Below are 57,671 nucleotides of genomic sequence, written 5' to 3' on the forward strand. Positions count from 1 at the left end.
TCAATGGATTTTACGCTAATGCAAGGTGCATTAGGCGAAAATCAAATTTTTACCGATAATGAAATTAACTTAGTTATTCATGATGAATTGCATATTTTGTCATTGACCGCGCAAATGTTTGATAACCACATTTTGATTGAAATGTCCCCGTTAAATAGTCACAAACGACTCAGCCAAGAACAATTGCAACAAGCGCAGCAAAGTGCTGCGCAAGAATTAGTGAGAGGCTTAGCCCACGAAATTAAAAATCCATTAGGTGGCTTACGAGGCGCTGCACAACTTTTAGCTCGCCAATTACCGCAAAATGAATTGCAAGATTACACGCAAGTTATCATTGAACAAGCAGATAGATTGCGCAATTTGGTTGATAGATTACTTGGACCTCAGCATTTAATGCAGCAAAAAGTAGAAAATATTCATAAATCGATAGAGCGAATTTATACATTATTATGTTTAGAAAAATCACAAACGGTCAATATTATTCGTGACTATGATCCGAGTCTACCCGATCTGTTACACGATTCCGAGCAATTAGAACAAGTTATGTTGAATATTACGCGCAATGCCTTACAAGCCATTGGCGATCAATATGGCTGTATTACTATTCGAACACGCACTGCTTTTCAAGTCACCTTACAAGGTCAACGCTTTAGACTTTGTGCACGCATTGATATTGAAGATAATGGGCCGGGTATTCCTGTTAATTTACAAGATACGTTATTTTATCCGATGGTCAGCGGTTATGAAGGGGGAACAGGATTAGGATTATCCATCGCTCGAAATATTATTGATAAACATCATGGCAAAATTGAATTTAATAGTTGGCCAGGTCATACAGAATTTTCGATTTATTTGCCAATATGGCAATGAGGTAAAATAAAATGCATATTTGGATTGTTGATGATGATGCATCTATTCGCTGGGTACTTGAAAAAGCATTAACCAATGCCAAGTTCACCTGCGTCAGTTTTTCAAATGGGCAAGATGTCATGTCGGCATTAGAAAGCTATGTTGAAAAACCAGCCGTACTCATCTCGGACATTAAAATGCCCGGTATTGATGGATTTACACTATTAAGCTATATCAAAGAAAAGTTGCCTAATTTACCCGTTATTATCATGACGGCTCACTCTGATTTGGATGCTGCCGTCAATGCTTATCAAAAAGGCGCTTTTGATTATATTCCCAAACCTTTTGATGTTGACGAAATGGTGCAGCTGGTTGAACGCGCTATTTTACATAGTCAAGAAATTAAAGGTAATCAAACAAAATTAAATTCGGCAACAACTGGCATGATTGGCGAAGCACCTGCTATGCAGCAAGTATTTAGAATCATCGGTAAATTATCTAAATCCTCAATGAGCGTTTTAATCAATGGTGAATCAGGTACCGGTAAAGAATTAGTTGCTAATGCCTTACATACGCATAGCCCTCGATCTTCTCATCCTTTTATTGCACTTAATATGGCAGCGATCCCTAAAGATTTAATCGAAGCCGAATTATTTGGACATGAAAAAGGTGCCTTTACCGGCGCTTCGCAAATCCGTCATGGGCGTTTTGAACAAGCCAATGGAGGAACACTGTTTTTAGATGAAATAGGCGATATGCCGCTCGATGTTCAAACACGATTATTACGCGTTTTAGCCGATGGTCAATTTTACCGTATTGGTGGTTATGCACCGGTCAAAGTCGATGTTCGCATCATTGCAGCAACCCACCAAGATCTAGAAGCACGAGTTAAAGATGGTAAATTCCGAGAAGATTTATTTCATCGTTTAAATGTTATTCGTATTTTATTACCGCCATTACGCGAACGCCCTGAAGATATCCCCCAATTAGCAAATTATTTTTTACATACCAGCGCCAAAGAATTAGGTATTGAGGCTAAAATATTTAGCCAAGAAGCGTTAGATATTTTATGCCAAAGTTATTGGTCCGGTAATGTGCGTCAACTCGAAAATACTTGCCGCTGGGTTACAGTAATGTCTTCAAGTAAAGAAATACTTGCACAAGATCTGCCCCCTGAACTTTTACAAGCACATCATTATCCTAATATTAAAAATAGTTCAATTAATCAAAATAAATCTACTTTAGCTGATAAAATCGAAAGTAAAAACAACGATTCTTATGATTGGCAATCTCCTCTTACGCTTTGGACACAACAAGCGTTACGCGACGGTAAAAAAGAAATTTTAACGGATGTTGTGAATCAAGTTGAACGTATTTTATTAGATTGCGCTTTAAATTATACCCAAGGTCATAAGCAAGATGCCGCGAATATCTTAGGTTGGGGGCGTAATACGTTGACAAGAAAATTAAAGGAATTAAAGTAAAAAATAACAATTTACCGAACAAAAGGAGTATTAATCATGCAAGAGCTTTATTTAATGCGCCATAGTCAAACACTATTTAATCAACTGCATCGAATCCAAGGTGCATGTGATTCCCCACTGACAGAACAAGGCATCAATGATGCGATTGAAGTCGGTCAATATTTTAAAGATCAAAATATACATTTTGATCATGCCTATAGTTCAACTCAAGAACGTGCCTCCGATACATTAGAATATATTACCAAACAACCCTATGAACGCATAAAAGGGCTGAAAGAATGGAATTTTGGGGTATTTGAAGGACAAAGTGAGCAATTAAATCCTAAAATTAGTAACGACAGGCATTCCTATGGTGATTTTTTTGTACAATTTGGTGGTGAATCAGACTTAACTGTTCAAGAGAGAATGAACCAAACACTCATAAACCTGATGAATCGACCTAATCATAACCGAGTGTTAGCGGTTAGCCATGGAGGATCTTGTTATATGTTTTTACAAAAATGGTTATCTTATACTGAAATCCAAAAAAAAATATCACACTTTCATAACTGCTGTATTTTGCATTTCAGCTTTAAAGATAACTCTTTTCAGTTTATCGAATTTATTAATGTTAAAGATTTAACGTAATCATATAATTAATTCATCACAAAATAAGTGAGGTAATCGACCATTAATCGTTTATCTCACTGGCACAAGCAAAAGCACTGCTCCATGCCCACTGAAAATTAAAACCACCAAGCCAACCTGAAACATCAACCACTTCACCAATAAAATAAAGGTTAGGTTGTGATTTTACAGCCATGGTTTTCGAGGATAATACTTGTGTACTAATACCACCTAGCGTTACCTCGGCTGTGCGATAACCTTCAGTCCCATTAGGAATAATTTCCCATGCCGTAAGTGATTGATATAGTGACTGCTGATCTTTACTTGTCAATTGCTTAACCGGTTTATCAACCACTAAATTTAATTGGATTAAAACATCAATTAGCCGTTTAGGTAAAATTTGTGCTAAACAATTTTTCACACTCAAATGAGTATTTTGCTGCAATAAGCCTTCAAAATCACCGTTAGGTATCATATTAATCGTAATTGCTTGCCCAGTTTGCCAATAATTTGATATTTGTAAAATTGCAGGGCCCGAAAGCCCCCTATGGGTAAAAAGCATATCACCTTGAAACGTGGTTCTTTCACAACTTACCGCAACAGGTAACGAAATGCCAGCAAGTGTTGATAAAGTAGCAAGTAACGGTTTATGTAATGTGAAAGGAACAAGCCCTGCACGAACAGGCACGACAGGCAAAGCCAATTTTTCAGCTAACTTATAAGCAATGGGGGTCATTCCTAAAGCTGGCATTGACAGCCCACCTGTTGCAATAATTAATTTGTCTGTTTCAAAAATACCGCTAGAAGTCGATAACTTTATTTTTTCATTTGAAAAATCTGCGTCATTAAATTGGGTTTGCATTATAAATTTAACATGACCTTTATGGCATTCTGCCATAAGCATATCGACGATATCTTTTGCTGAATTATCACAAAATAACTGTCCATCACTCTTTTCGTGGTAAGCAATATTATATTGATTAACAAGGTGAATAAAATCCCATTGCGTAAATCGTTTTAACGCTGATTTACAAAAGTGAAGGTTTTCTGATAAATAATTTTTTGCCTCGATATTAAGATTGGTAAAATTACATTTCCCCCCACCAGACATTAAAATTTTACGTCCAGCTTTCTTACCATTATCAATAACTGTTACAAAGTGACCTTTTTGCCCAAGCAGTGCAGCACAAAATAATCCTGCTGCCCCAGCGCCAATAATCGTAATATGTGAAGTCATAATTTTATATGTAAGTTAATCTAATTAAATTATAGCAGTTCTGACTTAGCCTAGTCGATATTTATACATTTTACTTCATCCATCATTTTTATAGCAAAAGCTTAACCATTTATTATGGTTCGAAACAAGACATATAAAAAAACAAAATAATGTCATGTGCTTTTATTTAGCATAGCATTATTAGCTTTACTAATAAGATATATAATAATTATTAAAAGATTGACATATAAGTATAATTTATTTGACCAAACAGTATTTTATCGTTAATTTCTCAACCTAAAGTCAGCAGACTTAATTCGGATAAATTATAATAAAATCAATAAAAACGAGGCAATGATATGTTATATAACCAGCATCATGAAAAAGATAACTGTGGATTTGGATTAATCGCGCATATAGAAGGTAAACCTAGCCATAAAGTTGTGCGCACAGCTATCCAAGGATTAGCCAGAATGCAACATCGTGGTGCAATACTATCAGATGGTAAAACTGGTGATGGCTGTGGATTATTATTGCAAAAACCTGATCGTTTTTTTCAATTAGTTGCTAAAGAAGCAGGATGGCGTTTAGCGGCTAATTACGCCGTTGGCATGCTTTTTTTAAGTCAAGATAAACAAGAAGCGCAAGCGAGCCGCAATATTATTGAAGAAGAACTTGCAAACGAAACCTTATCTATTGTTGGTTGGCGTAATGTGCCTATTGATACCAATGTCTTAGGCGAAATCGCCTTTTCTTCTTTACCGAAAATTGAGCAGGTTTTTATTAATGCCCCTGCTGGCTGGACTAAAATTGACCTTGAAAGACGTTTATATATGGTACGTCGTCGCATTGAAAAGCGTGTTCAAGATAAAAGCTTTTACGTTTGTAGCTTTTCAAATCAAGTGATTGTCTACAAAGGTCTTTGCATGCCCAAAGACTTACCCCGTTTTTATTTAGATTTAGCCGATTTGCGGATGGAAACGGCAATCTGCCTCTTTCATCAGCGTTTTTCTACAAATACCATACCGAGATGGCAATTAGCTCAACCATTTAGACATTTAGCCCATAATGGTGAAATAAATACTATTGAAGGTAATCGCCAATGGGCACGTGCACGCTCTTACAAATTTAAAACACCTTTAATTCCTGATTTACAAGAAGCAGCGCCTTTTGTTAATGAAACAGGTTCGGATTCAAGCTCACTCGATAATATGTTAGAGCTATTTTTAGTGGGTGGGATGGATATTGCGCGTGCAATGCGCTTATTAGTGCCGCCTGCATGGCAAAATAATCCTAATATGAGCGATGATTTACGTGCTTTTTTTGATTTTAATTCCATGCATATGGAGCCTTGGGATGGACCGGCTGGCATCGTATTATCAGACGGTCGTTACGCGGCTTGTAATCTGGATCGTAATGGTCTACGCCCTGCTCGCTATGTGATAACAACCGATAAACTAATAACCTGCGCCTCTGAAGTTGGGATCTGGGATTATAAAGCCGATGAAGTTGTCCATAAAGGACGAGTAGGACCAGGGCAATTATTAGTCATCGATACTGAAAAAGGACATATTTTACAATCATCAGAAACGGATAATGATTTACAAAAACGTCATCCTTACAAAGAATGGCTAAACAAAAATGTAAAACGCCTGATTCCATTTGAAGATTTGAGTGACGAAAATATTGGATCGCGTAATTTTGATAATGAAACATTAGCAATTTATCAAAAACAATTTGGCTACACAAGTGAAGAGCTTGATCAATGTATTCGAGTGATAGGTGATAACGGACAAGAAGCGACCGGATCAATGGGAGATGATACGCCTTTTGCGGTATTATCCGAAAAACCTCGCTTGATTTATGATTATTTCCGACAAAAATTTGCTCAGGTGACCAATCCGCCTATCGATCCCTTACGAGAAGCGCATGTTATGTCACTGTCAACCAGTATTGGGCGTGAAATGAATGTCTTTGCCGAAGCCGAAGGGCAAGCGCATCGTGTTTCATTTAAATCGCCGGTTCTTCTTTATTCTGATTTACAACAATTAACCGCACTAGAATCACGCTATTATAAGTCAGAAACCTTAGACATGACCTACGAAATCGATGGTAGCTTACGTGATGCTTTAGAGCAATTATGTGGTGATGCTGAAAACCTTGTTCGCCAAGGCACAGTATTATTACTCTTGTCCGATAAAAATATTGCCGCCGACAGGCTCCCTATTCCTGCACCTATGGCAGTTGGTGCCGTCCAACAAAGGCTTGTCGAAAAAAATCTGCGTTGTGACGCCAATATTATTGTTGAAACAGCAAGCTGTCGTGATGCACATCAATTTGCTGTGTTAATTAGCATTGGGGCAACCGCGATTTATCCTTATCTTGCCTACGAGAGTCTTGCTCAAATGGTCGATGAACATACGATTAATAAATCTTATCGTGAAGTCATGATAAATTATCGTAATGGCATCAATAAAGGTCTTTATAAAATCATGTCCAAAATGGGCATTTCTACTGTCGCTTCTTATCGATGTTCCAAATTATTTGAAGCTGTTGGGATCCACAAAGAAGTCATGGATTTATGTTTTAAAGGCTTTATTAGTCGAATTAGTGGTGCCAATTTTGATGATTTTGCAAATGATTTATTTGAATTATCTAAACGTGCTTGGTTAAAACGTAAACCACTTGAGCAAGGTGGTCTTTTAAAATATGTTTCAGGCGGTGAATTTCATGCCTATAATCCTGACGTTGTCCAATCATTACAAAAAGCAGTTAATAGCGGTAATTATGACGATTATAAACGCTATGTTGATTTTGTGAATCATCGTCCAGTTACAACCTTACGTGATCTTCTTACTCTAAATCCACCAGCAAATGCGGCAATTCCCTTAGACGAAGTCGAACCCGAAGAGGCATTATTTAAACGATTCGACTCAGCTGCTATGTCAATTGGCGCCTTAAGTCCTGAAGCACATGAATCACTTGCAACCGCTATGAATACGCTTGGCGGATTTTCAAACTCTGGAGAAGGCGGAGAAGATCCTGCGCGTTATAACACCATTAAAGTATCGCGCATAAAACAAGTTGCATCGGGGCGCTTTGGGGTAACTCCGAGTTATTTAATGAGTGCCGATGTTATCCAAATAAAAGTTGCACAAGGTGCAAAACCAGGTGAAGGCGGCCAATTACCAGGCGATAAAGTCACACCTTATATTGCAAAACTTCGTTATTCAGTGCCGGGTGTTACCTTAATTTCACCACCACCGCATCATGATATTTATTCAATCGAAGATTTAGCACAATTGATTTTTGATCTCAAACAAATCAATCCCCGGGCAATGATTTCAGTAAAATTAGTTTCAGAGCCGGGTGTTGGAACAATTGCAACAGGCGTAGCCAAAGCTTATGCCGATTTAATTACGATTGCAGGTTATGATGGTGGCACAGGCGCAAGCCCCCTTACTTCAGTAAAATATGCGGGTTCACCTTGGGAACTTGGATTAGTCGAAACACAACAAGCACTTGTTACAAATGGGCTGCGCCATAAAATTCGATTACAAGTGGATGGGGGATTAAAAACCGGTATCGATATTGTAAAAGCCGCTATTTTAGGTGCGGAAAGTTTTGGTTTTGGCACAGGACCAATGGTCGCACTTGGCTGTAAATATCTTCGAATTTGCCATCTTAACAATTGTGCGACTGGCGTTGCAACGCAAGATGAAAAATTACGATTAAATCATTATCATGGTACGCCAGAGAAAGCCATGAATTATTTTAGGTTTATCGCACAAAATACACGCGAAGTGATGGCAGAACTTGGCGTTAGCCGTATCGTCGATTTAATTGGTCGGACGGATCTATTACTCGAACTTGATGGCATAACAAGTAAACAACAGAAAATTGATCTTGCTGATTTACTCGTCACAGCAACGCCGAAAGATAATTACCTGGTTTATTGTACACAAGATAATAAACCGTTTGATAAAGGTGATTTAAATAACGAAATTCTTACGCAAGCAAAAGATTTTATTGATCGTCGTCAATCAAAAAATTGGGTTTTTGATATTCAAAATACCGATCGATCGGTTGGGGCATCCCTTTCAGGTTATGTTGCAAAAAAATACGGCGAACAAGGTTTGGCAACCGATCCGCTTACGCTTAATTTCCATGGCACAGCAGGGCAAAGCTTTGGTGTATGGAATGCAAACGGCATTAATCTTGCCTTAACAGGTGATACTAACGATTATGTCGGTAAAGGTATGGCCGGTGGGCAAATTGTGATTCGACCACCACTTGGTTCTTCTTTTTTAAGTAATGACGCAACCATTGCTGGTAATACTTGTTTATATGGTGCAACAGGCGGCAAACTCTTTGCCGCAGGTAAAGCCGGTGAACGATTTGCTGTTCGTAATTCAGGTGCGATTAGTGTTGTTGAAGGTATTGGTGATAACGGCTGCGAATATATGACGGGCGGTATAGTTTGTGTACTTGGTAAAACAGGGGTGAATTTTGGTGCCGGTATGACGGGCGGATTTGCTTATCTTCTCGATGAAGATGGCGAATTATCTAAACGCATTAATCCGGAATTAGTCGAAATCATCAATGTTGTTGATCATTCGCTGCATGAAGAACATTTGCGCGGTTTAATTATGGAACATGCACAATTAACTCATTCTTCTTATGCCGACGCTATTTTAGCGAATTGGGACGATTTTGCCGTTAAATTTAAATTGATTAAACCAAAATCTAGCGATATCAAATCATTACTTGGACACCGCAGTCGTAGCTCGGCTGAGTTACGAGTTCAAGCTCAATAAGGAGAATACAAAATGAGCCAGAATGTTTATCAATTTATCGATTTACAACGTGTTGATCCACCGAAAAAATCGCTAACTATTCGTAAAATTGAATTTGTCGAAATCTATGAAAAATTTTCGGCTATACAATCGAAGGCGCAAGCAGGTCGATGTTTAGCTTGTGGTAATCCTTATTGTGAATGGAAATGCCCTGTACATAATTATATTCCCAATTGGTTAAAACTGGTGACCGATGGGAAAATCATAGAAGCTGCCGAACTATCCCATCAAACCAATAGCTTACCTGAAATTTGCGGTCGCGTTTGCCCACAAGATAGGTTATGTGAAGGTTCTTGTACATTAAACGCTGAATTTGGTGCTGTAACGATTGGTAATATTGAACGCTATATTACTGATGAAGCGTTCAAAATGGGATGGCGTCCTAATTTATCCTCGGTCGAAAAAACAGGATTTAATGTTGCTATTATTGGCGCAGGTCCAGCAGGACTTGCCTGCGCGGATGTGCTTGTTCGTAATGGTGTCAATCCCGTTGTCTTTGATCGCCATCCTGAAATTGGTGGCTTACTCACTTTTGGTATTCCTGCTTTTAAGTTAGATAAAGAAGTATTAATCCATCGTCGCCATATTTTTACTGAAATGGGTATTGAATTTCGTTTAAATACTGAGATTGGTAAAGATATTGAATTTAATACAATTCTAGATGAATTTGATGCTGTCTTTATTGGTACAGGCACTTATCAATCGATGCGAGCAGGTTTGATTAACGAAGATGCCAATGGTGTATTTGATGCATTACCTTTTTTAATTGCCAATACACAAAAAATTATGGGGCATACAAAAACCACTGATTACCCTTATATTGATATGAAAAATAAGAAAGTTATCGTATTAGGTGGTGGGGATACAGCGATGGATTGTGTACGTACAGCGATCCGTCAAGGTGCAACAACGATAACTTGCGCCTATCGTCGTGACGAGATAAATATGCCGGGATCAAAACGTGAAGTAAAAAATGCGAAAGAAGAAGGCGCAGAATTTTTATTTAATGTGCAGCCCGTTAGCATTGAAATCAATCCAACCGGGCAGGTCACCGGAATTAAAATGGTAAAAACCGAACTCGGAGCACCCGATAATAAAGGACGACGTTCTCCTATCATTATCGAAAATTCTGAATTTATTGTCGATGCCGATGCTGTTATTATGGCATTTGGTTTTAAACCTCATGCTATGCCGTGGCTTGCTGATAGTGGTGTTGAGTTCGATGCACAAGGGCGCATTATTGCACCTGAAAAGCAAGCATATCAAACATCTAATGCTAAAATATTTGCCGGTGGCGATGCGGTTCGCGGCTCAGATTTAGTTGTTACCGCCATTAGTGAAGGACGCAAAGCGGCTGAAGGAATTTTAAATTATTTAGAGATATAAATAAGATTACTTTTTAAAAGTAAATACAGTTTATATATAACTCAACATTATTAAAATGATTGGTAACAAAAAAGACAAGCAAAGCTTGTCTTTTTTGTATTAAGTAATAATAACGATTATTCTAACTTGTTAAATGAGGCTTTACTACTTAGCTTTATTATTAACATTCACATCCATAGTTGGATATGGGATATTAATATTATTAGCTGTTAATTTATTTTTAATATTTTCTAATAGTTTTGCTTTCACCGTATCATAGTTACCATTCATCACCCAAACTTGCACAGTATAGTTGATTGATGAAGTATCTAACGCATTAAGTAAAACTGTTGTTTTTTTCTTTTCGAGGATATTTTCTGTTTGACTTACACTTTCTTGCAATACTTGATAGACTTTTTGAATATCTGAGTCATAACCCACATTAATCGTCAAATCAATACGACGTTCAGGGATACGCGTAAAGTTAACAATATTTGCTGAAACGACTTGACCATTAGGAATAACGACCATCTCACCCGTTCCCGTAATTAATGTAGTTGAAAAGATTTGAATCGAATCAATCACCCCTTTCTGATTGTTAATAGTAACGGATTCCCCAACTCTAAATGGTCTAAAAATAATTAAGATAACACCTGCAGCAAAATTAGAAAGAGAACCTTGTAAAGCTAAACCTACCGCTAAGCCAGCTGCACCAATAACGGCAACGATTGACGCAGTTTGTACACCAAGTTGACCTAATACAGCGACTAAAGTAATGACAATAATGACAGAACTAGAAAGTGAACTCACAAACTTAACAATTGTTGGATCAACTGAACGATTATTTAAAATGCGACGTAATTGACTACTTGCAAATTTCGCAATGAGTTTACCTAAAATAAAAATACAAATGGCAAAACAAAAATGCATAATATAAGAAATAATGATTTCGTTATAGGTGTCTAAAAAAGACGTTGTCTTGTGAAGAATATCTTCTGATTCCATATGTTTTTCTCCTCAAAAATAAAAATTATTTCTGTCTCAATGTTCTTAAATGCATTGTTAGCAGAAGGTTGTGTTAAAAAATGTCAACTTCAATAAGATGGTTAGATCAACTGTTTCGATATTAACGTCCAACGCGTTTCAAAATTCGTTGTGGGTAAATATTTAAATTCTGAACGTGAATATCGCACCATCATCCCCTCACAAAAAGCCAGTAATTGACTTGCTAAAATACGCTCATCTGTACTGTAAGCACTACCCTCACGTATTTTTCGTTCGCGTATAACTTGTTTAAGCTGGGTTTCTATCCGTTCGAATAATTGGCTAATCCTTTCTTGTAATTGTTCTTGCTCAAACATCAATGCATGCCCTGTCATAATTCGAGTAAGACCGGGATTTTTTTCAGAGAACCCTAATAAAAGCGCTAAAATAAGTTTTATACGCATGGTGGTATTGGGTTCATCTTGCAAAATGACATTAATGCGTGATAATAAAATATCTTCAATATAGACAATTAAACTTTCGAACATTTTTGTTTTACTCGGAAAATGTCGATATAAAGCAGCTTCCGAAACACCTACAGTTGCCGCCAATTTTGCCGTTGTTATGCGCGATGTCCCTTCATTTGATTCAAGCATTGTTGCTAATGCTTGTAAAATATCTTCTTTGCGATTTTTTTGTCTTATAGTCACAATTATTTTTTACCTGAATGTCCAAAACCACCCTCGCCTCTTGAAGACTCATCGAATGTCTCAACAATATTAAATTCCGCTTGAACGACGGGGACAATAATTAACTGAGCAATTCTATCTCCAATCTCAATTGTAAAAGGAGTTTGGCTGCGATTCCAGACAGGCACAAAAAGTTGACCTTGATAATCCGAATCAATAAGACCAACAAGATTACCTAAAACAATACCATTTTTTGAACCCAAACCAGAACGCGGTAAAACGAGAGCAGCCAAATTAGGATCGGCGATATGCATAGCAATACCTGTCGGTGTTAAAATCGTTTCACCAGGTTGAATTTCGATAGTTTTTTCAAACATGGCACGTAAATCAATGCCGGCGGATCCTTCAGTTGCATAAGTAGGTAATGGAAAATCAGCACCTAAACGTTTATCTAATACTTTGATATCAATAGTCTTTTTCATGTTAACTCGCTTGGTATCGGTTTATAACAGCTTGCAATAATTGCTTAGCTAAATTTAACTTATCTGTTTTTGGTAATACTTGTTGCCCATTTTGCCAATAAAGGGTTATGGCATTTTCATCAGCATTAAAACCAATTTGTTTATCAGAAACATCATTTGCGCAGATTATATCAAGATTTTTGTGCAATAATTTATTTAGTGCATAATGCTTAACATTATTCGTTTCTGCAGCAAAACCAACCACAAAAGGTCGATTTTGCTTTAAATTAGCAACAGTTGCAACAATATCCGGGTTTTGTACTAATTTTATGACAAGCTCTTCATGGTTATCACTTTTTTTAATTTTTTGCGTTGCAATCTGTTGTGGACGATAATCTGCAACTGCCGCGCTCGAAATAAAGATATTTGATTGTGGTGCATATTTTAATACAGCATCATACATTTCTTGTGCGCTTTTAACATCAATGCGTTTTACACCTTTAGGCGTTGCAATGTGAACGGGTCCTGCAATTAATGTGACATTTGCGCCCATTTCCTGGGCTGCCTGAGCAAGTGCAAAGCCCATTTTACCGGAACTATAATTACCAATAAATCGCACAGGATCGATATCTTCAATCGTTGGACCTGCAGTAATAGTGAGGGATAAATTCGATAATAATTTAGATGAAGAAAAATAATCCTTTACCTGATCAACAAGATTTATCGGCTCAAGCATACGCCCAAGTCCAATATCTCCACATGCTTGCTCACCACTATCAGGACCAAAAAGCAAAATACCGCGCTTTTGTAAGATCTGTAAATTTTGCTGCGTGGCTTGTGCTTTAAACATTTGTTGATTCATTGCCGGTGCAAGAACAATCGGCGCTGATGTTGCTAAACATAATGTCGATAATAAATCATCCGCTAAACCATGCGCTAGTTTTGCGATAATATTTGCCGTTGCTGGCGCAATTAATACCATATCAGCCCATTTAGCAAGCTCTATATGTCCCATCGAGAGCTCTGCATCTGCATCAAATAAATCGCTTGAAACAGAATGTGTTGAAACGGCTTGTAACGTTAATGGCGTCACAAATTTTTTTGCCGAATCCGTTAATACAACGCGTACATCAGCACCCGCTTTTTTTAATTGACGAATAAGATCTGGACATTTATAAGCAGCAATTCCTCCCGAAATACCTAATAAAATGCGTTTATCAGATAAATTCATGAATTCACATCCTTAAACTTAAAAAATCAAATCGCTATCTTACCACAATTCAATTAGATAATAAGTAGCTCTTTTGCATTGGCAAGAGTCGCTGAGGTTATTTTATCGCCGCCTAATAATCGTGCAAGTTCATCTAAACGCCCTTTTTTATCTAATTTTTGCATGTCCGTTGTTGTTTGGTTATTTACCGTTTGCTTATTCACAAAATAATGCGAATTTGCATAACCTGCAACTTGCGGTAAATGGGTAACTGTAATAACTTGCGATGACTCACCTAACTGCCTTAATAATTGCCCAACTTTTGCCGCAGTTGATCCACTGATTCCAACGTCAATTTCGTCAAAAATTAAAGCGGGGGTATCCATTTTTTGCGCCGTTAAAACCTGAATTGCTAACGCCATACGCGATAATTCACCGCCAGAGGCAACTTTAGCAAGAGGTTGCACCGTTTGCCCAGCATTAGTGCTAACTAAAAATGAGACTTGATCGGCCCCTTGTTCGTTTAATTGTTGTTTATCAAAATGAACATCAATCGTAAATAAACCATTAGGCATAGATAATTCGTGCATGCTTTTGGTGACTTCATTAGCTAATTGTTGACTCGCAATAACGCGCTTATCATGCAATTTTTTGGCTAATTGTAGCGCTTGTTCTTGGTAAGTGATTATATCTTGTTTTAGCTGTTCGCCTTGTTCATCTTGCTGGTCTATTTCAAAAACATCTGCTTGTAATTGTTGATAAAGCTCGGCTAATTTTTCAGGAGCAACATGATGCTTTCGTGATAATGTTATTTGCTTAGCTAAACGTTCTTCAAGATATCTCACTTTTGAAGGGTCGACTTCTAACGATTCACTATAATGACGCAATTCATAGCTTGCTTCTTTGACTTGAATTAAGGCATCTTCTAATAATTGATAGGCGCTCATTAATGTTGGATCTAAATCCAATAATTCTTGCAGGCTATTTCTGGCATTTGATAATAATCGGCTGACTGTATAATCTTCGCCTTCATCGAGAAGTATCACCGCTTGTTGACAAATAGTTGTTAACTGTTCGCTATTGGCAAGTTTTTTATATTCGTCATCAATCTGTTCGTATTCCCCAGCAATTGGCGCAAATTCGGTTAATTCTTTTAATTGATATTGCAAAAGCTGGCGATGCGATTCTCTCTCTTGTTTCGCTATTTGATATTGCTCATATGCTTTTGTTGCCTGTTTGAATTGCTTATAAACACTTTGCATTTGCTCAAGCAAAAGAGGCTCATGCATATAATGATTAAGGAGGGATTGTTGATAATCACTTTTTAATAAACGTTGGTGTTCATGTTGTCCATGGATTTGGATTAGCATTTGCCCTAAATCTTTTAATTGTGAAATAGGCACAGCTCGTCCATTAATAAATGCTTTAGAACGCCCATCTTGATTAATCACGCGACGTAAAATACATTCATTATGATCATCAAGATGATTTTCAGTTAACCAAGTTAAGGCTGCGGGTGTGTCATCAAGAATAAAGCTGGCTGAAATATCAACGCGCTCGGCACCTTGGCGAATTGCCGAGGCATCTGCCCTTGTCCCTAAACATAAGCCTAACGCATCTATTGCGATCGATTTACCGGCACCTGTTTCACCTGTTATGGCAGTTAATCCTTTATTGAAGTCGACCAATAGATTCTCGACAATAGCAAAATTATTAATCGTTAATTGCGTTATCATTGAATGTTTATACTTTAGTTAACCAAAATTTAACATAGTATAACAATTAAAATACTGTAAATAAATACAGCTTCAATAAAATACTTACAATTTGGTTAAAAAATAATTAATCATTCAAGTAACATGAATAATGTATTTTTATTTTCTCTAACTGTCAGTAAATTTGTAATATTATTGTTAATATAGCGTAAATATTACGTGTTTTTATGGCAAAATACCGCGTAAATAATTCTTTTATTTAAAAAAATTGTACTATATAATTTTTACGATTTTTTTAAACTGAGGAAATTCTATTATGTTTGGCAGTAATAAAATTGATCATAAGATCATTATTTGGACTACCTTAATCGGTGGGTTTTTTAGTTCTCTTGTTAAGTGGGGTTCAGAAGTTAATATGCCTCCGCGTGTCGCTGGTGAAATTTCACCTCCTGGTGCACACATTGATGCATGGCTTGGTTGGCTAGGTATCCATTCAGATTCGCTTAATTATTTTTATCAAGGCAATATGGTCACTGGAATGGTTACCCTATATCACTGGTTATTTAGCTTTTTATTTGCCTTTGTTTATGTCGCTATTGCTTACTATTGGAATAAGATCCGTTTATGGTACGGTGCATTCTATGGAATTATCATTACGATTGTCATGCATGGTTTCTTAATCCCATTACTTGGTTTTCGTAACCCTGTTTATGCAAATGGTGCAACAGGTTGGTTGTGGAATCTTAATGGTTATGAACTTTGGAGTGAAATCCTCGGTCATATTTATTGGGGTGTTTCGATTGAAATTTGTATGATCGCTGTTCTTGCGCATTATGCTAGACCAATTCGAGGTAAATGGCACTAATCTGCCTTTCTTATCCTTTTTATCCTTCTATTTTTTATTTCTTAAAATAGAAGGATAATTAAAAAATCGCATCTCTATCATTAATTTCGTTGTTAATATTTTTGCTCTTTTCATCGATGACCTCTTTGCTTTTTATTAGGCGTTTTTATCTTTGGCTTTTTATTTAATATAAAAATCATCGTTATTGGATTAATAATATTTAAAATGTAAACGATTACATTTTAATTGGGATCTTTATCACAAATTAGAAATTACGCTATATGAATTTTGTCAATTTATAATTATTGTATACAAAAAACATTAACAAAGGAGTGACTATGAATTACCGTCTTAATACTGATGATATTGACATACTTTTACGCACTCAGCCTTATGCAGAGTTAAGTTATTTTGGTAAACGATTACAGGATGTATCTACCGAAGCTTTTGCTGCTCTTGACCCTGCCGTGCCTAATTCACGATTAGATGTTCATGTGCCATTTACATTATGCCCTGAAGAAGGTTTGGGTAATTTTAGTACTCCAGGGCTAGAAGGGCATCGCAATGGTAAAGATTGGTCACCGGTTTTTGTGACTAAAGATGTGATAAAAAAGGATAATAATATCACTATTATTAGCGAAGATCCCGTAGCTAAGCTCCGTTTAACCTGTCAATTAATGTTAGATAATAATGGCGTTTTACAATGCCAAAATAATTTAACTAATTTAGGTGATGAACCTTATCAAGTTAATCGTTTATCTATAACCCTCCCTATTCCTGAACGTGCGACTGAATTAATGGCATTTAATGGTCGATGGATTAAAGAATTTCATTCTCATCGGACACATATCGATCACTGCGGTTATTTGCAAGAAAATCGACGCGGTCGTACTTCTCACGAATATTTTCCGGGATTAATTGTCGGGACTGATGGTTTTAAAGAACAAAATGGCGAAGTTTGGGGGATCCATTTAGCATGGAGTGGTAATCATCGTATCCAAGTCGCCGTTAAAAGTAATGGTAAACGGTTTATTCAAGCCGAAGCACTTTATGCCGCTGGCGAAATCTCACTCGCTAAAAATGAAAGCTTATCAACACCTTGGTTATATGCAACTTATAGTGATCAAGGTTTAAATAAAATGAGCCAACATTTCCATCAATTTTTACGTCAACACATTATTCGATTCCCACAAAATAAACCACGACCTGTACACCTAAATACTTGGGAAGGAATCTATTTTGATCATAACCCTGACTATATTATGCAAATGGCAACGGAAGCCGCTAATATAGGCGTTGAACGATTTATTATTGATGATGGTTGGTTTGGGCATCGTGATGATGATTATCAAGGCTTAGGCGATTGGTATCTTGATAAACGTAAATACCCGAATGGATTAGAGCCTGTTATTGAACATGTTAAAAATTTAGGCATGGAATTTGGAATTTGGGTCGAGCCTGAAATGATCAATAAGAACTCCGATCTTTATCGTGCTCATCCTGATTGGCTATTAGAGTTAGACGGTTACAAACAACCGGAAGGTCGTCATCAATATTTATTAAATCTACAAAATCCAGCCGTATTTGATTATTTGTTAGAAAGACTAAGTGATATTCTTGATACCTATGATGTTGATTATATTAAATGGGATATGAATCGCGAAATCGTCCAAGCCGGTCATAATGGTGATCCTGCAATTGTTGGGCAAACCAAAGCGCTTTATCGTTTATTAGATATTTTACAAGAAAAATTCCCACATGTTGAAATTGAATCTTGTTCATCTGGTGGTGGTCGTATTGATTACGAAATTTTAAAACGTACCCAACGTTTTTGGGCTTCAGATTCTAATGATGCATTAGACAGGCAAACTATTCAGCGCGGTATGAGTTACTTTTTCCCACCCGAAGTCATGGGGGCTCATATTGGCGGTAAATTATGTCATACAACAGCGCGTCAATTAGAAATGAATTTACGTGGTTTAACGGCTTTATTTGGTCATATGGGTGTCGAACTCGATCCTGTTAAAGAATCATTGCAAGAAAGACAATTATTTGCGCATTACATCGCGCTACATAAAAAATTACGCCCGTTATTGCACAGTGGTAATACGGTACGTATTGATGTTGATGATCCAAAAGCGATGCAAAGTTATGGTGTCGTTAGCCAAGATCAACAGCAAGCAGCTTTTGTTGTTGCGCAACTTTCATTACCTACCTATGCACTCAGTGGTAATTTGCGTTTAACGGGACTTTCTAAAGATAAATATTATCAAATTGAAGTCTTGGATTTTCCCGATAATATTGATCCTAAAGTCAATACTCATGCCATGAAAGCGTTGCCGAAATGGATGACAACAAATGTAAAACTATCAGGGGATTGGTTAATGAATGTTGGTTTACCTTTACCGGTATTCGACCCTGAAACCGCTATGTTACTCAGTGTACAAGCTGTTTAAGTAACTGTTATTATTTTAATTCAATCTCCGTCAATCATTGACGGAGATACGGTTAATAGAATGATTGGCAAAATCAATTTTTCCTCTTATTATAACTAATTATGTTCAAATTCTGGTTGAAAATTTTTTTATGGCTACAATAAAAGATGTTGCTCGTTTAGCGAATGTGTCTGTTGCGACAGTATCACGAGTTATCAATAATGCACGCAACATTAGTGATACAACGCGCCAAAATGTAAAAACAGCCATGGAATCTCTTAATTATTATCCTGATGCTAACGCACGTGCATTATCTCATCAAAATTCAAATACGATTGGCATTGTCGTTGCTGACGTATCCGATCCTTTTTTCGGTATTATGGTAAGTGCAGTCGAAAAGGTCGCTTATCGAACCGGTAATTTTTTATTAATTGGTAATGGTTATCATAACGAACAACAAGAATATAATGCCATAACGCAGTTAATTGAACATCGTTGTTCATCACTGGTTGTACATGCCAAAAAACTTCCTGATCAAACCTTAATCAAATTAATGCAACAAGTACCTGGAATGGTTTTAATTAATCGTATCATTGCTGGTTTTGAAGAACGTTGTATTGCCTTAGATGATCGCTATGGCTCTTATTTAGCCGTTAAACATTTAATCCAAAATGGTCATCGGCAAATCGGTTATTTATGCTCTAATCATGATATTACTGATGCAGCCGATCGCTTACAAGGTTATAAAGAGGCTTTGTTAGAGCACGAGATTGCTGTCGATGAAAGAAATATCGCCTTTGCCACGCCTAATGAAACAGGAGGTGAGCAATCGATGATGTCGTTACTTGAACGAAATTGTAAATTAACGGCTATCGCTTGTTATAATGACTCGATGGCTACTGGCGCTATGTCTATTTTATACGAAAATGATATAAAAATTCCTTGCGAAATTTCAGTTATTGGTTTTGATGATTTACCGATTGCACGTTATTTACACCCAAAATTAACAACTATTCGTTACCCTCTCCAAACCATGGCTGAACAGGCTGTGGAATTATCGCTTGCTTTAACAAAAGGCAGCAATAAACCAAATAATATTATTCATGTCTTTGTCCCCACTTTGACTAAACGTCATTCGGTGATAAAGCTGAATTAAATTTTGAATCTAGAAAAGTTATTATTTTTAAAACAAAATCTGCTATCTTTAAAAATAATGGTTATCTTATTTTTTGTTTAATCTAATTTATTAACCTGCTTATGAAATACATTGTATGGGCACCGTTAAAAGCGATGTATTCGATTACATTTTTTAATTATTTTTTATTAAAAAATATAATATAAAACTTAATGTATTCGGTTACATAATTGTTAGATTGATCACTGTTTTTATTTATTACCTTATTTATAATCATTTCTCCTAAGTATCACCTTTTATTAATTTGGATTATTCAAAATAGATTAAATTAATAAACCAACTAAATATAAGATTCGCTATTTTATACAATTAACTATGTATTATTTTTAAGAGAAAATTGAAAATAAAGAACGAGGAGAAATCATGAGTTCAACCTTTAATGAAATCATTAACAGACAAGATTGGAATAATTTATCTGTTTTAAGCCTGAATCGTTTAGCAACACATCCTAAATTTCATAGTTGGCGCAATAAAGACCACGCAAAGAACAATATTCTTTCTGATAGTTTATTATCCCTAAATGGTGATTGGTTTTTTAGTTACTTCCAAAAGCCTAGCGATGTACCTGAATCTTGGATAAAGGCACCGTTAAATGAAACAACCTTACCGGTACCTTCAAATTGGCAATTTTATGGTTATGATGCACCAGTTTATACTAACATACGCTATCCATTTCCTTATAATCCACCTTTTGTTCCTGAAGAAAATCCTACCGGTTGCTATTCTCGTTATTTTACCCTTTCCAAATCTTGGTTAGAAAAAGGGGAGACTCGCATTATTTTAGATGGGGTAAGTTCCGCATTTCATCTCTGGTGTAATGGTCAGTGGGTTGGTTATTCACAAGATAGTCGATTAGCGGCAGAATTTGATTTAACACCATTTTTAAAGGTTGGCGAAAATTATTTATCCATTTTAGTGCTTAAATGGTGTGATGGCAGTTATCTTGAAGATCAAGATATGTGGCGTTTAAGTGGTATTTTTCGTTCGGTGACACTTTTAAATAAACCGAAAACGCATTTACGTGATATTCAGATCGATACTGATCTTGATGCCTGTTACCAAAATGCCACGTTAGCATTACAAATTGATGTTAATCATCAAAATAATATTGATCAGTTATCCCTTGAGGTTGAACTTTGGCATCAAAATAAACTCCTTAATAAATATGAACAACAAATCGGAACAGATTTAATCGATGAAAAAGGCGCCTATAATGATCGAGCAATATGTGAGATTGCCGTTACTAAACCGCTACTATGGAGCGCTGAAACGCCTTCCCTTTATCGTGTTGTTGTCACATTATTTCATAAACAAGACGGATTCATTGAGTCAGAAGCTTATAATATAGGTTTTCGAAAGATTGAAATTAAAGACGGACAATTATGTTTAAACGGTAAACCGCTTTTAATTAAAGGGACTAATCGCCATGAATTCTTTCCTGATCAAGGCTATGCGGTTACCGAAGACGCTATGTTGCAAGATATTAAATTAATTAAACAACATAATTTTAATGCGGTCCGTTGTAGTCATTATCCAAATGATCCTCGTTGGTATGAGCTTTGTGATGAATACGGTCTTTATTTAGTTGATGAGGCAAATATTGAATCACATGGCATGTTCCCTATGTCTCGTTTATCAGCAGATCCGCTTTGGTTTGCCGCCTATAGTGAACGCGTTACTCGAATGATAAAACGGGATCGCAATCATTGTTCTATTATTATTTGGTCACTTGGTAACGAGTCTGGTCATGGTTCTAATCACGATGCCCTTTATGCTTGGATAAAAAGTAATGATCCTAGTCGCCCTGTTCAATATGAAGGTGGTGGCGCAAATACTGCTGCTACTGATATTATTTGTCCGATGTATGCACGTGTTGATGAAGATCAACCTCATCCTTATGTACCAAAATGGTCAATTAAGAAATGGGTTTCATTACCTAACGAAAATCGCCCTTTAATCTTATGCGAATATGCTCATGCTATGGGCAATAGCCTAGGTAGTTTTTATAAGTATTGGCAAGCATTTAGGCAATATCCTCGTTTACAAGGTGGTTTTATTTGGGAATGGGCAGATCATGGGATCCGCTGTCATGACGAACAAGGCACAAGTTATTGGGCCTACGGTGGTGATTTTGGTGAAGCCTATCATGATAGACAATTTTGTTTAGATGGACTTGTATTTCCAGATCGCAAAGCTCACCCTAGTTTAATTGAAGCCAAAAAAGTGCAGCAACCTTTTCAATTTACACTAATAAGTCAAAAACCATTAACGATTGAAATCCATAACGAATATCTATTTAAAAACAGTGATAATGAATATTTAAAATGGCAAATATTAAGTAATGGCGAAGAACAATTAAGTGGTGAAATTGAATTAACTATTTCGGCAAATCAATCTATCCAAATCACTTTGTTAGATGCCCTTCCGGCTGATTTAAAATTACATAAATTGCATTTGAATGTCTTTGTTATGCAAAAAGAAGCAACCCCTTGGTCTAACGCAGATCATGTAGTTGCCTGGCAGCAATGGCAATTAACTCATTCATTTATTGCAGATTTGACTCTTAAAAGCGCAAAAAGTGATATTACCTTAATCGAAAATGAACAAGATTTTATTATTAAATATCAAACTTGCTTATCTGATTTAAATCAAAATTGGCATTTTGATAAACAAACAGGCTTTTTAAGTCAGTGGACAAAAGACGGTAAATCATTATTAGCCAGCCCTCTTACCGATCAATTTATCCGTGCACCTATTGATAATGATATTGGTATTAGTAGTGGCTTAAGCGATGAAGAAGACAGCTGTAATAATCCTTTTGCTTGGGTTGAACAATGGAAAGCTGCTGGTTATTTTGATTTAACACATCAATGCCTTAACTTACAAACGTCAATAACGAATGAGTCTATTATTGTTGAGGCAGTACATGGTTATTTTATTAATCAACAATTAGTTATCCAAAGCCATTGGCGACATCAATTCGATAAACTTGGTGAAATGACATTATCCGTTGATGTTTCCCTTGCAAATCATATGCCACCACCTGCTCGAATTGGGTTAACTTTCCAATTACAAAATCTGCCGACAAATGTTAAATGGCTAGGATTAGGACCGCACGAAAACTATCCAGATCGCAAGTCTTCGGCTTTATTCGGTCTTTGGACATTACCATTTGATGAGCTTTATACCCCTTATATTTACCCTTGCGAGAACGGTTTACGTTGTGACGTTGACAAATTGCAATTAAATGATTTAACGGTTATAGGCCAAGCATTTAAATTTAATATCAATCAATTTGGCACTGAGCAATTAACCGAAAAATCACACCGGCATTTATTAACGCCAAGCAATCATGCTTATGTTTCAATCGATGCTTATCATATGGGGATTGGTGGTGATGATTCATGGACGCCTAATGTCCATAAAGAATTTTTGCTAGAAGATAAGTTTTATCATTATCAATTAATATTTAGAGGTTAACTTTAATCAGATCCTCATGACATAATCGGTTACGCTTTATAAGAGAAAAGTGATATTACTTAATTAAATGGGAAAAACGCGTCGCTTAATTATGAATGAGGATCTTAAAAAAGATTCTCTATGTATTCTTAACGGATAATTATGACAAAAATTTATTATTTAAAGCTGGCTTTTGATTTTAAATATGAGCCATCTTTAATATGATCGCACCAGGCTTTATTTTGCAAATACCATTGAACGGTTTTGCGCATACCGGTTGCAAACGTTTCTAATGGTTGCCAACCGAGATCATGGTAAATTTTTGTTGCATCAACCCGGTAACATTTATCATGACCTGCCCTATCAGTGACATAGGTGATCAAATCTTTATAATGGGTTATTTTTTGTGGTTTTTTAGGCATTAGCTCTTCTAACAATTGACAAATATAATTGACCACATCGATATTTTTTTGCGTATTATCGCCGCCGATATTATAACTTTCACCTATCTTCGCTTTAGTCGCAATAAGGTAAAGTGCACGCGCATGATCGTCAACATAAAGCCAATCCCTAATTTGTTGGCCATCGCCATAAACCGGTAACGATTTAGCCTCTAACGCATGTTGGATGATTAACGGAATAAGTTTTTCAGGAAATTGATACGGCCCATAATTATTTGATGAATGGCTAATGACAATCGGTAAATTAAAGGTTCGATGCCATGCACGAACTAAATGATCACTTGATGCTTTAGAGGCTGAATAAGGACTACTTGGCGCATAAGGTGTTTCTTCTGTAAAGCTGTCATTTTTGCCCTGTAAATCACCATAAACTTCATCGGTTGAAATATGATGAAATCGAAAATTTCTTAATTTCTGCTTATCTAAACGTCGATAATAGGCTAAGGATGCCTCTAATAATGTATAGGTGCCGATGATATTGGTTTGCATAAAATCTACAGGATTATCGATTGAACGATCCACATGACTTTCAGCGGCTAAATGCATAATGATATCAGGTTGAAATTCATTAATAGCACGCTCAACTAACTGGCCATCACAAATATCTATTTCTTTAAAATGATATCTTGCATTGCCAACAACATCGAGTAGAGATTCTAAATTTCCGGCATAGGTTAATTTATCAAGTACGCATACCTCATCTTTAGTTTGATTGATTATATACCTGACAACAGCAGAGCCAATAAAACCGGCGCCACCAGTAACAATGATTTTCATTATGCTTTTCCATCAATGATTTTATTAGACGAGCAATAAATATATGAAACGGTGCAAAATTATATGACTTTTCTTATAAATTTAAAAAACTAATTTAAGGCTAGTCAGAAAAATTCTTAACAATTATATAATTTCGTTATTGAAGCATAAAAATTTCAGAAATAAACAATCACAATTACACTAGGATTTATCAAAAATTAAACGCATAACAAGTTTGATGATAGTACCTATTTTGTGGCTCTAACCAGCAGCTTGCTTGTTGCCATTCAGGATGGTTTGGGCTATCAGGCAAATATCCGGCTTCTAAAGCTATACCGGCAAAATTCGAATAAATTCCGAGTTGTCGATTTGGTGTGCCTTGCAAAAAATTACCCGTATACACTTGTAATGCAGGTTGATTTGTCATAACCGTTAAAGTGACTTTTTGATCAGCCGAAGTTAGTTTGGCTGCAATTGGTTTATCTTTATCAAGCAGATAGGCATGATCATATCCGGCAACGCGCTTGCGTTCTTCACTCGCTAGAAAATTGTCTAATAATTGCCTTGCTTTGCGCAAATCCATATCATGTTCAGTAACTGATCTTAAATCCGCATAGGGGATGCCTTTTTCATCAACCGGTAAATAATAATTCGCATTAACTTGTAGGGTTTGCTTCCTTGCATCGTTGGGATTGCCGTTATCACCATCAAGATTAAAATAGGCGTGATTCGTTAAATTAACAGGGGTCGGTTTGGTTGTTACAGCGTTAAACGTAATAATAACTTGATTATCATCGGTTAAATCATAACTTAGCGTCGTCTCTAATTCCCCAGGAAAACCCTGATCACCCTCTTTGGAAATTAGTTTAAAAATAACCTTATTTGTTGATTGATTCATGATAGACCACAATTGTTTATCAAAACCTAATGAACCACCATGTAATTGGTTTATCCCCTGATTTGCGCAAAGCTTATATTCTGCATTTTGATCGGAGATTGTTGCATTAGCGATACGATTTGCATAACGCCCTATCGTCGCACCTAAATAGGCTTGTTGTTTTTTATAATCGTCTACTGTTGAACAGCCAAGTACCACTTCGCGCATTACATTTTCTAGAGGTAACTGGCATGATAGCCAAGTTGCCCCCCAGTTTGATAATAAGATGCGCATTCCTTGTTTATTGGTTAAGGTGATAATTTGCGCATTTAAAGACATAGTGTATTTGCTCCTTCACTGGCTTTACAAACATAAATATCTTCTTTAATACCAAAGCGTGATTCATAATTTTCGGCGACTGCTTTTTTAACCGCTGCAACCTTATTTTGCGGCACTAAAGCAACAACGCAGCCACCAAAACCGCCACCCGTCATACGTACACCACCAGTTTCACCAATAGCTTCATGAATAATTTCAATTAAATAATCAATAGCTGGAACGGTGATCTCAAAATCATCACGCATTGAATTATGACTTTTTGCCATAAGCGCTGATAAACGCTTATAGTCATTGGCTTGTAAAGCATTTGCCGCTTCTATTGTGCGCGCATTTTCTGTGATTACATGTCTTGCACGTTTAAAAACAATGGGATCCATCTTATGTTGAATAATAAGTAAATCCGACAACGTTACATCACGTAATGCGCGCACGCCTAATATTTTCGCGGCTTGTTCACATTGCTCACGACGTGTATTGTATTCGCTATCCACTAATCCGCGCTTAATATTAGAATTAACAATGACAACAGCGGCATCTTTAGGCATTGCGATGGCTTGATTATTCAACGAACGACAATCAATCAATAAAGCATGTTGCGCTTGACCCACTGCTGAAATCAATTGGTCCATAATACCGCAATGACAACCTACAAACTTGTTTTCAGCTTCTTGCCCAATTAATGCTATTTTAGTACCGTCTAATGGTAAATTATCTAAAACTTGCATCATTTTACCCACAGCTACCTCAAGCGAAGCTGAAGAACTTAACCCGGCCCCTTGCGGTACATTGCCACTAATAGCAAAATCAACGCCTTGCAATTTACCTGTTGCTCGTTGTAAATATTTGATAACGCCTCTAACATAATTTGCCCATTGATAGGTTGCGTGTGAGGTAATCGGTTTATTTAACGAAAATTCATCCTGCTGATTATCATAATCAACCGCAATAACTCGAACAATATCATCATTACGTTTATGGCAACTTATAACCGTTTGATAATCAATAGCACAAGGTAATACAAAACCATCATTATAGTCTGTATGTTCACCAATTAAATTAACACGCCCCGGCGCTTGCACAAATGTATCCGGTCCATAACCAAACGTTTCTTTAAAAGCTTGTGTTGTTTTTTCGATTAATGTCTTCATTTTAATAATCCTTTTGCTCTTTGTAATGAATGTCACTTACTTGGCGTAATTTTTCGGCTGCTTGCTCGGGTGTCAGATCCCGTTGCACTTCGGCAAACATTTCATAGCCCACCATAAATTTTTTAACGGTCGCTGAACGTAATAAAGGTGGATAAAAATGGGCATGTAATTGCCAATACTCATCATTATCTTGATGAAAAGGTGCGCCATGCCAACCCATTGAATAAGGAAACGAACAATGAAATAAATTATCATAACGGCTTGTTAACTTTTTGAGTGCTATCGCCAAATCAGTTTGTTGTTCTAACGTTAATGACGTTAATTGCGTAACATGATCTTTAGGTAAGAGTAAGGTTTCAAAAGGCCATACCGCCCAATAAGGAACAACTGCTAACCAATACTCTGTTTCGACGACAATACGTTCTTTTAAGGCAAGTTCTTTATTGACATAATCAACCAATAAATTGCGCCCATATTTTTCGAAATAATTCCGTTGATGACGATCCTCGCATATGACTTCGTTAGGCAAAAAACTATTTGCCCAAATTTGTCCATGGGGATGAGGATTAGAGCAACCCATCGTCGCGCCTTTATTTTCAAAAATTTGTACCCAAGGGTAATCTTTACCAAGTTCAAGCGACTGATTAATCCATGTTTTAATCACATTCTCAATTGATGTTAAATCAAGTTCCGGCATTGTTTTACTATGATCGGGTGAAAAACAAATGACTCGGCTTGTTCCGCTAGCACTTTGCTGTTGAAATAAAGGATCGTCATTGGGTGGTGACATCGGTGTATCTTTCATTAAAGCAGCAAAATCATTGGTAAAAACAAAAGTTTGCTTATAATCAGGATTAATTTCACCCGTTACCCGTTTATTGGTTGGACATAGATAACAATTTGCGTCATAGCTCGGTTTATGCTCGTCATTGAGCGTTTCTTGTTGCCCCTGCCAAGGCCTTTTAGCACGATGGGGCGAAACAAGTACCCATTCATCCTTTAATGGGTTATAACGTCGATGAGAATGATCCATGGGATTAAAAATAGTCATTTTATCTCTTCTCTTTTTGTATTTAGCAATATCACTAATAATTGCATTCACTTTATCCATTATCCTGCTATAGATTTTTTACAACTTCATCTTTACATTCAAATTCAAACTACTCGGATACTTTTTTCTTAAATAAAGTCCATGGGCTACGACCCGATAAAGTAAAAGAAGAAATCAGCGTAAACGTAAATGCAATTCCCCCTAAAACTAAATAAGCATTTTCGAAACCGATTTTGACATACATAACACCAGCCAATGTTGACATAAACATAATCGATAATTGCTTAGCAAAACAAAAGGCAATAAGGTAAACCGTTGCTGATAAACGTAATGGAAAATGTTTTGTAATGTATTTAAAAGCCGCTACGAGTAATAAAGGTGCCTCAAACATATGTAACGTTTTTAAAATCATAACCTCAACAGCATTCGTTGCAAAAGCAGAACCTGTTATACGAATTGACATAATCAAACCCGCGATTAACAAGGCGTTTTTGCTGCCGATTTTCATTACAACTAAAGGTGCAAAAAACATAACTGTGGCATTTAAAAATTCACCAAGGGTTGTCACATAACCAAACGCTTCTTGCCCATCTTTTTCACTTGGGAAAAATGAGATAAAAAAGTTCGCAAACTGCTGATCAAAGACGTCATAAGTACAAGCGACACCGATAATATAAAGCATAAAGAACCAAATTTTAGGCATCTTAATTAAATCAAAAGCTAATTTTAAATTAAAAGGCTCAGGTTTATTTAATCCTAAATTATCAGCAACTTTAATTGCCGTATTTTGCTCTGGTGTCGCCAGTTTAACTAACACTAATAAAATTAAGGCAAAAGCAGAACACATCCAAAAGACGGCATTCATATTTTTAGAAATCATAATACCGACAAAAGAGGCACAAATCGCCCATCCAAAACAACCGAACATACGCGCTCGACCAAATTCAAAACCACTGCGGCGGCTGACTTTTTCAGCAAAGGCTTCAATCGCAGGTGCCCCTCCACCAAAAATAAGTCCTAAATACAGCCCCCCTATAAAGCCACCTAAAATGACATTTACCTTCAATAAAGGTGCAAAGACATAAATAAAGAAAGGACCGAAAAAGACAAGTGCTATTGTAATAATCCAAAGAAGATATTTTTTTAATCCTAATTTATCAGACAATAAACCAAATAAAGGCTGAAAACATAAGGCAAATAAAGAAACAAACGAGAACACATAGCCGGTATTTTCCTGATCAAGCCCATTCATTTTTAACCAGACAGGAAAAAACGGCATACAAGCGCCCATAATAAAAAAGTAAAAAAAGAAATATAGACTAAAGATCCAATAATTTTTGTTGTGTAAATTTAATTTAATATTAGGAGTCATAAGATATATCCTTTGCTAAGCTTAAAATAACCATGTAGCCTTGGTAAGAAATCGATTACATTGTTACATCTGTTTTAAAATATCTAATTTACAAAAGATAATATCATTTTAAGTGAGTGAAAAAAGTGATCTCCGTAGCATTTATGAAAACGGTTACATTTTACTAATAAAAAAGAATTATAAGCTTCAAAAACGCTTTCATCGGTGTCACACGTATATTTTCGATATATATAAATCTAACCATTGTTAAAAAATGATCAGTGAGGGATAGTTCCCAAAATATATGAATGGATAATATATAACTGATTGAAATTGATAAAATTTCGCTTTGTGATTTATTTTTCCTATGCTAATCTTCTCACTACAATAATTATCGGTTCTATCTAAAATCAATAACGCTCTAAACTAACCGATACTAATTAATAAATACAATAAAATGGGTCAAGGAAATGTACTACTATCAACTGCTCACCCCAAGCGAGTGGGATAACCTTATCCAAGAATTTAGAGAGGGTGAAGGCGAATTTAGATGCAGCCCTTTTTATCCTCGTCGCATTAAATACTTCCATAAAACCGACTATCACCCAATTATTAAAAAGCTCGTTGCCAACCCCAATAGCTGTAAAAATTTCTATCCCTTACTGCAAAAAAACGGCTTACATTATGCGGCTTATTATCACCGTTATCCCGATAAGGTGGCGAAGTGTTTATTACAGGCCCTCTATCACGAACGACTTATTTTGCGCACCTTACCGATTTTCAATCCCGTTTTCGATATGCGCCCTCCCTCCCCACCTGTGCCACCGCCCATTCCATATAATAGAAAAATCCCAGAATACCAACCTGATTACACTTGGATTATTGTTGAACTCACCAACCGCCCCGCACAGCCCATCGGCTTTTATGATGGTATATCACCTGACATTAATACCACTCATTTCCTGTTCAATCATGATTTTAGTCGCGATGAAATTTTTTTAGGTAAGAATAAAAGTGTATTTAGTACCGAAAAAGTCTACCCCAAAGTGCATTTAATGCTAGGGGGTGGACTAAATGCCATTGAACTTGCAGAAAGGGGCGATAAACGCTTACACGTTAAAAAACTGGCACAAGCCTGGCTTGATGACTTAACTGCCTTATTAACCTCCGGCAATTCACCCTTTACAGTTGAGATAGATAACGCCCTAGCGGGTCAAATTAATTATGGCTATTCAACCGAGCATTTCCGCTATGCCCCTTTGCTTTGGCAACAAAATATGTTTCGCCCGGATGAGCACATTGGGTTTATGTTTTATCAGCTACTGATATTATTAAACAACACCTATTTTTTTACCGCCGAGCAGCGCATCGGCACGTTAGACTATGAAGACAGCGAAGGGGCAACTTATCCGCCCTCCCTCTACAAGGACGTGATTTCAGCCGTTAGTCAGCTTAAACACAGTGAGGGATTTGATAAAGCGGATTATCGCTATCATAATAGCGATATCGTTAAACGTGTCCGCGCGTATCTCTATAGCCCCCTTGTGTTAGATGGCACAGGTGATGAGCGCGATGAAGAAACACGCTTAACAGCCGCCATCAAAACCGCCACGCAGCATGATAATCTTACCGATATCGAGTCCCTTTATATTAACGCCCTTAAGCTCCTCAAATACCTGCGGCAACCCGCTATCATTAAGCATGTTGAAACACGCAAAAAGTATCGGTTAAAAGGCACACGGGTTGAATTTGCCTATGTTGAATTAAAAGCTAGCCATGGTTTTTATTTACAGCATCACCCTGATTTTAAATATCGCATTAGCTCAAATCGCGAAGGTCATACCTTTATTGGGCGTTTTAATACTCAGGGACTAGCCGATATTAAAATCCCCGATAAATGGGCACATATTGATGACTGGCAATATACAACAAGCGCGGTGGGTAGCACATTTATTAATGACTATTTTAGCTATCTTAACCCTCATCAATTAAGTAATGCCTTAGATGCGGCAACCCGTCCTGACTCGTTAATGTCCCCGGTGTCGACTATAGCAAATGGCATCATCGGGTATTTTTGGGGTGATACACTAAAAGCCCAAGCAGAGAAAAACCAAGCGTTTATTGATAAATATGAAAATAAAATTATCGGTGGCTTGCAAGTCATTGGCGGGGCACTCACCCTGATTGCCGCAGCCGGCGTTGAAGTAGCGACCGTGGGCAGCGGAACACCTCTTGCCCTGGGTATTGGCTTTATTGGCGCAGATAATATCGCCGCCGGCGCGACTCGGTTTATTACCGATAACGAAGTCAGTACCATCGGTGAAAAAATCATTGCTAAAACCGGCATTGTCCCTAAAGGGTATGAAGGTATCGCCTATGGACTGATTGATATTGGTGCAGCCAGCAAATTAAATGCCATTAACAAAATGGCGCATACTCGTCATAATATGGCGGCGTTTAATAAAATAACAACAAGTACACCAAATGGTACCTTTGCCGATGACATTAAAAGCCTTGAAGTCGGGGCAATAAACTTATCACCTAATACGCCATTTAAACGTCATACCATTAAGTTTCAGGATTTTAGTGAGGTGAAGTTGATTGAACATAGTGCACCGAGTTCGTTAACGGAAGTTGGAACTGTTTTGAATCATTTGAAACACGGTGAGAAGTCAACAAGTGCAGCTATAAATAATAAAGCAACTGGTACTATATGGGATTCAATAAAATCAACTCAACCGAATTATCCTGGTTCCGTCATACCTAAATCATTTGAAATGACTTTGTCTAATGGTCAAAAAGTATGGATTCATGGGAATGCAACAGAACATATGGTTGAATATGCTCAATCTAAGGCAAAAGATTATACAAAAGAAGTTGTAAGATTATCATCACAACAACAATTGAATAGTTTACAAGGAGCCTTAAATACAGCCACAGAAAATGGAATAAAATATAATGAATTAATGAGAATTGATGGTTGGGAATTAAAACTAGCACCGCCACGTCAAGAAGGTGAACTTCCTGTTATAATTCATGCTTTATTTATTGAATAGTTAGAGGTATTAATGAGTATTAAATTAGATAATCCTATAAAAATTATTTTTGATGAGCTGGAAATAGATCATTATTTGCCATCAATTAAGTTTAAAATTGATATAAAAATAAAGCAGTTTACTCATTTTTTAGCATATGAAGGGGAAGTATGGATCGATTGTAATGTTTGGGATCAATTTACTAAAAGACTAAAAATGAAAGAAAGTGCTATATTAAATGATCTAGACGATGATTTTATAATAAAAATAATAAAAATTAATGACTTAATAGAATTTACATGGTCAATTAAAAAACAAGAACCTAGTGGGAATATAATAAGTGCTGATTATAACTGCAAGATTACTGAAGATGTTTATTCTGTCATCAGAAATAAGTTCATTGATTATCCAGCGTGGTGGTAAGTTGTAAAATACCCATTTGCAAAATCAATATATCTTTATTACTTAAAACAAGCATATTGGTGAAAAAATTATTGCCAAAACTGGCATTGTGCCCAAAAGATAAAGTGATATATATAAAATTAATGGCAGATTATGAATGTTATCCATTATGGTTTGATTCAGAAACGGAATTTGGAAATATTAATCCTTATACTTTACCAATAAGTAACCGACTTAAAAAAGAGTTAGATGAATGGTCAGATGAATATGATCAAACTTTAAACTTAAACAACCCATTAGAGTCGGGATTTATAAATATCGATAAAAAAAATAATTTCAACGCTAAAGGTAAATATTTACAAGAACAATTACAAATTGAATTAGGCAAAAATTATAAAATAAACTATCAATCAATTATATAAATAAATTTATGTATTTAAAGTATTTTACCGGAAATTCTTTATAAAAAGTGACGATTAATGCTGTCACTTTTTATTACTATTTCAATATCTAAATCAACTTCATTCCAGTTATAAATATAAAATCATTCCCCAAATTGAGGATAATCCTTATCATCTCGATAACGATACAGCAGATTGCCAATTAATTGGACGTTATAACCCCAAGGATTTATGCCGCGTTAAAATCCCTAAAAAATGGGCACATATCGAAAAATGGCAAGTGATTAATGAGCCCGTTGAGCCTGACTTTGTTGATAACAAAATAGCCAGGTACACATGGACCGAGCACGATAAACAAAATGTTTGGAATAGCTTTGTACTGAGTGAGCAATTCTGCCTGCCTTTTCGCATTACCCCCATCGGTGACTTAGTCTGCCACACAGCACTCGTGACTGCGGGTTATACCACCGAAGGCAAATCAAACGAAGCCCTTGAGCACGAAATGCCCCGCTTTTTAGGGGGGATGAAAGTCGTACAAGGTGCAGCGACACTGATTGCTGCCAGCGCGTTAGCTGAAACCGGCATCGGTCTAGGGCTTGCAACCACGTTACTGTTTTTTGGGTTAGATAATATCCAATCAGGGGCTCGCCAATTAATATCGGGTGAATACACTTCAACAATCGGTGGCAGTTTAATTGAAGCAACCGGCATATTCCCCGATGGCACCGGCGAAGATATTTACGCATTAGCCGATATGACCGCCGCCGGTAAAGCGGGCTTAGTCATAAAAACGGCAACACAATCCCGTAATATCATCAAACTCACCAGCATTAAAGGCACCCCACCCGTTAAACCGAGTGAAATTGGCATTACTGTTGAGAATATCTCGCTTAATCAGCGTAATATGATTACTATTGACGAGCCGACGTTTAGTCCATATGGGTCAGTGGGGGGCAGCTAAACTCTGGACAGTTGCGGATAGGCTAAGGTATGCTCAATTACCTACTAAGGGGAAGATTCGTTATATACTTTCTAAAGCTTATTCACCCAATAAGCCATTACCAAGAGGAAAAAATAATGGTTATTTAGATAAGTTTGATAATGAATGGATAAAAGGACCCTCACGCACCAAAGGGCAAGAATTTGAATGGGATGTGATATTATCAGAAAGAGGTAAAAATCAATTAGGCTGGGCATCGAAAGATGGAAAACATCTTAATATATCGTTAGATGGTAAAATTACACATTAATAAAAAGGAAAATACAAATGATAAAAAAACTAGATTTTTTTCAAGAAGTTGAAATCGTATATTATCCCCCCGCTTATGATGGTAAAAAAAAACCGGTAAGCATGTTGGAAAAAAAGGCGTCATTATGGGAATAAGTGAAGAAGATGGTATTCTTTATGGATATAGTGTAAGACTCTATGATGAAGAATATTCATACTGTTTTGATGCCGAAGAAGTTAAACCGACAGGTAAACAATTCAAATACGAAGACTTTTATTAATATTACTCCCCTTATCAAGGTAAATAATAGATGACAAAAAAATTAAATTTTTATCAAGAAGTTGAAATCGTATATTATCCCCCCGCTTATGATGGTAAAAAAAAACCGGTAAGCATGTTGGAAAAAAAGGGGTAATTTTGGGAATAAGTGAAGACGATGGCATTCTTTATGGATATGGTATAAGACTCTATGATGAAGAATATTCATACTATTTTGATGCCGAAGAAGTTAAACCGACAGGTAAACAGTTCAAACGCGAAGATTTTTACCCATCCTAAAAATACCTTATTAAATAATAAATCTCTTTAATAAAAAATGACGATTAACTCGTCATTTTTTATTAGCTATCTTAACCCCCATCAATTAAGTAATGCCTTAGATGCGGCAACCCGTCCTGACTCGTTAATGTCCCCTGTGTCGGCTATAACAAGTGCATCATCGGGTATTTTTGGGGTGATACACTAAAAGCCCAAGCAGAGAAAAACCAAGCGTTTATTGATAAATATGAAAATAAAATTATCGGTGGCTTGCAAGTCATTGGTGGGGCACTCACCCTGATTGCCGCAGCCGGCGTTGAAGCGGCGACCGTGGGCGGCGGAACACCTCTTGCCCTGGGTATTGGTTTTATTGGCGCAGATAATATCGCCGCTGGCGCGAGCCGGTTTATTACCGATAACGAAGTCAGTACTATCGGTGAAAAAATCATTGCTAAAACCGGTATTGTCCCTAAAGGGTATGAAGGTATCACTTATGGACTGGTTGATATTGGTGCAGCCAGCAAATTAAATGCCATTAACAAAATGGCGCATACTCGTCATAATATGGCGGCGTTTAATAAAATAACAACAAGTACACCAAATGGTACCTTTGCCGATGACATTAAAAGCCTTGAAGTCGGGGCAATAAACTTATCACCTAATACGCCATTTAAACGTCATACCATTAGGTTTCAGGATTTTAGTGAGGTGAAGTTAGATAAAGAAGGATCCAGTTATATCGATGATATAATTGTAAATGAGGCTAAAATAAATAATTTATCTCATTTGTCGGAAGAGCTGAAACAAATTATAAAAAATGCTGAAACTGTCTCGACAGCAAAAGAAGGAATACATGTAACATCACCAAGAAATTTAAATGAACAATTATTTTGGAATGAAATAAAAGAAAATCCCATAAGTGGTATAAGATTTTTAAATAAAAATAAAGATTTAAATAAAGACTCACGCTTTCCGAAATCAGCTGGCTTTGAAAAGATGACAAAAAATCGAGAATTAATAAACGGAGATAAAATTGAAATTCATTATCAATATAATATACATACAGGTAAAGCATATGATATGAAGATAATTATAAATCAACAAAACAAAAAAAATTACTAACATAGTTGTAATAATTTAATGAGACTAGGCAAATGAAAATTAAAACAGAATTTGGACATATCATTGATATTTTTGGTATTTATTGGAATACTTCTATAGATAATAATTGTTGCGAAACAATTGTATTAGGATTACCGCGTGGAAACGGTGGCTTAACTGCATATAGAATAGAAGGTAATTATGTTGATAACGTAGAGGTTACTGATCCTATAATTCCAGAAAATTTTATTTATTTTAATTCTGGTATTTACCATCGAGCTTTAATTGAAGAACATTTACTTGATGATATTTGTGATTACGATCCAAAAGCCTATACCCGTTTCTTAGAAATCATCAAAACTGAAGGTTTAGTTGATTCTGATTTTTATTAAAAACCAATAAGAATTTATTAAATAGCAATTGATATTACCTGTTATGCAATACTAGATAAAAATTTATTACATTTAAAATTAGATATGATTAAATTGTATTAATGAAGAAAATTAAGTTAAGAAAAATTTGGGTTGGATATGATGCATTTTTATACAATATTTAACAGTATGAAACTAGTGGTTTAGAAATGATTTTAAAAATAAAACTTTTGAAGATAGTCAAGAACTATTTGATAAGTTATATGATATTCAACAAAAATTAGCTACCGCTATGTATAAATATGAATTTAATTTAAATGATCAATTAAAAAATTTTGTTTATTATTTTGAGCGAGATGATACTTATACAAGAAAATTTTGGTATCAAATGATGAAGAATATCTTCTTTCATTTGATAAAGAGGAAGTTAAACCCACAGGTAAACAATTTAAACGCGAAGATTTTTACCCATCCTAAAAATAGCTTATTAAATAATAAATATCTTTTATAAAAAATGACGATTAACTCGTCATTTTTTATAAACTATCTCAATACAACAAGCGCGGTTAATAGCACATTTATTAATGACTATTTTAGCTATCTTAACCCTCATCAATTAAGTAATGCCATCGATGCGGCAACCCGTCCCGCCTCGTTAATGTCCCCTGTGTCGACTATAGCAAATGGCATCATCGGGTATTTTTGGGGTGATACACTAAAAGTCCAAGCAGAGAAAAACCAAGCGTTTATTGATAAATATGAAAATAAAATTATCGGTGGCTTGCAAGTCATTGGCGGGGCACTGACCCTAATTGCCGCAGCCGGCGTTGAAGCGGCGACCGTGGGCAGCGGAACACCTCTTGCCCTGGGTATTGGCTTTATTGGCGCAGATAATATCGCTGCTGGCGCGACTCGGTTTATTACCGATAACGAAGTCAGTACTATCGGTGAAAAAATCATTGCCTAGATCGATGATACTCATCATCTTTTTGATATCAATAATGTGTTTATAGGATGGTCTTAAAAAATGTTTAAAAACCATCGCCATATATTTAATGAGATTAATTAACAAAGTTAATTATTTAATAATTTATTCCTGTTCTAAATGATCAACATTATTGATATATTTTACAGTGAATTGACCGTCTTCGTTTTTATTCATCTGTTGATAATTTACAAGGCTAATACTGGTATTTAAGATGCGAGGGAAATAATTTTCGTCACGATGTAAGCTGAAATCCCCCCCATTTAATACACAAAGTAATAAACGTAACACGGTTCCATGAGATACAACTAAAATATTACCGTTATTTTGTGGGGCATTATCAACAATTATTTTTAAGGCTTTTTGCATGCGTTCAAGCACCTGCATAAAAGTTTCGCCTTGATTACTGCTTGCTTGATAATTAGCTGGATCATTTAAAAAAGTCATAAATTCGGGGACTTCTTTTTTTAGTGTTGGGACGTATTGACCTTCCCAATCGCCAAAATCCATTTCGCGAATTTCGGGAAGTTCGTTCGTCGGTATGCTGAGATTATTTTCATTAATAATATAATCACGCGTTTGCATTGCGCGAGGCTGATCACTTGAATATGCTTGTATAAAAGGTGTGTTTTTTAAATATTGTCCCGTGATTTTAGCACCTAAAATACCTTTATCCGTTAAAGGAGAATTTTTAGAGCCTTGCATTTGGTCTTTAATATTCCATTCAGTTTGACCATGTCTTATTAGATATAAATTAATATCTTTCATTCGATTTATTACCTTATGTTATTTTAACTTTAAACTTATATGTACCGATATTTAGGGTTGATATTTGGTATTGCGTAGTTTGGCTAAACAGGCTTGTAAAGATTCATCCATTGGAGCATTGAGTTGCATGATCTCTTGTGTAACAGGATGGGTAAATTTTACGTTTGCGGCATGTAAAAAAAGGCGATAAGGACCTATATCGCTAAGAGAAATATCAAAATTCTGATCACCGTATCTATCATCAAAAGCAATAGGGTGATTAGCATATTGGGTATGTACACGTATTTGATGTGTTCGACCAGTGATAGGACTTGCTTTTATTAATGTCGCAATCGAGAACCTTTCTTCAACTTTAAAACGTGTTTCAGAGGGTTTCCCCTCCTTATCGACTTTGACGATTCGTTCTCCACTTTTTAATAGATTCTTAAAAAGTGGTGCCTGGATAACTTTACATTCAGATGCCCAATGACCTTTAACTAAAGCTAAATAATTTTTTTGCATTTGTTTAAGACGTAATTGCTCATGTAACGCTTTTAAAGCAGATCGTTTTTTAGCAATTAATAAAATACCAGATGTTTCGCGGTCAATACGATGCACTAATTCTAAAAATTTAGCTGTAGGTCTTAAGGCGCGCAATCCTTCAATAACACCAAAAGATAAACCACTACCACCATGAACGGCGATACCCGAAGGTTTATTGATGGCAAGAATGGCATCATCTTCGTAGATTATAGCTTGTTCAAGTTGAGCTATTTTACTTAGTTTAGGTGAAATATCGGCTTGAGCTCTTTCAGCAACACGAACAGGGGGGATACGTATTTCGTCTTTTACATTTAATTTGTATTCAGGTTTAATGCGTTTTTTATTTATTCTGACTTCCCCTTTACGTAAGATCCGATAAATCAAACTCTTTGGGACACCTTTTAGGTGAGAAATCAGAAAATTATCAATACGTTGCCCTGCATTTTCATCTGAAACAGTAACAAAAGAAACATTTGACTGAGTTTGAGTAGCATTTTTATCCATATAGGTAAATTTATCCGCGACTATAAATAAAAGTCATTTACATTATTTTAAAATAAATTACACTAGCTCAAATTTATTTTTATGCAATTAAACAACTTCTTTGAAAGAGAATAGATTTTTCACACGATAAAAGAAAATTTTATTTATCTCTATATCAGTGATACTTGTTTAGGGCTAAAAGCCTTTTTATCCGTAGTTTTGTTGACAATATTGTTTTGCAAAAACGCATTATATAATCGTTAAAAATGATAAATGATATTCAAACATCAATAAATCAATCTTAACGAATAAATCCGTCAACTCGCTTAAATTATATCTAATTAAGATTAGATTATTAAATCGATAAATGATAATTATATCGAAATAATGAGGAGTAAAAAAGTATGTTATCATTGCTTAATAAATATGCTAAAGGAAGAACTGCTTGGTTATTATTATTCATTTCAACTGTAATATTTGAAATTACCGCGCTTTATTTCCAATATGGCATGCACCTTGCCCCTTGTCCATTATGCATTTATCAGCGCTGTGCTATTTATGGCATTATGATTGCAAGTATAATTGCATTAATTTCCCCTAAAAAAACCTTATTAAGATGGATTGCTATTTGTCTTTGGCTTTATAGTGCTTTCGAAGGATTGAGTATAGCCATTTATCATGCACATATACAGTTTGAGCCTGATTTATTAAATACATGTATGGTGAATGTTTATTTTCCTTCATGGTTACCTTTAAATGACTGGTTACCGAGTCTATTTGAATCAACGGGTTTATGTGCAAGTAAAACATGGTCATTTTTAACGATTGAAATGTCACAATGGATGATCATTAATTTTGCCGTATATATTATCGTTGGTATTGCTATTTTAATTGCGCAATTTTATCGATCTCGTTCTTCTTTAAATAACAAGAATACTTTTTAAAAATCAAATTGGGAAAGATAAAAAGCAGGTTAAAATTAAAGAAATTGATAATGGTTTATTAAGTTTTAGATATTTTTTTATGGGATGAAAGTACTTTAGGCAGTTGTTTGTTTAATAGATAGCGCTTTTTTTTGATTTTGTTAAAATATCAGGCAATTTAATTTATTATTCGACTGTAATGCTTTTAGAATATCATCCTCCCATCGATCCTTGGTTGTCTATCTTATATCAAGATGACCATATTGTAGTTGTAAATAAACAAGCTGGGATTTTGTCTGTTTCGGGCAATAAACCCCAGTTTATTGATAGTATTATCCATCGTTTGCAACAAAAATATGTTTATGTAGAATCCGTGCACCGTTTAGATATGGCAACGAGTGGGATTATGGTAGCCGCTTTATCAAAACTAGCCGATCGGGAAATAAAAAAACAATTTCGCGAACGGATCCCGAAAAAATCATATATTGCTGTTGTATATGGACATTTAGAACAAGATACAGGTAGCGTAGAGTTACCGCTTATTTGTGATTGGCCTAATCGTCCAAGGCAAATGGTTGATTTACAAAATGGCAAACCTGCTTTAACTCATTATCGTGTTTTATCTCGTCATAATAATAATACGACACGAGTAGAATTATTTCCGTTTACTGGTCGATCTCATCAATTGCGAGTACATATGCAGGCGATAGGGCACCCAATTTTAGGTGATAAATTTTATGCAAATAAAGAAGCTTATGCGATGTCGACAAGATTATTATTGCATGCTAAATCTTTAACGATAAATCATCCTAAAACGCAAGAAAGCCTAACATTTACCTGTGATGAAGAATTTTAATTTTTATTAAAATTGTTTAAATAATTTATCTTATTTTTAATAAAATAACTTAATGAATAGTAAAATTGTTTTTTAAATAATGATTAACGTTGAACACTTTAATGATTTATGTTTTAGAGGATGATTTATATGCAAAAAATTGTATTAGCAACTAATAATCAAGGCAAATTACAAGAGTTTCAACATTTATTCGCAAATTCGGGATTAGATATTATTTCTCAACGTGAATTTAATGTTCCCTCGGTCGAAGAAACAGGATTAACATTTGTTGAGAATGCTATTTTAAAAGCCAGACATGCATCCAAATTAACGGGTTTACCCGCTATCGCTGATGATTCGGGATTAGTTGTTAATGCCTTAGATGGGGCGCCAGGTATTTATTCTGCTCGTTACTCTGGAGAGCATGGCAATGATGAATTAAACAATGAAAAATTATTAATGGCATTGCAAGGCATTGCGTCAGAAAATAGGCAAGCTCATTATTGTTGTGCATTAGTTTTTCTTCGTCACGAAAATGATCCCTCTCCTATTATTTGTTTATATAACTGGTATGGTATGATTTTAGACCAGCCGAAAGGCATAGGTGGATTTGGTTACGACCCTTTATTTTATGTGCCAAAACTTCGAAAAACAGCGGGAGAATTAACAGCGGTACGTAAAAATATGCTTTCTCATCGAGGACATGCTTCAAGACAATTATTAAAAGAATTAAAACGTGAATATAATGCCTTAAATTGATATAAAAACTTATAAAATAAGTTAACTTATTTTATAAGTACGCTAATTTATCACGAATGAATTTTAAAGAATTAGCCATAAAATTAAGATGATTTATCAAGGACTGAATCTAGGTTCAATAAGATTCAGTCCTTTTGTTTATATTTAAACATGATAATCATTGTTATTAGTGATGCGTATTTTCTTCTTGGTAGATTAATCGTTATAATAAAATGAATTTTTTTTAAGTTAGGTTGGTTATGAAAACATTATTTGCAAGTACTTCACGTGGGCTTGAAGAGTTGCTAAAAAAAGAGTTAGAAGAAATTGGTGCAATATCTTGTCGGCTTGTTCAAGGCGGAGTGTATTTTGATGCAGATGAGAAAACACTCTATCAATCTTTACTTTGGTCACGCTTGGCATCACGTATTTTACTACCACTAGCTGAATTTGATATTTACAGTGATTTAGATCTGTACTCGTGTGCTGTTAATTATCCTTGGCAAGATCTTTTTGCTGTCGACTGTACTTTTTTGGTTAATTTTGTGGGTGTGAATGAATTTATTCGTAATAGTCAATATGGTGCTTTAAAAATTAAAGATGCCATTGTCGATCATTTTATGCGTAAAACAGAAACTCGCCCTAATGTGCAAAAACAATTGCCAGATATTCGTATAAATGCGTTTTTACACAAAAATCATTTAACACTATCGCTCGATTTAAGTGGTGAAAGTTTGCATCAACGAGGTTATCGCGATAAAACGGGTTTAGCACCGATAAAAGAAACGTTAGCTGCAGCCATTATCTTACGTTCTGGTTGGACAAAAAATGAGCCTCTAATTGATCCCATGTGTGGTTCGGGAACATTATTAATTGAAGCGGCAATGATGGCATCAAATATTCCTCCTGCTTTATCACGAAAACAATGGGGATTTATGGCATGGAAAGGGTTTAATCCTTCACTTTGGAATGAAATCTTATTTGCAGCTAAGCATAATGTTATCAAACCTACATGTTCTTTTATTGGCTACGATAATAATATTGACGTTTTGAAAAGTGCTAAAGTCAATGCCAAAAATGCTGGCGTTGGTGATTTGATTCAATTTGCCGATAAAGATGCCGCACAGTTAATAAATCCTTTACCCGAAAGTGAAACTGGCGTCATTATTAGTAATCCTCCCTATGGCGAAAGACTTGAAAGTGAGCCAGCTTTAGTCGCTTTATATAGTACTTTAGGGCAACGGTTAAAACAATTTTTTGCAGGTTGGCGCGTATCATTATTTAGTGCAGCCCCTCATTTACTTGATTGTTTACAATTACGTGCTAATAAACAGTATAAAGCAAAAAATGGTCCGCTTGATTGTTTGCAAAAAAATTATGATATTGCTAGACGCAGTCAAACAGATGCGCCGATAACGCCACAATTAGTCGCCGTAGATTTTGTTAATCGATTACGAAAGAATGAGCAAAAATTAGCTAAATGGGCAAAACAAGAACAAATAGAATGTTATCGTCTTTATGATGCTGATTTACCAGAATATAACGTAGCTATTGATCGTTATAAAGATAAAATTGTTGTGCAAGAATATGCCGCTCCTAAAAATATTGATGAAAATAAAGCGCGGAAGCGTTTATTAGATATCATTAATGGTGTGATGTCAGTACTTAATTTAAACGCTAATCAACTTATTTTAAAAACACGTGAAAAACAAAAGGGTAAGAAGCAATATCAAAAATTTGCACAAAAAGATGATTATTTTTTAGTACATGAATATTCTGTAATGAATAAGCAAACTCAATTTTGGGTGAATGTAACAGATTATTTAGATACTGGTTTATTTTTAGATCATCGCCTTGTCCGTAAAATGGTTGGTGAGATGAGTCAAGGAAAAGACGTTTTAAATCTATTTGCTTATACAGGAACCGCATCTGTCTATGCAGGAATTGGTGGCGCAAAATCGACAACGACGGTTGATATGTCCCGAACTTACTTGGAATGGGCTGATAATAATTTAAAACAAAATGGATTAATCAGCAAAAATCATCGTTTAATTCAGGCAGACTGTTTGCTGTATCTTGCGCACTGTGAAGAGCAATTTGATCTCATTTTTATCGATCCGCCGACTTTTTCAAATTCCAAACGAATGCAAGATACTTTTGATGTGCAGCGTGATCATTTAAAATTAATGGTAGATTTAAAAAGGCTATTAAAACCTAATGGTGTGATTATTTTTTCAAATAATAAACGAGGTTTTAAAATGAATGAACAGGGAATGCAAGAATTAGGACTTATTTATTCAGATATCACGCAAAAAACAATATCACCTGACTTTAAACGTAATAAACAAATTCATTGTTGTTATTTGATTAAACATAAAGACTAAATAGTCTTTATGTTTAAAGATTAATTATTTTATTGTGAAAAAATGTTTAATATTATCGGCTATCTTTCTATTAAAAAAAGGTTTATATTCAGTGGAAATGATTGCGGTATCATAAAATAATTATTGCTGATAAATCTTTTTTAATTAAACTATAGTAATTTCCTCGTTAGATTTTTGTTAAAAACAAAATCAGATGAGTACTTTCTTGAAAAGGGTTTTTAATTTATTTTTAGATCTGTGAATCGATAATAATAATAGTAACTACTTTTTGTATTTAATACATTGGTTTTATTAAGGAATTTTAAGATGATCAAATTTGCATCTCGCTTTTTGATAACTTTATTTGTTGTATTTTATACACTCGCAACGATGGCGGATGTTCGTATTATCATTACTGATGGTATTAACACGGCTAAACCTATTGCGGTTGTCCCTTTCAAATGGATAGGCTCGGGAGATCTTCCTGAAATTCCCGACGAAATTATTTCTTCTGATCTACGTAATAGTGGTAAATTCAATCCTATTAATGTTGCAAGTATGCCGCAAACCCCAACGACAGCTTCTGAAGTTAACCCGAGTGCTTGGAATGCGATTGGTATTTCGGCGGTGATTATTGGCACTGTTCAGCCGGATGCATCGGGTAAATATTTAATAACGTATCAATTAGTTGATACTGTTACTCATCCTGGGGCAGTTCTAGCACAAAATCAATTTTCGGTTGAACCACGTTGGCTACGTTACGCCGTGCATACTGCTAGCGATGAAATTTTCAATACATTAACAGGGATTAAAGGCGCTTTTAGAACACGTATTGCTTATATTGTTAAATTAAATAAGGGTTATTATACTCACGAACTCCGCGTTTCTGATTATGATGGTTATAATCAGATGATTGTGCATCGTTCTAAAGAACCTTTGATGTCACCGACATGGTCACCAGATGGTAAAAAAATTGCCTATGTGACGTTTGAAGGTCGTCATTCAGCATTAGTCTTAAAAACATTAGAAACTGGTAAGGTTGAGACGATAGCTGCTTTTCCTCAACATAATGGCGCACCCGCTTTTTCACCTGATGGCAGTAAACTTGCTTTTGCATTATCAAAAGAGGGTAACTTAAATCTTTATATGATGGATTTGTCGACTAGAAAAATCACCCAACTTACTTATGGTCGAAGTAATAATACGGAACCTTCATGGATGCCTGATAATCAGTCATTGGTTTATACCTCTGATCAAGCTGGGCGCCCGCAACTTTATATGTTAAATATAAATGATAAAAATACGGCGCGCCTTACATGGGATAACGCGCAAAATCAAAATGCACGTGTTTCACCTGATGGCAGTTTTTTAGCGATGATTTCAACCAATAATGGGGCGCAACATATTACCCGTTATGATTTTGCAACAAAGACCTATCAACAATTAACAGATACGTTTTTAGATGAAACGCCAAGCATATCCCCAAATGGAATTATGATAATTTATAGTTCTACACAAGGTTTAGGAACGATTTTAAATCTTGTTTCAACTGATGGAAATTTTAAAGCGAGATTGCCAGCGACCGATGGCCAGGTAAAATTTCCATCATGGTCACCTTATTTGTAGGACTTTTTATTGATAAAAAATATAAAGGTTATATAAATAATAAAACTATACGACGGCATGTACAAAATTAGGATATCTATTTATTCACTTTAGTGTATTTATTACATGAAGTTAATTAAGATTATTAAATTAAACTGTTGTTAATTTATTTAAGCACATTTATTTAAACACAAGGAGTCAAAAAAATGCAATTTTCTAAAGTTATTAAAATAGCTGCAATTGCACTTCCATTATTCGCTATCACCGCTTGTTCTTCTAGCAGTAATGATAATACGAGTGGTAGTGCAGATGCATCATTCTCACAAGCTGAGCAAGTAATGATTCAAAAATTACAGCAAAACAATACGGTTTACTTCGATTTTGACAAATATAATGTTAAAGCCGATTTTGAATCTATGTTAGATGCTCATGCAGATTTTCTACGTAATCATTCTTTAATTAATGTTATTATCGAAGGTCATGCTGATGAACGTGGTACACCTGAATATAACATTGCTTTAGGTGAACGTCGTGCAGCTTCAGTTAAAACTTATTTACAAGGCCATGGTGTTTCGGCTAATCAATTATCTATCGTTTCTTATGGTAAAGAAAAACCAGCTGTGTTAGGTCATGATGAAGCGGCGTATGCAAAAAACCGCCGTGCAGTAATTACTTACTAATCATTTTCACAAAAACGGCTGATAAATGCAGCCGTTTTTTTTGTTAAAATGGGTATTTTATATGTTTAAAAAAATAGTTAACCTGAGTTTGTTATTATTTATTTCAAATTTTGCTTTTGCAGTCGAAAACTCCGAATTAGTACGCATGATAAATGCGCAAAGCCAATTATTGATTGATTCCCAACAAAAAATTAGTGATCTTCAATCCGAAGTAGATGTTCTACGGGGGCAACTAGAAGAAAACGACTATCAACTTAAGCAAACAATTGAACGGCAAAAGATGATTTTACAAGAGATGGCCAAAAAAGATAGTTTTATGTCATCGAATAATCAAAATAATAATGTTAATTCCACAAATAAACCAAATCCTTCGACAGGGACTGATATAAATAACTGGCGTCCTTCGGGTAATGATAAAACTGATTATAATTTTATTATTAAATATGTGACTGATGGTAAACAAAATAATGAAACTATTTCAGCATTACAAACATTTTTATCGACATATCCAAAATCAAGTTATGTAGCGAATGTTAACTATTGGTTAGGACAACTTTTTTATCGTCAAGGTAAAAAGGATGATGCATCGTTTTATTATGCAACCGTGATTAAGGACTTTTCTACTTCGCCTAAAGCTGCTGATAGCCTTTATAAAGTGGGATTGATCTTGTTAAGCAAAGGCGATAAAGATGGTGCTAAAGCGATATTTCAGCAAGTCATTAATAAGTATCCTAAAGATAAAGTAGCCGTTGAACAGGCTAATAAGAAATTATCTTCATTATAATTTATTGTAAATAACTGTTTAAATAAACATCTATCAATCAAAATTTTGCTAAAAAGGGTTGCACACTTTGTCGAAGATAAGTAATATAGCAACCCGAAATCACCTGTAACGACAAAGCAGATGATTATCTCTCTTAATGGGTTGTTAGCTCAGTCGGTAGAGCAGCGGACTTTTAATCCGTTTGTCGAGCGTTCGAATCGCTCACGACCCACCATTTTCCCTTTCACTTTTTATTTCATCCATTTTACTTTTTGTATTTAGCTTTATACTTTTGATGATAACGTTGATGTTTGACAAAAAATGGATTATTCAACAATATTTTTATCGTTTTTGATAAGTGTTACTTTCAAATCATTACCAATCATTTCAGTTGATTGAAAGGTAAAACGTGGCGCTAATGCTAGTTTAGATAACGAAGGCATAATACACATATCTAGCGCATTATGTCCTAATAATTTAGGCGCATAATAAATAATTAATTCGTCAACTAAATTTTGCTCTATTAAACTTCCAGCCAAATGTGCACCTGCTTCAACCCATACTGTATTGATTTGTTTTTCGCCTAATTGATTAAGGAGATTTTCGAGATTGATTGTTGTTTGTGAAGAATTCTCTAATAAAATTTGGGTATGCTTGGCAAGAAAACCTTTATTTTCTTTTTGCACAACCCATATCTCACCGTCTTGCTTGAAGAGGTTTTCTTGCCCTGTTAATTTATGTTGGCTGTCAATAATGACGCGAATAGGTTGCCTTATTGTAGATGGGGAATATATTGCTTGAATGGTTTTAGGTAATTGAGCAAATCTAACGGTTAAACTTGCGTCGTCAGCTTGCACGGTAGTTCTTGTACTTAAAATACAGCTTGCTTGTGCTCGATAAGATTGTACATCTTGTCTGGCGAGTTGTGATGTTATCCATTTACTTTCGCCAGATTTCATGGCTATTTTACCGTCCAACGAAGCGGCAATTTTAAGTTGTACATAAGGTTTACCTGTGCGCATGCGCTTTAAAAAACCTTTGTTCAGTCTTTCTGCTTGAGGGGTAAGTACTCCAACTGTAACGTCTATTCCTGCATCACGTAAGGCTTTAATACCTTTTCCTGCAACATTAGGATTAGGATCTGACATTGCAACGACAACTCTTGAAACATTAGCTTTGATTAATGCATCAGCGCAGGGCGGTGTACGTCCAAAATGGCTACAGGGCTCAAGGGTTACATATGCTGTTGCACCTTTTGCTTGTGTACCTGCTTGCATTAGGGCATTAACTTCTGCATGCGGCTGCCCCGCTTTTTGATGATAGCCTTGTCCAATAATTCGTTCATCTTTAACAATGATACAGCCGACATTAGGATTGGGCGTTGTTGTAAATCTTCCTAATAGGGCTAGATCTATTGCTTTTTGCATATAAATCTTGTCAAGATCGTCATTAATGGAGTGATTTGTCATAATTACTTTTCTTGTAGTTTCGCAATTTCGTTACTAAATTGTTCAATATCATCAAAACTAAAATAGACAGAAGCAAATCTTATATAAGCAACTTTATCTAAATGTTTTAGTTCTTCGATAACATGATTTCCAATAAGTTGTGATGGGACTTCACGTTCACCTGTGGCTCGTAATTTTGATTTTATACGAGCAATAGCATTTTCGATTGCATCAAAGCTGACGGGTCTTTTTTCTAAGGCTCGTTGTATGCCCGCCCTTAATTTTTCCTCGTTAAAAGGTTCGCGTATTTTATTATTTTTAATGACATTAGGCATAATTAATTCTGCCATTTCGAATGTGGTAAAACGTTCATTGCATTCCGTACATTGACGCCTACGTCGCACTTGAAATCCTTCTCCTACAAGGCGAGAATCAATAACTTTACTATCATCGGCACTACAAAATGGACAGTGCATAGATTTTCTCCGTTTTATATCTTTTAATAAATTTGATCCTATAAAAGTAATGATACTTTTAACGGTATACGCGATAAATTATCACTTCAACTAGGATAATGATAATTTATTGTTTTATTCCATTGATTATTCTAACCAAATTATTAGATTAAGCGGTTATTTTTTTACCATTCAAGATTAATTAAAAAATCCTTTAATTTATCAAAATTATTTGGCATTTTGTGTGATAAAAGTGTCATATCTGCTCGCTGTGCTAATGCTTCTGGTAATGGTATAGTTTTATTTAAGATTTCTTCAACAACTTCTTTAAATTTAGCTGGATGAGCGGTTCCTAAAAATAAACCATATTCACCATTTTTTAGCTGATCACGTAATGCTCGATAGGCTATAGCTCCATGAGGCTCAGATAGGTAACCTTGCTGATCAAGCTCTTTAACAGTTTTGACAGTAATTTCATCTGAAACTGCTTGATGAGCAAGTGTATCGAGTGACCAATTTTCTCGTTTGTAAAGCTCGTCGATACGAGGCCAATTGTTTGGTTGGCTTACATCCATTGCATTAGAAAGAGTGGCGATTGTTTTATGTGGTTGCCATTTTCCTGTTTCTAAAAAGCGAGGAACGGTGTCGTTTGCATTGGTTGCGGCAATGAATCGTTTAATCGGTAATCCCATTGTTTTCGCGAGTAAGCCAGCTGTTAAATCACCAAAATTACCACTTGGTACCGAAATGACAAGCTGTGCTTGCTCAGCAGGGGTTAATTGCGCAAATGCTTCAAAATAGTAACAGACTTGTGCGAGTAAACGACTAATATTAATTGAATTTGCTGAATTTAAGCCAATTGCTTTGCGTAGTTGTTCATTATCAAAAGCCTGCTTAACGAGCGATTGACACGCGTCAAAATCGTCTTGAATAGCAATAGTATGAATATTATCGCCAAGCGTACAAAATAATTTTTCTTGTAATGGGCTAATTTTACCTTCAGGGTATAATATTACAACCCGGATATTTGGTAAGTGATAAAAAGCGTGAGCAACGGCTGCACCTGTATCGCCTGACGTGGCTGTTAATATGGTTATTCTTTGATCGGCAGCAATATTAACTAAAGTCTGTGCCATAAAGCGTGCACCGAAATCTTTAAAGGCCAATGTTGGACCATGGTATAACTCTAACGAACCTATATCATCTTCTACCGATTGGACAGGAGCTGGAAATTGAAACGCATTTTTGACTAATTTTAATACATCATCTTCACTCATTTCATCCCCAATAAAAGCGGATAAAATTTTAGCACTGCGGGTTACAAAATCGAGTTTTAATAATGACTGGATTTCATTTGGTGAAAATTTTGGTACATCTACAGGAAAAAATAGTCCTTGCTCTTTACCTAATCCTTGTTTAACTGCCTGTGAAAAACTGACTTGTTCACTATGATCTTTTAAATTATATAGCTTCATAATCTATTCCGTTAATTGTTTTCTTCATGGGTTTTTATGTAAAAGGAGCCGCTTTATTTGTGGTTAGATCCTTTTATCATGTAATATTTAGTCTGTAACACTAAAATGATTTTTTAATATTTTGTGTTATAACTGACTTTAACATCTAAATCATAGCGCTCGTGCACCTAATTTATCAATCTTACAAATATGTGTAAAACCATCTTCATTTTGTAAGTAATCTTGTTTAAGTTGTTCTTCAATTTTTTTTGCTATTTGCAAATTATCTGCCACGACAAATAAAGTGGGGCCTGAGCCAGATATACCCGATGCAAGCGCGCCTAATTCTTTTACACTGAACTGAATAGAGTCAAAATTAGGTAATAAAGATTTTCGATAAGGTTCGGCAATATTATCGAACATCATCGAGGCAGCTAATTTTGATTGTTGGGTATAACTTGCGTGGATAAATCCACCAACATAACGCCCATGATCAACACAATCTGCTTTAGGGTAATGATGCGGTAGAATTGCTCGCGCTTCAGCTGTTGAGACTTTAATGCCCGGATACGCGATAATCCAGTACCAATTTTCAAAATGAGGAATGGTTGTACTAATTGTGTCTTTTGTATCAAGAATTAATTGCATACCACCTAAAAAACAGGGGGCAACATTATCATAATGGATACTTCCAGAAATACGACCTTCAAGTTCTCCCATCATGATTAAAAGTTGATGCTGATTAAATGGTTGATTAAAAAGCGTATTAAGAGCTACGAATGTGCCAACAATTGAACAAGCACTAGATCCTAAACCCGAACCGATAGGCATATTCTTTTCAAGCGTAATAGTAACAGGTATTTCTTTACCTAGCGATTCGCAAAAGCGTTGCCAACATTGGTAGACAATATTATTTTTAGGATTGGTAGGTAAACTGCCAACAAATTTTCCTTTATTAATGAGTTCGGATTTGTTTGTAGCTAAGGCGACCGTTATACAATCACCTAACAATTTGCCATCAATTGGATGAATGGCGGCACCTAAAATATCAAACCCAACGCTAAGATTTGCCATTGATGCCGGCGCATAAACGGTAATACTTTTCATGTTAATTTATTCTCCCATTCTGCCCGAAGTAGTACGCAAAATATCAGCAAAAACACCCGCTGCTGTGACATCGTTACCGGCTCCATAACCTCGTAAAACTAATGGAATAGGTTGATAATACCGTGTATAAAATGCGAGTGCGTTTTCGCCATTTTTAATCTTATAAAGTGGATCTTCACTATCAACCGCTTGGATTTTTACCTGACATTTATTATCTTTAATACTACCTACATATCGTAAAACTTTACCTTCTTTTGCAGCTTGTCCAACTTTAGCGGTGAATGTTGCATCTAGTTGGGGTAACTTTGCCATAAATTCGTCAACGGTTCCGCTTGAGTAAGATTCAGGTAAAACAGATTCAACTTCAATTTGATCTAATTCAAGTTGTAATCCTGCTTCACGCGCAAGAATCAGTAATTTACGCGCTACATCAGTGCCCGATAAATCATCACGTGGATCAGGTTCAGTAAATCCTTTTTCTTTTGCTAATTTTGTTGCCTCAGAAAGTGTCATACCTTCGTCAAGCTTACCAAAAATATAAGATAACGAGCCAGATAAAATACCTGAAAATGCAATTAGTTCATCGCCAGCATTGAGTAATTTTTGTAAGTTTTCGATGACAGGTAATCCTGCACCGACATTCGTATCGTATTGAAATTGACGTTTACTTTTAGCCGCCTCTTGCCTTAAACGTAAGTAATAATCCATTGAGCTGGTATTGGCTTTTTTATTAGGGGTAACAACATGAAATCCATTTGCTAAAAAGTCGGCGTATTTGTCGGCTACTTCACTGCTAGATGTACAATCGACTAATATAGGATTGAGTAAGCGATTTTTTTTGGCAAATTCTATTATGTCTTTTAATGAATAAGGTTGACCATGTTGTTTTAGTTGTTGTTGCCAATTTTGAAGATGAATCCCATCTCGACTAAAAATCCCTGTTTGAGAGTTAAATAATCCACAAACGTGCAAATCAATTTGTTTGTTTTTAAGCCAATTCTGTTGATGTGCAATTTGATTTACAAGCGCACTACCAACCCCACCCACACCAATAACAAATACATCAAGCATTTTATCAGTACCAAACAGGATCTGATGAACAACTCTCACTCCCATTATCGCAACATCATTATCTACAACTACTGAAATAGAACGTTCTGAAGAGCCTTGTGCAATAGCTACAATATTAATATTTGCTCTTGCTAATGCCGTTAAAAATTTAGCTGATAAACCTTGCAACGTGCGCATACCATCACCAACAACTGAAATAATGGCTAAGTTGTTAATAATTTCAAGAGGCTCAAGTAAACCGTCTTTTAGTTCTAAATAAAACTCATCATTTAATGCAGCTTGTGCCTTGTTGAGTTCTGGCTCTGGAATACAAAAACTAATGCTATATTCTGATGATGACTGGGTAATTAAAACAACGGATATACCTGCTTGCGACATAGCTGCAAAAACGCGTGCTGACATGCCAACCATACCTTTTAAACCTGGACCTGAAACGTTAATCATCGACATATTATTTAGATTGGTGATCCCTTTAACAGGGAAAGACGTATCGATATTATTTATTCCAATTAAGGTACCTGTTGCATCGGGATTATTAGTGTTCTTGATTAAACACGGTATTTGAAATTGTGCAATAGGTAAAATGGTGCGAGGGTGTAGAACTTTAGCACCAAAATAAGAGAGTTCCATTGCCTCTTGATACGACAGAGTAGAGAGTAATTTAGCATCGCTAACAAGACGAGGATCGCAGGTATATACTCCATCGACATCAGTCCAAATTTCACAGCAATTCGCTTGTAAACAAGCAGCAAGAACTGATGCAGAATAATCCGAACCATTACGCCCTAAAACAACTAATTCACCTTTTTCATTACCGGCAGTGAATCCAGGCATTAAAATGATATGATCTTTTGGTATATGCATTTCATTAATACGTTTTGTTGATTCTATAATATCAACGGTAGATTCAAGATAATCTCCTTTTGCAAGTAATGTATTAATAGGATTTATTACGATGACCTTATGCCCTTTAGCCGTTAATAAAGCTTGCATAATCGCGATTGATAATTTTTCACCACGGCAAATAATAGAGGCACTTATCATATCAGGGCAATGTTTTAATAATTTAATTCCTTCAAATAATTGTTGAATATGGTTAAATTCTTCTAAAACAAGCTGTTTCATTTCTTGATAGGGAAAGTTGCAGGTATTATCGGCAAGTCCAGTTAAGATATCCGCAAAAATTTTTTCTGCTTCATAAATTTGCGTATGGATATTTTGATGGCTAATGGTATTTTCGACCATTGCGACTAATAGATTGGTTATTTTTGCAGGTGCAGACAAGACTGTTGCTGTTTGTTCTTGTTTAGCATCTTTTTCAATTATCTCAGCTACACGTAAAAAACGTTCTGCATTAGCAACCGAGGTTCCTCCAAATTTTAATACTTTCATATCGCACCTTTACATTTATCGTTCTTTATTTTTTATTAAAATTCCAAATAAAAACCCGCTGAGTTAGCGGGTTTTTTCATTCTGTTAAGAAAAATCAACCCGCCCTATCAAAAAGAGTGCCGGTAATGGTTCCCATAATGTTAAAAAAGTTGATGGTAATTAGCATAATGTTTCTTAACCTATTATTCTGTAATCTATATTCTTGATTTAATTAATTTAGAGTTTCACTAAATATAAAAAAACAGCCTGACATTTTAATGTCAGGCTGCAATATTAAAAAAATTTTTTACTGTTTTCGTATTCATTGACGACTTTATTTAATGCACAATATAAATTTTTTGCATCCTTCTTTTTTAAGGCTTCATCTAAAATATTTAGATACGACAACATAGTCTTTTGGTTTTCTTCGGCAAATTGAGGGGCAATTTCTTGATCTTCATAAAGCATGACATAAGTACGTGCAAATCCGAAAATTAAAAAATAAACAGAGGCATTATCTGGATCTTCTTGAATTAAAGTGCGCATTGTTTTACGCAAAGTGACGTAACTATCTGTGCCGGGAAGACTTTCAGCAAAAATTTTTGTGGCGTCAGAAAATGTCATTGCATTAAACCTCAATTAAAGTGATAAGAACAAAGAATATCAATCAGATAGTATTAGTGCAAGTGTAATTTTAGTATTATTGATGATTAAATTGTATCTTAGCCAATTAATCTTATACCTATTTTAATATAGGTTATTCATATAAAATAGAATAAAACACACTAACATTAATCAGTGCGTTTACCTTTTTGATTCAGGGATTATCATATTTTTTAATGACATTTTCAACAAACTCCATTCTAACACCGGGCCAATCAACATTAGATGAACTTGTATTACTTAGTTTATGAGCAGCCCCATAGCCAACACCATACATCTTGCCTTTATTGGTTGTATAATAGAAATGCTCTTTACCACCATCTATTTTTACGACATATTCATCAAAATCTAAATGGTTAAGAGGACGGTTGGTTGGTTCATAGCCATAAATAGTTGGAAAGGCTGAACCCCCGGTCTGCCCCCAAGTATAAATTTTATTATCTTTGGTAATGGCAACCGAGCCAAGAAAACGATTATAAAGGGATTTAACATCTCTCATAATTAATCGTGGTGTTCCTGTATTCGATTCGCTAATATTTCTAACCCCTTGTCCTATAGAGGCTGCACGCCCGATGCCATAAACATCACCGTTAGCAAGCAAAACAACGGTATGGGATTGACCGCCTGCAATATAAATGACTTGATTACCATTGAAAACGCCGTGGGTATGAAGAGGTTGTGGTGATAATATAGCATCGCGTGATGTGCAATTTTTATCTTTGGGACCTGGGTAACCAAATGCACAATCTTCGTTATCACCCCATCCATAAATCGTTCCTGAATAACCTATCGCATAACCGCCTTGATATGCACCTCCAAGGAGGCGAATCTTTTCAGGTAAAATGACTTGGTGTAGACCAGCAATTTTAGCCTTATTTGTCCCATCACCACGCTGACCAGAAGACCCAATCCCCCAAGCATAGACTTCACCGGTTTTGGTTAATAAATAAGAGATATGTTCACCTGCCGCTATTTGCATACCATCCTCCCTTAAACGGCAAGGTGTAGTTGCGGTTCCTTTTTGACAACCAACTTGACCATAGTCATTTAAACCCCAAGCCCAAACGCCGTTATTTTCATCTAGCGCAATAAAATGATAAGCACCGCCAGCGGCAACGACAATTTGAAGATCTTCTTGGATAAAAGTTTGAACTGCCTCTGGAGGAGCCGTGTTACTAACGACTTTTTTTCCGTTGCCTTGTTGCCCCGATCCCCGAAATCCCCACATAATTATTTTACCTTTTGGTGTTATGGTGACCCCTGTATCTAAAGAAGTCGTTGGGGAAATAGCTATACTCTCAATTTGCATGGTTTCTTTAGCATAGAGAAGTATATCATTTTCAATAGCATTGACGTTAGATAACATTAAAAAACAAAACGATAATGTCATAGTAATTATTATATTTTTTCCTATATTCAATCTATTCATAAATTAATTATTCTCGCTAATTAGAAGGCAGATTTTAGTAATTTTTGTAAAGTATTAGTTTTATTTTTGTTGAAAATTTACACTATTTTTATAATATTATAACCATTTCTGTTTAATTAAAAGAGACATAAATGGTTAATTTTGATATTTTTTTCTTCACTGTTTTGCCACTACTTGGCTATATGTGTTATACCGATCTTCGTTTTAGAAAAATTTATAATGTTGCTATTCTCATTTTACTCGCGCTTACATTAATCTATGCAATGTATTTTAAATGGGTACCAAATTGGCAAAGTGCTTTCTCTATTTTTATCATTGGTGTTATTTTATTTTTTCTTGGTGGAATAGGGGCTGGCGATGTTAAATTGCTCGCGGTTTTAGCGTTATCTGTTCCTCAATTTAAGATTATTGATTTTATTTTATTAGTTGCTATTAGCGGTTTACCGCTTATTTTAATTGTCCTTTTTTCCTACCATATATTTAAAACAAGCAATAAAACAATACCTTACGGAATGGCTATCTGTATGGGTTATGTTGGAATTCATTATTTATAAACATAATTTTAAAAAATGTAAATATCATTTACAGCTTAAGAAAAATGATAGATCAAATTTTGATCTATCATTTTTGTAAATATAATGTTATTTTAAAAAAAAGTAAAAATAACATTATATTTACAAGTATTTTGCATAATTTTAAATATCGATGGATTTTAGGGTATAAAGAGTCATAATCAATGAATAAAAAATTAATAATATTATATATAATCATGATTCTTGTTGGATTAGTGTTGCTCATTACTATTAAGCAACAAGAATTGCCACCAATAGAAGACAATGCAGTGATCAAACCTCCTGCGGAAATACCGGTAAAAGAAACGACTCAAAACATTGTTGTTATTAAAGCATTACGTGATTTACCAGCTAACACGTTAATTAGAAATACTGATTATCAAGCAGAGACGATAGCTGTACCTGAAAATAGTCCTGAAAAAGATAATTTCTCCTTAATTTATCAAAATGTCGATGAATATGGTTTAAGAGTGGCGATAAAAGCGGGTTCTTTTATTCCAATGACAAATCTAATACCACCCTCATCGTCAAGTGAATATATAAAAATGATTTTACATGAGGGTATGTTAATTTATCCAATAACCTTAACAAAATCAGATAAATACTTGATTGATAATCTTAAGAAAGGGGATTTAATTGATATTTATATTATTTATGGTCCAAACGGATCCAGTTATGATCAAAAAACAGTTGAATTAATTTCACCCATCAATAATTTTGTAAAGACTCGAATAAAACCGATTGTAATTAATCGACGATTATTACATATAGAGCAAGCTCCAAATGCGGATATGCAACCTAATGATTATGTTGAAGGAAAAACGTTACTCATTGAGTTATCGCAATCAGAGGTTAAATTGATCAAAAGTCTAGAAGGAAATGCCAAATTATTTTTATTTCCAAGTATTAATAAAAATGGCGTTGAGCATGAAAGTGATGTGTTATTTGGTGAAGAAGCCATGTGGCCAGTTACTTCAGATCCAATTTTCAAGTTAGAGCCTTTAGATAA

Annotated in this window: 50 protein-coding genes and 1 tRNA gene (2 of these 51 only partly in view); 31 read left to right on the forward strand and 20 right to left on the reverse strand. The window is 35.5% G+C overall.

The window, feature by feature from the left end; all coding sequences use genetic code 11:
- The 3 genes in view from glnL to ACSYSW_RS02300 are tightly spaced (at most 36 nt apart) and all read left to right on the forward strand, a layout consistent with a single transcriptional unit that may run on beyond the window.
- Window positions 1-870: the 3' portion of a nitrogen regulation protein NR(II) gene (glnL, locus tag ACSYSW_RS02290; protein WP_491704893.1), read on the forward strand. The gene continues 177 nt to the left of window position 1, outside the view; the window shows 870 of its 1,047 coding nt (coding positions 178-1,047); its start codon lies off the left edge, out of view; the stop codon is at window positions 868-870.
- Window positions 871-881: 11 nt separating this feature from the next.
- Window positions 882-2,333: a nitrogen regulation protein NR(I) gene (gene glnG, locus ACSYSW_RS02295; RefSeq protein WP_491704892.1), complete on the forward strand. Its 1,452-nt coding sequence runs from the start codon at window positions 882-884 to the stop codon at window positions 2,331-2,333.
- A 36-nt stretch (window positions 2,334-2,369) separates the two neighbouring features.
- The gene (locus ACSYSW_RS02300) at window positions 2,370-2,960 is read left to right on the forward strand and encodes a histidine phosphatase family protein (protein WP_491704891.1); all 591 of its coding nucleotides are present in this window, start codon (window positions 2,370-2,372) and stop codon (window positions 2,958-2,960) included.
- Between the two features lie 43 nt (window positions 2,961-3,003).
- Here ACSYSW_RS02300 and ACSYSW_RS02305 read toward each other — a convergent pair whose 3' ends face one another.
- On the reverse strand, window positions 3,004-4,176 hold the full coding sequence (locus ACSYSW_RS02305) for a BaiN/RdsA family NAD(P)/FAD-dependent oxidoreductase (RefSeq protein ID WP_491704890.1): 1,173 nt from the start codon (window positions 4,174-4,176) through the stop codon (window positions 3,004-3,006).
- A gap of 338 nt (window positions 4,177-4,514) precedes the next feature.
- On the opposite strand from ACSYSW_RS02305, the gene gltB reads away from it, so the two are divergent.
- Entirely contained in the window at window positions 4,515-8,972 is a 4,458-nt protein-coding gene (gene gltB, locus ACSYSW_RS02310; RefSeq protein WP_491704889.1) for a glutamate synthase large subunit, read from the forward strand.
- Between the two features lie 12 nt (window positions 8,973-8,984).
- Window positions 8,985-10,397, forward strand: coding sequence for an FAD-dependent oxidoreductase (locus tag ACSYSW_RS02315; protein WP_491704888.1), 1,413 nt, complete (start codon window positions 8,985-8,987; stop codon window positions 10,395-10,397).
- Window positions 10,398-10,541: 144 nt separating this feature from the next.
- Here the strand turns inward: ACSYSW_RS02315 and ACSYSW_RS02320 are convergent, their stop codons facing one another.
- The 5 genes from ACSYSW_RS02320 to recN form a co-directional block, all read right to left on the reverse strand.
- Entirely contained in the window at window positions 10,542-11,381 is an 840-nt protein-coding gene (locus ACSYSW_RS02320) for a mechanosensitive ion channel domain-containing protein (protein ID WP_491704887.1), read from the reverse strand.
- A 101-nt stretch (window positions 11,382-11,482) separates the two neighbouring features.
- Window positions 11,483-12,016 (reverse strand): nucleoid occlusion factor SlmA, encoded by a 534-nt coding sequence (slmA, locus tag ACSYSW_RS02325; RefSeq protein WP_491706319.1) that lies wholly within the window; start codon window positions 12,014-12,016, stop codon window positions 11,483-11,485.
- A 56-nt stretch (window positions 12,017-12,072) separates the two neighbouring features.
- A complete protein-coding gene (dut, locus tag ACSYSW_RS02330; RefSeq protein WP_491704885.1) occupies window positions 12,073-12,531 on the reverse strand; it encodes a dUTP diphosphatase in 459 nt (152 codons plus the stop codon).
- Window position 12,532: 1 nt separating this feature from the next.
- On the reverse strand, window positions 12,533-13,741 hold the full coding sequence (coaBC, locus tag ACSYSW_RS02335) for a bifunctional phosphopantothenoylcysteine decarboxylase/phosphopantothenate--cysteine ligase CoaBC (RefSeq protein WP_491704884.1): 1,209 nt from the start codon (window positions 13,739-13,741) through the stop codon (window positions 12,533-12,535).
- Between the two features lie 53 nt (window positions 13,742-13,794).
- Complete coding sequence (recN, locus tag ACSYSW_RS02340; protein WP_491704883.1) at window positions 13,795-15,456, reverse strand: DNA repair protein RecN; 1,662 nt, start codon at window positions 15,454-15,456, stop codon at window positions 13,795-13,797.
- Between the two features lie 295 nt (window positions 15,457-15,751).
- Between recN and ACSYSW_RS02345 the strand changes: the two genes are divergently transcribed.
- The 4 genes from ACSYSW_RS02345 to ACSYSW_RS02360 all read left to right on the forward strand — a co-directional run bounded on the left by ACSYSW_RS02345 (window position 15,752) and on the right by ACSYSW_RS02360 (window position 23,389).
- Complete coding sequence (locus tag ACSYSW_RS02345) at window positions 15,752-16,300, forward strand: YagU family protein (RefSeq protein ID WP_491704882.1); 549 nt, start codon at window positions 15,752-15,754, stop codon at window positions 16,298-16,300.
- Between the two features lie 317 nt (window positions 16,301-16,617).
- A complete protein-coding gene (locus tag ACSYSW_RS02350; protein ID WP_491704881.1) occupies window positions 16,618-18,735 on the forward strand; it encodes an alpha-galactosidase in 2,118 nt (705 codons plus the stop codon).
- Between the two features lie 130 nt (window positions 18,736-18,865).
- Window positions 18,866-19,870 carry a substrate-binding domain-containing protein gene (locus tag ACSYSW_RS02355; protein WP_491704880.1) on the forward strand — a complete coding sequence of 335 codons (1,005 nt, stop codon included), beginning with the start codon at window positions 18,866-18,868 and terminating at the stop codon, window positions 19,868-19,870.
- 402 nt (window positions 19,871-20,272) lie between these two features.
- Window positions 20,273-23,389, forward strand: a complete 3,117-nt coding sequence (locus ACSYSW_RS02360; RefSeq protein ID WP_491704879.1) for a beta-galactosidase — start codon at window positions 20,273-20,275, stop codon at window positions 23,387-23,389.
- Between the two features lie 155 nt (window positions 23,390-23,544).
- On the opposite strand, the gene rfbB is transcribed toward ACSYSW_RS02360, so the two are convergent.
- The 5 genes from rfbB to ACSYSW_RS02385 all read right to left on the reverse strand — a co-directional run bounded on the left by rfbB (window position 23,545) and on the right by ACSYSW_RS02385 (window position 29,372).
- Window positions 23,545-24,606, reverse strand: a complete 1,062-nt coding sequence (rfbB, locus tag ACSYSW_RS02365) for a dTDP-glucose 4,6-dehydratase (RefSeq protein ID WP_491704878.1) — start codon at window positions 24,604-24,606, stop codon at window positions 23,545-23,547.
- Window positions 24,607-24,796: 190 nt separating this feature from the next.
- On the reverse strand, window positions 24,797-25,801 hold the full coding sequence (gene galM / locus ACSYSW_RS02370; RefSeq protein ID WP_491704877.1) for a galactose-1-epimerase: 1,005 nt from the start codon (window positions 25,799-25,801) through the stop codon (window positions 24,797-24,799).
- Window positions 25,792-26,949, reverse strand: a complete 1,158-nt coding sequence (gene galK, locus ACSYSW_RS02375; RefSeq protein ID WP_491704876.1) for a galactokinase — start codon at window positions 26,947-26,949, stop codon at window positions 25,792-25,794. The genes galM and galK overlap by 10 nt, the downstream gene beginning before the upstream one ends.
- Before the next feature lies 1 nt (window position 26,950).
- Window positions 26,951-28,000 (reverse strand): galactose-1-phosphate uridylyltransferase, encoded by a 1,050-nt coding sequence (gene galT / locus ACSYSW_RS02380; RefSeq protein ID WP_491706114.1) that lies wholly within the window; start codon window positions 27,998-28,000, stop codon window positions 26,951-26,953.
- A gap of 109 nt (window positions 28,001-28,109) precedes the next feature.
- Window positions 28,110-29,372 carry an MFS transporter gene (locus tag ACSYSW_RS02385; protein ID WP_491704875.1) on the reverse strand — a complete coding sequence of 421 codons (1,263 nt, stop codon included), beginning with the start codon at window positions 29,370-29,372 and terminating at the stop codon, window positions 28,110-28,112.
- 449 nt (window positions 29,373-29,821) lie between these two features.
- On the opposite strand from ACSYSW_RS02385, the gene ACSYSW_RS02390 reads away from it, so the two are divergent.
- The 12 genes from ACSYSW_RS02390 to ACSYSW_RS02445 all read left to right on the forward strand — a co-directional run bounded on the left by ACSYSW_RS02390 (window position 29,822) and on the right by ACSYSW_RS02445 (window position 37,394).
- Window positions 29,822-32,407: a hypothetical protein gene (locus ACSYSW_RS02390; protein WP_491704874.1), complete on the forward strand. Its 2,586-nt coding sequence runs from the start codon at window positions 29,822-29,824 to the stop codon at window positions 32,405-32,407.
- Window positions 32,408-32,419: 12 nt separating this feature from the next.
- Window positions 32,420-32,809 carry a hypothetical protein gene (locus ACSYSW_RS02395; RefSeq protein WP_491704873.1) on the forward strand — a complete coding sequence of 130 codons (390 nt, stop codon included), beginning with the start codon at window positions 32,420-32,422 and terminating at the stop codon, window positions 32,807-32,809.
- A gap of 59 nt (window positions 32,810-32,868) precedes the next feature.
- Complete coding sequence (locus ACSYSW_RS02400) at window positions 32,869-33,210, forward strand: immunity protein CdiI family protein (RefSeq protein ID WP_491704872.1); 342 nt, start codon at window positions 32,869-32,871, stop codon at window positions 33,208-33,210.
- Window positions 33,211-33,469: 259 nt separating this feature from the next.
- Window positions 33,470-34,150 (forward strand): hypothetical protein, encoded by a 681-nt coding sequence (locus tag ACSYSW_RS02405; RefSeq protein WP_491704871.1) that lies wholly within the window; start codon window positions 33,470-33,472, stop codon window positions 34,148-34,150.
- Complete coding sequence (locus ACSYSW_RS02410; RefSeq protein ID WP_491704870.1) at window positions 34,128-34,439, forward strand: polymorphic toxin type 17 domain-containing protein; 312 nt, start codon at window positions 34,128-34,130, stop codon at window positions 34,437-34,439. The genes ACSYSW_RS02405 and ACSYSW_RS02410 overlap by 23 nt, the downstream gene beginning before the upstream one ends.
- Window positions 34,440-34,563: 124 nt before the next feature.
- Window positions 34,564-34,698 carry a hypothetical protein gene (locus ACSYSW_RS02415; protein ID WP_491704869.1) on the forward strand — a complete coding sequence of 45 codons (135 nt, stop codon included), beginning with the start codon at window positions 34,564-34,566 and terminating at the stop codon, window positions 34,696-34,698.
- A 137-nt stretch (window positions 34,699-34,835) separates the two neighbouring features.
- Window positions 34,836-34,976, forward strand: a complete 141-nt coding sequence (locus ACSYSW_RS02420) for a hypothetical protein (protein WP_491704868.1) — start codon at window positions 34,836-34,838, stop codon at window positions 34,974-34,976.
- A 37-nt stretch (window positions 34,977-35,013) separates the two neighbouring features.
- Window positions 35,014-35,163, forward strand: a complete 150-nt coding sequence (locus ACSYSW_RS02425; protein WP_491704867.1) for a hypothetical protein — start codon at window positions 35,014-35,016, stop codon at window positions 35,161-35,163.
- Between the two features lie 62 nt (window positions 35,164-35,225).
- Complete coding sequence (locus tag ACSYSW_RS02430) at window positions 35,226-36,077, forward strand: hypothetical protein (RefSeq protein ID WP_491704866.1); 852 nt, start codon at window positions 35,226-35,228, stop codon at window positions 36,075-36,077.
- 32 nt (window positions 36,078-36,109) lie between these two features.
- Window positions 36,110-36,448: a hypothetical protein gene (locus ACSYSW_RS02435; RefSeq protein WP_491704865.1), complete on the forward strand. Its 339-nt coding sequence runs from the start codon at window positions 36,110-36,112 to the stop codon at window positions 36,446-36,448.
- Between the two features lie 247 nt (window positions 36,449-36,695).
- Window positions 36,696-36,938 carry a hypothetical protein gene (locus ACSYSW_RS02440; RefSeq protein ID WP_491706320.1) on the forward strand — a complete coding sequence of 81 codons (243 nt, stop codon included), beginning with the start codon at window positions 36,696-36,698 and terminating at the stop codon, window positions 36,936-36,938.
- A 3-nt stretch (window positions 36,939-36,941) separates the two neighbouring features.
- On the forward strand, window positions 36,942-37,394 hold the full coding sequence (locus ACSYSW_RS02445; protein WP_491704864.1) for a hypothetical protein: 453 nt from the start codon (window positions 36,942-36,944) through the stop codon (window positions 37,392-37,394).
- 123 nt (window positions 37,395-37,517) lie between these two features.
- Here the strand turns inward: ACSYSW_RS02445 and ACSYSW_RS02450 are convergent, their stop codons facing one another.
- Window positions 37,518-38,180, reverse strand: coding sequence for a histidine phosphatase family protein (locus tag ACSYSW_RS02450; RefSeq protein WP_491704863.1), 663 nt, complete (start codon window positions 38,178-38,180; stop codon window positions 37,518-37,520).
- A 51-nt stretch (window positions 38,181-38,231) separates the two neighbouring features.
- Window positions 38,232-39,206 carry a 23S rRNA pseudouridine(955/2504/2580) synthase RluC gene (gene rluC, locus ACSYSW_RS02455; protein WP_491704862.1) on the reverse strand — a complete coding sequence of 325 codons (975 nt, stop codon included), beginning with the start codon at window positions 39,204-39,206 and terminating at the stop codon, window positions 38,232-38,234.
- A 383-nt stretch (window positions 39,207-39,589) separates the two neighbouring features.
- Between rluC and dsbB the strand changes: the two genes are divergently transcribed.
- The 8 genes from dsbB to ACSYSW_RS02495 all read left to right on the forward strand — a co-directional run bounded on the left by dsbB (window position 39,590) and on the right by ACSYSW_RS02495 (window position 47,327).
- Entirely contained in the window at window positions 39,590-40,129 is a 540-nt protein-coding gene (dsbB, locus tag ACSYSW_RS02460) for a disulfide bond formation protein DsbB (protein ID WP_491704861.1), read from the forward strand.
- Between the two features lie 178 nt (window positions 40,130-40,307).
- Window positions 40,308-40,964, forward strand: coding sequence for a bifunctional tRNA pseudouridine(32) synthase/23S rRNA pseudouridine(746) synthase RluA (rluA, locus tag ACSYSW_RS02465; protein ID WP_491704860.1), 657 nt, complete (start codon window positions 40,308-40,310; stop codon window positions 40,962-40,964).
- 129 nt (window positions 40,965-41,093) lie between these two features.
- A complete protein-coding gene (gene rdgB / locus ACSYSW_RS02470; protein ID WP_491704859.1) occupies window positions 41,094-41,702 on the forward strand; it encodes an RdgB/HAM1 family non-canonical purine NTP pyrophosphatase in 609 nt (202 codons plus the stop codon).
- A 239-nt stretch (window positions 41,703-41,941) separates the two neighbouring features.
- Window positions 41,942-44,065 carry a bifunctional 23S rRNA (guanine(2069)-N(7))-methyltransferase RlmK/23S rRNA (guanine(2445)-N(2))-methyltransferase RlmL gene (gene rlmKL, locus ACSYSW_RS02475; protein ID WP_491704858.1) on the forward strand — a complete coding sequence of 708 codons (2,124 nt, stop codon included), beginning with the start codon at window positions 41,942-41,944 and terminating at the stop codon, window positions 44,063-44,065.
- A 309-nt stretch (window positions 44,066-44,374) separates the two neighbouring features.
- Complete coding sequence (tolB, locus tag ACSYSW_RS02480; RefSeq protein WP_491706113.1) at window positions 44,375-45,670, forward strand: Tol-Pal system beta propeller repeat protein TolB; 1,296 nt, start codon at window positions 44,375-44,377, stop codon at window positions 45,668-45,670.
- Between the two features lie 185 nt (window positions 45,671-45,855).
- A complete protein-coding gene (pal, locus tag ACSYSW_RS02485; RefSeq protein WP_491704857.1) occupies window positions 45,856-46,329 on the forward strand; it encodes a peptidoglycan-associated lipoprotein Pal in 474 nt (157 codons plus the stop codon).
- Between the two features lie 61 nt (window positions 46,330-46,390).
- A complete protein-coding gene (gene ybgF / locus ACSYSW_RS02490; RefSeq protein WP_491704856.1) occupies window positions 46,391-47,113 on the forward strand; it encodes a tol-pal system protein YbgF in 723 nt (240 codons plus the stop codon).
- A gap of 138 nt (window positions 47,114-47,251) precedes the next feature.
- Window positions 47,252-47,327 (forward strand) — tRNA-Lys (locus ACSYSW_RS02495).
- A 91-nt stretch (window positions 47,328-47,418) separates the two neighbouring features.
- Here ACSYSW_RS02495 and ribD read toward each other — a convergent pair.
- The 7 genes from ribD to ACSYSW_RS02530 form a co-directional block, all read right to left on the reverse strand.
- The gene (gene ribD / locus ACSYSW_RS02500) at window positions 47,419-48,561 is read right to left on the reverse strand and encodes a bifunctional diaminohydroxyphosphoribosylaminopyrimidine deaminase/5-amino-6-(5-phosphoribosylamino)uracil reductase RibD (protein WP_491704855.1); all 1,143 of its coding nucleotides are present in this window, start codon (window positions 48,559-48,561) and stop codon (window positions 47,419-47,421) included.
- 2 nt (window positions 48,562-48,563) lie between these two features.
- Window positions 48,564-49,016 carry a transcriptional regulator NrdR gene (nrdR, locus tag ACSYSW_RS02505; protein ID WP_491704854.1) on the reverse strand — a complete coding sequence of 151 codons (453 nt, stop codon included), beginning with the start codon at window positions 49,014-49,016 and terminating at the stop codon, window positions 48,564-48,566.
- Between the two features lie 164 nt (window positions 49,017-49,180).
- Complete coding sequence (gene thrC, locus ACSYSW_RS02510) at window positions 49,181-50,470, reverse strand: threonine synthase (protein ID WP_491704853.1); 1,290 nt, start codon at window positions 50,468-50,470, stop codon at window positions 49,181-49,183.
- 150 nt (window positions 50,471-50,620) lie between these two features.
- Window positions 50,621-51,556, reverse strand: coding sequence for a homoserine kinase (gene thrB / locus ACSYSW_RS02515; protein ID WP_491704852.1), 936 nt, complete (start codon window positions 51,554-51,556; stop codon window positions 50,621-50,623).
- 6 nt (window positions 51,557-51,562) lie between these two features.
- The gene (gene thrA, locus ACSYSW_RS02520; RefSeq protein ID WP_491704851.1) at window positions 51,563-54,019 is read right to left on the reverse strand and encodes a bifunctional aspartate kinase/homoserine dehydrogenase I; all 2,457 of its coding nucleotides are present in this window, start codon (window positions 54,017-54,019) and stop codon (window positions 51,563-51,565) included.
- Between the two features lie 273 nt (window positions 54,020-54,292).
- Entirely contained in the window at window positions 54,293-54,622 is a 330-nt protein-coding gene (locus ACSYSW_RS02525) for a hypothetical protein (RefSeq protein WP_491704850.1), read from the reverse strand.
- A 193-nt stretch (window positions 54,623-54,815) separates the two neighbouring features.
- Window positions 54,816-56,051 (reverse strand): RCC1 domain-containing protein, encoded by a 1,236-nt coding sequence (locus ACSYSW_RS02530; protein ID WP_491704849.1) that lies wholly within the window; start codon window positions 56,049-56,051, stop codon window positions 54,816-54,818.
- 170 nt (window positions 56,052-56,221) lie between these two features.
- Between ACSYSW_RS02530 and ACSYSW_RS02535 the strand changes: the two genes are divergently transcribed.
- Entirely contained in the window at window positions 56,222-56,644 is a 423-nt protein-coding gene (locus tag ACSYSW_RS02535; RefSeq protein ID WP_491704848.1) for an A24 family peptidase, read from the forward strand.
- Window positions 56,645-56,826: 182 nt separating this feature from the next.
- A protein-coding gene (locus ACSYSW_RS02540; protein ID WP_491704847.1) for a CpaB family protein crosses the window boundary here: on the forward strand, window positions 56,827-57,671 show its 5' portion. It continues 49 nt past the right edge of the window; the window shows 845 of its 894 coding nt (coding positions 1-845); the start codon lies at window positions 56,827-56,829; the stop codon falls past the right edge of the window.

The sequence above is a fragment of the Gilliamella sp. ESL1225 genome (genome assembly GCF_058502635.1).

Excerpts from the sequence above, each read along its gene's own strand:
- coaBC (WP_491704884.1), bottom strand. The coding sequence starts at position 13,741 with ATGAATTTATCTGATAAACGCATTTTATTAGGTATTTCGGGAGGAATT.
- ACSYSW_RS02300 (WP_491704891.1), top strand. The coding sequence starts at position 2,370 with ATGCAAGAGCTTTATTTAATGCGCCATAGTCAAACACTATTTAATCAA.
- ACSYSW_RS02535 (WP_491704848.1), top strand. The coding sequence starts at position 56,222 with ATGGTTAATTTTGATATTTTTTTCTTCACTGTTTTGCCACTACTTGGC.
- ACSYSW_RS02385 (WP_491704875.1), bottom strand. The coding sequence starts at position 29,372 with ATGACTCCTAATATTAAATTAAATTTACACAACAAAAATTATTGGATC.
- thrA (WP_491704851.1), bottom strand. The coding sequence starts at position 54,019 with ATGAAAGTATTAAAATTTGGAGGAACCTCGGTTGCTAATGCAGAACGT.
- ACSYSW_RS02445 (WP_491704864.1), top strand. The coding sequence starts at position 36,942 with ATGACGATTAACTCGTCATTTTTTATAAACTATCTCAATACAACAAGC.
- ACSYSW_RS02395 (WP_491704873.1), top strand. The coding sequence starts at position 32,420 with ATGAGTATTAAATTAGATAATCCTATAAAAATTATTTTTGATGAGCTG.
- rluC (WP_491704862.1), bottom strand. The coding sequence starts at position 39,206 with ATGGATAAAAATGCTACTCAAACTCAGTCAAATGTTTCTTTTGTTACT.
- dsbB (WP_491704861.1), top strand. The coding sequence starts at position 39,590 with ATGTTATCATTGCTTAATAAATATGCTAAAGGAAGAACTGCTTGGTTA.
- ACSYSW_RS02525 (WP_491704850.1), bottom strand. The coding sequence starts at position 54,622 with ATGACATTTTCTGACGCCACAAAAATTTTTGCTGAAAGTCTTCCCGGC.
- recN (WP_491704883.1), bottom strand. The coding sequence starts at position 15,456 with ATGATAACGCAATTAACGATTAATAATTTTGCTATTGTCGAGAATCTA.
- ribD (WP_491704855.1), bottom strand. The coding sequence starts at position 48,561 with ATGACAAATCACTCCATTAATGACGATCTTGACAAGATTTATATGCAA.
- rluA (WP_491704860.1), top strand. The coding sequence starts at position 40,308 with ATGCTTTTAGAATATCATCCTCCCATCGATCCTTGGTTGTCTATCTTA.
- ACSYSW_RS02390 (WP_491704874.1), top strand. The coding sequence starts at position 29,822 with ATGTACTACTATCAACTGCTCACCCCAAGCGAGTGGGATAACCTTATC.
- pal (WP_491704857.1), top strand. The coding sequence starts at position 45,856 with ATGCAATTTTCTAAAGTTATTAAAATAGCTGCAATTGCACTTCCATTA.
- ACSYSW_RS02435 (WP_491704865.1), top strand. The coding sequence starts at position 36,110 with ATGAAAATTAAAACAGAATTTGGACATATCATTGATATTTTTGGTATT.
- glnG (WP_491704892.1), top strand. The coding sequence starts at position 882 with ATGCATATTTGGATTGTTGATGATGATGCATCTATTCGCTGGGTACTT.
- ACSYSW_RS02450 (WP_491704863.1), bottom strand. The coding sequence starts at position 38,180 with ATGAAAGATATTAATTTATATCTAATAAGACATGGTCAAACTGAATGG.
- rfbB (WP_491704878.1), bottom strand. The coding sequence starts at position 24,606 with ATGAAAATCATTGTTACTGGTGGCGCCGGTTTTATTGGCTCTGCTGTT.
- ybgF (WP_491704856.1), top strand. The coding sequence starts at position 46,391 with ATGTTTAAAAAAATAGTTAACCTGAGTTTGTTATTATTTATTTCAAAT.
- rlmKL (WP_491704858.1), top strand. The coding sequence starts at position 41,942 with ATGAAAACATTATTTGCAAGTACTTCACGTGGGCTTGAAGAGTTGCTA.
- rdgB (WP_491704859.1), top strand. The coding sequence starts at position 41,094 with ATGCAAAAAATTGTATTAGCAACTAATAATCAAGGCAAATTACAAGAG.
- ACSYSW_RS02355 (WP_491704880.1), top strand. The coding sequence starts at position 18,866 with ATGGCTACAATAAAAGATGTTGCTCGTTTAGCGAATGTGTCTGTTGCG.
- ACSYSW_RS02425 (WP_491704867.1), top strand. The coding sequence starts at position 35,014 with ATGACGATTAACTCGTCATTTTTTATTAGCTATCTTAACCCCCATCAA.
- slmA (WP_491706319.1), bottom strand. The coding sequence starts at position 12,016 with ATGCTTGAATCAAATGAAGGGACATCGCGCATAACAACGGCAAAATTG.
- ACSYSW_RS02415 (WP_491704869.1), top strand. The coding sequence starts at position 34,564 with ATGGGAATAAGTGAAGAAGATGGTATTCTTTATGGATATAGTGTAAGA.
- ACSYSW_RS02305 (WP_491704890.1), bottom strand. The coding sequence starts at position 4,176 with ATGACTTCACATATTACGATTATTGGCGCTGGGGCAGCAGGATTATTT.
- dut (WP_491704885.1), bottom strand. The coding sequence starts at position 12,531 with ATGAAAAAGACTATTGATATCAAAGTATTAGATAAACGTTTAGGTGCT.
- ACSYSW_RS02360 (WP_491704879.1), top strand. The coding sequence starts at position 20,273 with ATGAGTTCAACCTTTAATGAAATCATTAACAGACAAGATTGGAATAAT.
- ACSYSW_RS02345 (WP_491704882.1), top strand. The coding sequence starts at position 15,752 with ATGTTTGGCAGTAATAAAATTGATCATAAGATCATTATTTGGACTACC.
- nrdR (WP_491704854.1), bottom strand. The coding sequence starts at position 49,016 with ATGCACTGTCCATTTTGTAGTGCCGATGATAGTAAAGTTATTGATTCT.
- thrC (WP_491704853.1), bottom strand. The coding sequence starts at position 50,470 with ATGAAGCTATATAATTTAAAAGATCATAGTGAACAAGTCAGTTTTTCA.
- galM (WP_491704877.1), bottom strand. The coding sequence starts at position 25,801 with ATGTCTTTAAATGCGCAAATTATCACCTTAACCAATAAACAAGGAATG.
- galT (WP_491706114.1), bottom strand. The coding sequence starts at position 28,000 with ATGACTATTTTTAATCCCATGGATCATTCTCATCGACGTTATAACCCA.
- ACSYSW_RS02320 (WP_491704887.1), bottom strand. The coding sequence starts at position 11,381 with ATGGAATCAGAAGATATTCTTCACAAGACAACGTCTTTTTTAGACACC.
- ACSYSW_RS02350 (WP_491704881.1), top strand. The coding sequence starts at position 16,618 with ATGAATTACCGTCTTAATACTGATGATATTGACATACTTTTACGCACT.
- ACSYSW_RS02410 (WP_491704870.1), top strand. The coding sequence starts at position 34,128 with ATGGGTCAGTGGGGGGCAGCTAAACTCTGGACAGTTGCGGATAGGCTA.
- ACSYSW_RS02315 (WP_491704888.1), top strand. The coding sequence starts at position 8,985 with ATGAGCCAGAATGTTTATCAATTTATCGATTTACAACGTGTTGATCCA.
- thrB (WP_491704852.1), bottom strand. The coding sequence starts at position 51,556 with ATGAAAAGTATTACCGTTTATGCGCCGGCATCAATGGCAAATCTTAGC.
- ACSYSW_RS02530 (WP_491704849.1), bottom strand. The coding sequence starts at position 56,051 with ATGACATTATCGTTTTGTTTTTTAATGTTATCTAACGTCAATGCTATT.
- gltB (WP_491704889.1), top strand. The coding sequence starts at position 4,515 with ATGTTATATAACCAGCATCATGAAAAAGATAACTGTGGATTTGGATTA.
- galK (WP_491704876.1), bottom strand. The coding sequence starts at position 26,949 with ATGAAGACATTAATCGAAAAAACAACACAAGCTTTTAAAGAAACGTTT.